The organism is Maribacter sp. R86514 (assembly GCF_044597005.1).
GTDB lineage: Bacteria > Bacteroidota > Bacteroidia > Flavobacteriales > Flavobacteriaceae > Maribacter.
In genome coordinates this window covers 2,602,714-2,660,384 of record NZ_CP138999.1, presented here as the reverse complement: position 1 = coordinate 2,660,384, position 57,671 = coordinate 2,602,714, and the positions used below count along the sequence as shown (strand labels likewise).

Here is a 57,671-nt window from a genome sequence, read left to right as displayed (position 1 = left end):
AAATACGGACGGAACTTTCACCTTTACTAATGAAGAGGGTACAGAAACAATTTTGCCTAATAATGAAAGTTCCTTGGTCGATAGCGGTAATGGAAGTTTTACTTATACTAAAACAGGTGAAAACCCTATCATATTTAATGGTGCTCCTGAAACTACGTCAACTTTAGTCGAAAATTTAAACGGTAGTTATACTTATACTAATGAAGAAGGCGGGGAAACGATTATTAATTTATCGAATTCTAATAATGAAGTATTAGGTGAAACTGGGTCGATTTTTTTTGCTGGTTCTGACGGTGCGCCTACAGAAAATAACAACAATTTATTCTGGGATAATATTGATCATAATTTAGGTGTTAATACTTCAGTACCAAATTCTACATTAAGTGTTGGAGGTTCAATTGCAACTCAGGTTAGTTTTGTTTCGGGTAGAGATCTCGGTGCTAATGAGACTAATCATACAATACTTATTGATGGGTCAGGAAGTAGTAGATTGTTTTTGCCTTTGGCAAATACAGCTCCTGGTAGAATATACATTATCAAAAAAAAACCTAGTGTAGAGCTTATAATTGTTGCAAGTTATTTAGATTCAGATAGTGTTACTCGTCAACTTGTGCCTGCTGGAGTTAATGTCTTATGGTTACAAAGTAATGGTTTCATTTGGGAGCAGATAAATTAAATAATTATAATAACTTATTTGTTTTGGTGTATAATCATTTTTAGATTTTTTTTATCCATATAAGAATTCTCTTCTCTACCAGATAACAATTACTCTCAATATCAAAAAAAGATTTATAAACCCATTTCTAATTTCTGTTTATAGAAAATAGAAATGGGTTATCTTTTTTACGTATTGAATTCTAATAAATCAATCTGTTAATTTATTTTTGATCAAAATTAGAATTACATGGCTTCAGGTTTTTTTGCAATTTTAGATGATGTAGCTGCTCTTTTAGATGATGTGGCAGCAATGAGTAAAATAGCCACTAAGAAAACGGCTGGTATTTTAGGTGACGATTTAGCCGTAAATGCGGAAAAAGCTTCAGGGTTTGTCTCTAAAAGAGAATTACCGGTGTTGTGGGCAATTTCTAAAGGCTCTTTATTAAATAAAATTATCATTTTACCTATAGCCTTTTTGTTAAGTGCTTTTTTGCCTTGGGCGGTAACGGTAATTTTAATACTCGGTGGTATTTATTTAGCTTTTGAAGGTGCAGAAAAAATATATGAATTCTTTGTACCTCATGAAAAAGAACATATAACTGCTGATACTGAGCCAATGTCAAAAGAAGAAATTTTGGCATTAGAGAAAACAAAAGTGAAATCTGCTATTGTAACCGATTTTATATTGTCTATTGAAATAGTGATTATTGCTCTAGGTACGGTTATAAACGAACCATTAGTAACGCAAATAGCAGTGGTCTCGGTCGTTGCTTTAATTGCGACCGCAGGGGTTTATGGTATTGTAGCGTTAATAGTTCGTATGGATGAGTTCGGTACAAGTTTAATCAACCTTAATGAGGAAGATAACAGTGTCTCTGATAAGATTGGGCGTTTTTTGGTGGGTGCATTACCAAAAGTTATAAAGTCGCTAACTGTAATCGGCACACTTGCTTTATTATTGGTCTCAGGGGGTATTTTTGTGCATAATATTGATTTCTTACATCATTTATTACCCGACGTACCCAGTATCATAGTTGAATTCTTAGCCGGATTAGTAATAGGGTTTTTAGCATTGGTACTTTTTAAGGCAATTAAAAAATTGTTTAAAAAGTAATTTTTCAATTTTGCTAATAGGCTTTAGTTTCCCCTTTTATAGCATTATAAATAGTCAGAAATACTATCTTGGCATCTAAGCCCAATGACCATTTTTCCATGTAAAAAATGTCGTAACGAACCCTATTTACAATATCGGCTCTTTCTACAATTTCGCCTCTACAACCTTGTATCTGTGCTAAACCGGTAATACCTGGTTTTAAAAAATGACGGACTAAATACTTGTCTACAGAGCCTTCATACTGTTGAGTATGTACCACCATATGCGGTCTTGGACCAACAACGCTCATATCTCCCATTAATACATTAAAAAATTGTGGAAGCTCGTCTATACTGGTCTTTCTTAAGATTTTACCCAGTTTTGTAATTCGTACATCATTTTTAGTAGCCATTTGGGTGTCGCTAGTATCACTTTTGGTCATTGACCTGAACTTATAACACCAAAATATTTCTCTGTTGACGCCATGGCGTTGTTGCTTGAAAAATAACGGTCCCTTAGAATCGATCTTCATTAATATATATACCAATGGCGTTAACCATGATAGAATAAATACTATGGCAAAGCTTGAAACAAGAATGTCAAAAATTCGTTTAATGAGATTAGAGTAATCCAAATCTAAAGGAGAAGCTCTTAAATTTAAGATAGGAACTGCTCCATATAACTCCAACGACATTGCCCTGGAAAACAATTCTTTATTATCTGGAATGATCTTTATTCTTTTAAGACTATTATCGGCAATTTTCATTAGATACTGTATCTCTGCTTTAGATAACTTTGAGGCCATACAATAGACTTCTTCAATATCATTTTCAAAGATGTAATTAAAAGAGCTTTCTATATCTCCTAAACAGGTAGGGTTGTTAGATTTTACATTATCAAAATAACCCATATATCGATATCCATACTCTGGATGATCAAAAATACGCCTTAGCTTTTGAAGATTTTTATCTTTTCCTATTACTACAACTCTTGTACTGTTGAATCCTTTTGTTCTGTATAATTTTTTTGCCCAATAGAATAATACCCTGAATAAGGTTAATAGGAAACAAATTTGCATATACACCAATGAAAGATATAAAGGGGTATACGAATTCATGCCTAAAAACACAAAGGAGGTGAAATATACCAAACCATAGATAACAAATAGTACAACGAAAGTTTTTAGATTGGTCATAAAACCATCTCTTCTGGCCGTAGGGTAGAAGTTTAAACTATACGTAGTTATAAGCCACGTAAAATTGTAATAAAATATGCTATAGCCATTAAAATAGGTATCTGGTATGTGTGCATATAGTGTTATATTAATTAACAGTATATGTGCGACAAATGATAATGGTATAATAAAATTCGATTTCTTCATTTAAGCTTTTAGTAATGGTTGATTAAAGAGCTAATGATAGGTTATTAATGTTGACCGATAGCTTTTTATGACTGTCGGTCAACTTTAAATTTAAATTTGATAGAAATCTGTAGGTAAATAAACAATCAATTCTTAGCGGTATACCAAGAATACACTCGTTCTATTCCTTGTGATAATGAAACGGTATGTTTCCATCCAAGGTCATGTAATTTTGAGGGATCTGTTAATTTCTTTAAAGTGCCATCTGGTTTTTCTGTATTAAAATATAATTCACCTTTAAAATTGATTTTCTGCTGTATGAGTTCAGCTAAATCTTTTATGGTAATATCTACACCAGTACCTATATTAATATGTGTATTACGTACTTCTTTGGTGTCTTGTGAATAACAATCTTTAAAATCGCGTTGCTCCATTAAGAAAACACAGGCATCTGCCATGTCTTCGCTCCAAAGAAATTCGCGCATTGGTTTACCTGAACCCCATATTTCTAGGTAAATGGTATCATCTTTTCTTTTTATACCATACTTTTCTAAAATGGTAAGTATTTCTTTTTCAGATGAATTTCCGTTTACTCCTTCAATAGGCAATGCATTTAAATCTTCAGCAATTGTAGTCCAATCATTATTTTCTAAAGCCTTGCCTAGGTGCATTTTTCTAATTAATGCCGGTAGAACATGCGACTTTTCTAAATCGAAATTATCATTAGGCCCATACAGATTGGTAGGCATCACAGAAATAAAGTTTGTGCCATACTGTAAATTGTAACTCTCGCACATTTTTATACCTGCTATTTTAGCAATGGCATAAGGTTCATTCGTATATTCCAAAACATCGGTCAACAAGTAATCTTCTTTCATCGGTTGCGGACAATTTTTAGGATAAATACAGGTACTACCTAAAAACAGCATTTTTTGCACACCATGCAGATAACTTTGATGTATGACATTATTTTGAATCATTAGATTCTCATAAATGAAATCTGCCCTATATGTGTTATTCGCAACAATACCGCCAACTTTGGCAGCAGCAAGAATAACATAAGATGGTTTTTCATTTTGAAAGAACTCAGCAACCTTGTTGGCATTAGTCAAGTCTAGCTCCTTGTGCGTTCGGTAAACTAAATTCGAATACCCTCTACTTTCAAGGTTTTTGACTATGGCGCTACCAACAAGACCTCTGTGACCCGCTATATATATTTTAGCTTCTTTATTTAACATTGGATGTTATTTACCTACTATTAGCAAATTGTAAAGTTTGTTATTCAAAATAATTAAAGGTCACATAACCACCTTTTTTAAGATATTGATCCTTTTGCATTAATTTTAAATCATGAGTCATCATGTCTTTTACCAATCCTTGTAAGTCATATTCAGGAATCCAGCCTAATTTTGTATTAGCTTTTGTGGCATCACCAATTAATAGCTCAACTTCTGTTGGTCTAAAATATTTAGGATCTACCGCAAGAACTTCTTTACCGATTTCTACCTGTATATCTGGGTTAGAACATGATTTTACATATCCTTTTTCATCTACACCTTCACCTTTGAATTCTAATTCAATGCCCATTTCAGCGAATGCCATTCTTACGAATTCACGTACCGGGGTAGTTTTACCAGTTGCAATAACCCAGTCTTCTGCCTCATCAGCCTGAAGAATCATCCACATCATACGAACATAATCTTTTGCATGACCCCAATCTCGTTGTGCATCTAAATTACCCAAGTATATTTTATCTTGTAAACCTAAACCAATTCTTGCTGCTGCTCTTGTAATTTTTCTGGTTACAAAAGTTTCTCCCCTAATAGGAGATTCATGGTTAAATAAAATACCGTTACAAGCAAACATATCATAGGCTTCTCTATAGTTGACCGTGATCCAGAAAGCATACATTTTTGCTACTGCATATGGGCTACGTGGGTAGAAAGGCGTAGTCTCTGATTGCGGTACCTCTTGTACTTTACCATATAATTCTGAAGTAGATGCTTGATAAATTCGGGTCTTTTTCTCAAGACCTAATAAACGAACCGCATCTAAAATTCTAAGTGTACCTAAACCATCGGCATTACCCGTATATTCAGGAACTTCAAAAGATACGTGAACATGGCTCATTGCCGCTAAATTATAAATCTCATCTGGTTGAATTTCTTGTATTAATCTAATAAGATTAGTACTGTCTGTCATATCACCATAATGAAGTACAAAATTTCTATTCTCAATATGTGGATCTTGATAAAGATGATCAATTCTATCAGTATTAAATAAAGATGCTCTTCTTTTAAGACCATGTACTTGATATCCTTTTTTTAATAAAAATTCGCTTAAATAAGCGCCGTCTTGACCTGTGACTCCAGTGATTAATGCTACTTTCATACTATTGTAAAATGGATTTATAATGTTTTATTGTTTAATAATCATCTAAAATTTTATTGAAAAACTTTAGATAGCTTTACTGTATAATATCTGTTGATAATAAATGTTTCCGTCACCCATATTTTTAAGAAAAGAATATTATGTGATGTTATTAATAAACTTAAGAAGGTAGGGTGATTACGGGGAATCATTTTTTTTAAAGTTATTATTACTAGGTTTTAATCGAAAAAATATATGACCACTACCTTAATCATAACAATGTAAGTATTAATATGTCAGCTTCAATTGATAATACTTAAATATCAATGATATTACTAACTGTGGTTAATGGTTGTTGGGCAAATTTAGAGTATTATTTGAGTATTTCCATTGAAAAAAATCAAACCTTAGGCCAACTATTGATTTATTCGTTAAACTGTGTATTCGTGAACTATTGAGAATAGTAATGTGTGAACATGGAAAGTATACTCAATTATATATATAGAACTAAGGGGCTGTTTGACTACAGTAATACTTATAAGGTACTGTTCTTTAGTAAATTAAAAGTAATACGTTTATTTAATGTTAGTAGACACTTATTCTTGTGTAGTCTTTGTCTTACTTGACTTCTTTTTAAGTGTCGAATTTCATCTTTTAATTATTTTACACTCATAATAATACATTTTTAGTGTAGTGGTCTATTTGTTAACCCCTGCTAATAACAGTGTATCAAAAGATATTTAAAATCTTTTAATATTTGTGAAATTGCAATAAAAAATGTTAAATTTTAGTAAATTTCATACAAATGTAGTGCGGCTATTAATATTTAGCTTAAGTTTATTTCATCAAAATTTAATATCCGTTTTTAGTACATTAGAAATAGATTTTAGTTTTGATTTAAAATTTTTATTGTTTTTCCCCGTTATTTTATCAACTTAAACCACCATACGATGATATCTAACATTTTAAGCGGGAGACTAACATCTTCTTATCAGAGGAAAAAGTTGGTTTCTCTAGAAAATTGCTATATGCACCTTAAGCCATATTTTAGCTTAAAGAAAAGTGCAAAAAGTATCGAGACCGATAACGTATTGGTTCGTGAAAGATCTAAGAGTGCAAAAGTTCAAGATGCATTCAATTCCATTGAGCAAAATCAAATTTTGTATGCTAAAATTATGACTGAAAGGTTGTTGAAAGTTTAGGCTATTAAAAGAAGGGAATGTTTTCTTTATGAAAGTATTTTCTGTTTTAAGTAGTTAGTGCTTAATTGGTACTAATAAGAAAGTGCGACAATGAATTTTAAAATTCATTGTCGCACTTTTTGCCTTTTAAAACTCAATGTAGTCTCTTATAGTGCTATCGACTTTTAATATATTATTGAGTGTACATAATTTTAATAATCGTAATCAAATTTCAGTTTGTTCTTCTAAATTAAACACACATCTAGTATTCAATACACATCAGCGAAACTAAATTTCTAATCTATAGATTAATGATATATTTATCGCACAATGTTATAATTGTGAATAGTAATCACAGCCATAATGCTATTAATTTAATAAGCTCTAGAGCTTTTGTTTATTTTACTGAAATAGTAAATACCTGATTAAAAGGACGAAAGTAACTGTAAATTATAAGACCTTTGTGCCTGTTGGTTTCCCTAAATTTTGAATTGCAACACCTATATTATTAAACAATCTTGGAAGTACTGACACATTTTAACCCTTTTGAAGGTCCAGAGATAAAACATATTTTGCACACTACAGATGCGCAAGAAGAGATTTGGTATTCTTGTTATTTTGGTGGTGACGACGCAAATAAAGCATATAACCTCTCATTAACCATTGAGTTTGAAGGTAATTTGGATATTACCGCATTACAATGGTCTGTTGACATGCTTATTAGTAGGCATGAGTCTTTACGCTCTGTATTTAGTCCTGATGGAAAATTCATTAATGTCTTTTCTTCCATTATCACCAATATTGATTTACAGGATTATGCTGGTTTGTCTGCTCAAGATAAAGAAGCTGCAATAAAAGAATTTACAAAAAATGATACTGGTAGAGCGTTTGATCTAACTAAAGAACCATTAATACGATTCACGGTTCTTAGAATAGAAGAATTTAAATATCAGTTGATAATGACCACGCATCATATTGTTTGTGACGGTTGGTCTTTAGGTATCATTATGCAAGAATTGGGAGCATTGTATTCTGCAAAGGTTAAAAATATACCTCATAACCTTCCTGATGCTGTACCGTATACTGAATATGTTGCACATCAAAATGAAATAAAGGTAAGTCCCGAATACGATCAAACGGAAAAATACTGGTTGAAGGTCTTTCAGAACGATATTCCGAAAACTAATCTTCCTACAGATTTCAAACAAATAACCAAAAGAACCTATAACGGTGCTCGAATTAATCAATTGTTAGATAAAAATCTAGTAAAAGATATAAAGCAAACCGGTATAAAAGGAAATACTAGCTTGGTACTTACACTAATGGCGGCTTTTGAGTTATTGCTTTATAAAACTACACACAAGGATAGTATTGTACTTGGCTTACCGGTTGCAGGGCAATCATCTATGGGTGCTAAGCATTTAGTTGGGCATTGCGTGAAACTACTTCCAATGAAAAGTGATTTTGATGGTAATGATAGTTTTATAGATTATTTGAAGAAAAGAAAATCAGCCAATTTTGATGCATTCGAGAATCAAGAACTGTCATTTGGTAGTTTATTAAAGAAGCTTAATATTTCAAGAATACCTGGTAGAGTACCTTTAGTGCCTGTAGTTTTTAATGTGGATATGGATTTGGACGATGGTGTTACTTTTGAAGGACTATCTTACCAATATCATAGTAATGAACGTGAACATGAAACATTTGAGCTATTCTTGAATGCTACAGGTTCAAAAGATAATATAGTGCTTGAATGGTCTTACAATACCGACTTGTTCAAAGAAAGTACGATTCTTGAAATGGGCGTAACTTTCACTGCTATTTTAAGTAAATTAATTGAGCGCCCCAATGTTAAGTTGTCTGAAATACTAGACCTGACTAATAAAGAAAGTATTGTAAAGGGTGCTGTCTTTGAATATACGAAAACTACACTTCATGAGTTGTTGTATGAACAGGCTACAAGTACGCCAACTGCAATTGCTTTAGAGTTTAAAAATGAGAAGTTAACCTATGCAGCGCTACAACGTAAAATTAATAGTACTGCGGTTTACTTATGGGATAAAGGTATAAGACCAGGAGATACAGTTGCTATTTCACTAGAAAGATCACCTGATTTAATTGCAACACTATTTGCAATTCTTCAATGTGGAGCTAGATATGTACCAATAGATACCGGCTATCCTGATAATCGTACTTTATTAATGATTTCAGATGCTGAATCTACTTTCTTTATTTGTGATAGGTCCAAACAAGGGTTAGAACATGGAGCACAAACGATTTTCATTGAAGATATACGAGTCAAAGTAAATGAAACCAGTGAAACTATAATTGATATCAATGTATCTTCTGATGCAGGAGCTTACATTATATATACTTCTGGATCAACAGGAAAGCCAAAGGGAGTGCAGGTTACGCATAATAATGTGATCAATCTTCTATATTCCATGGGTAATGAACCCGGTATTACACCAAACGATAAAATATTTGCCACCACCACTATCTCTTTTGATGCCATGGTGATGGAAATTTTCTTGCCATTGGTTCATGGTGCCAGTGTGGTTTTAGTAGACGAGGAAACAAGAAAAGATGGCCATCTTTTATTACAAAAAGCCATTGAAGATGAGATTACCGTAATTTGGGGAACACCAACTATTTGGCAAATTTTATTAGATTCTGGTTGGAAAAAACCATTGCATATTAAAGCACTTATTGGTGGCGAACCGGTTACTAAAGCACTTTCATTAAAACTACTTGAAAAGTGTGATGAAGTATGGAATATTTATGGACCTACAGAAACCACTGTTTGTTGTATACTCACAAAAATTTCGGTACAAGATAATCCAATTACTATAGGTAAGCCTGTGGCTAATACTGATATCTATATTCTAGATACTAAAGGTAATCCTGTAAGAAAAGGTGAGGTTGGTGAAATAGCTATTGGTGGTGACGGAGTAACAAACGGATATTTGGGTCAGCTAGCATTGACCAATGAACGTTTTGTAAATAATACATTCCAGACCGGGGCTAGTTCCAAGATGTATTTGTCTGGAGATATAGGTAAACTTTTACCTAATGGTCAAATTGAATGTTTAGGCCGTAAAGATGGTCAAGTAAAAATTCGCGGACATAGAATTGAATTGGGTGAAATTGAGTATTCTTTAAATAAATTAAAAGGAATTCAATCAGCTGCCACTGATGTTAGAAACAACGGGTTAAAGGCATATGTAGTTTATGAAGGTCAAGATTGGGATCATGATGTTACGCTTTGGAAAAATCAATTAGCGACAGAATTACCGATTTTTATGTTGCCTCATGATTATATTAAAATAGATGAATTACCAGTTACCTTAAATGGTAAATTAGATAGAAAAAGTCTGCCAGAAAACACCAATTTGGTTACGAATAAAGTTGAGGCTATTCAACTGTTCACGAAAGCTGAAAAACTAGTTGCAGATGTTTGGAAAGAATGTTTGTTTTTAGATACTATCAATTTAAATGATGATTTCTTTGAGTTAGGTGGGCATTCGTTGATTGCGGCCAAAGTAATGACAAGGCTAGAAGAGAAGTCTGGTCAAAGATTACCATTATCTTCCTTATTTGAATATTCAACGGTTAAAAACCTGGCAAGCTTATTGAAAATTGAGGAGCATACCGTAACCTGGGATTCATTAGTGCCAATTCAACCTAACGGTTCTAGAACACCATTATTCATAGTTCACGGTGCAGGGTTGAATATACTTTCTTTTAAAACCTTAAAAGATCATATGGATCCTGGTCAGCCTATTTATGCTTTTCAGGCTAAAGGTTTAGATGGTAAAGAAGATTTATTGACTTCTGTAGAAGAGATAGCGGCGCATTATAACGAAGCACTTTTGGCCACCCAGCCAAAAGGGCCATATAAATTGGCGGGTTATTCTTCTGGAGGTATTATCGCCTATGAAATGGCAAAACAATTAATGGCAAACGGAGAAGAGATTTCTGCTCTAGCACTTTTAGACACCTATGCATACGCCCATTATGGTAAAAGTACTACGTTGGGTAAAAAGTTGGCTTATGGTAATTATTTAGCCAATAAGACTTTACATGTTCTAAGACAATTGTCTAGCGTAGAAGGATTTAAATATAGAATTGGAGTTACCAAAGCTAATTTGAAGAAATTGTACTTAAGATTTAAGAAAGATAAAACAGCAGAAGCAAAAACAGAATATGATTGGGAGTATGAAAACCGAATTGTTACGCATAATAAGGTTGTAGATAGCTATCATTTAAAACCATTGCCCATTAAAGTCGATTTGTTTAGAATTGAAGACGTTATTGATTATACGCATGATAGCGTACATTTGGGTTGGAAATCTTTTGCGGAAAAGGGAATTGAACTACATTATGTAGCAGGAGACCACCTGAGTATGTTTAGGGCACCAAATGACCAAGTTTTGGCTAGTTCACTTCAAAAAGTGCTTGATCATAACGATTAGGATATAAAATTAATTTACGGCAGATTGCACGGTAGGTATGGTCGTTTCTTCTGTATTAATGTAATTGTCTGCTGCCATATATCTCAAGTAAAAATCTGAGCCACTTTTTTTCGTGGTATTATGCCACAAATGAAAACCAGCTGTTTTGAACAAGAATTCATAATTGTGTGAAAATGAGCGTTCATATCCATAAGGTTCAGATGCTGTATTGGTCTTTAAGTTATGGTGAATGCCATTAGGTTCAATAGCAACAAAGGTGGTATTGCCCAAAGCATTTAATTGATGTAAAAACTCTTGAAGTTTAGGTTCTGTAAAGTATTCTAAAACACCTCTAGAGGTTACGAAAATCATATCTTCGGTGGCATTGTTCTTCGTCCAATCAAAAGCATCGGAAGCTACAAATTCAAGTTTTTCATTCTTTGCATAAGTATGTCTATTCAATTCTACCTGTTTTTGGCTTAAGTCTATTCCAACCAACCTTTCAATATTAGGAAACTTTGTACTTAAATAGTTCAATACTTTTCCATTGCCACATCCTATCTCTACAATGGTATTGAAATTATGTTTTTCCGTAGAAAGTTTTAAATCCAATAAATCGAATAAAAAAGTACATTCAGGTAAGAAAGATTTTTCAAAAGAATCGTCTGTTTCAGAAAAATAGGTGTCACCTTGGCGCTTCCAATAGGCTTCATGAAATTCTGAAAGCAAATTGTAATCTTGTTCTTTTTCCGCTCTTTTTAGTAGTGCTTTGCGCATAAAAAGCTCGGTAAAACTGATAGATTTTTTATTGGTTATGGTCATACCATTTTTTGCAAATTTTTCAGCTTTTTTAGGTAATAAATATAGTAGGATATTACCAATAAAAATTACGATTTTATTTTTCATTTTAGCTTTTAGTTGACCAATCCTTTTACAATATTAATCATTAAGTCGTTGCTTTTTTTAAAACTTACCTTTTAAAACAACATTTTCTTCGGCCAATGAACGAAGAAATATGTAAATGAACTATAGATTTATGCTTTTGTTACTAATTTTAATTTCAGATTCGAAGAACGTCATTTATTTCTCGATGAAATTTTTTTACTGTAAAAAAAGGTTGCTTATATATTATTGGTTGTAATCAATTATTAATCAGTGGTTTACATGTTAGTGTTTCTGAAGATTACACTGTGTTTATTACCGTTTTAAATGAGAATGTTCATCATATTAAGTAATTTTACCTCATTATATGTTTAAACAAAATTGGAAGGAATATTTACGAGATAATGTTGAATTAAAATGCTTATCTATTTAAAAGATTCATCTATTAGACCATTTTCATAAGCAGATATATATTAAAGCCCCCAATAATCTATACCTAATTATTACTTTAGAATGAAAGCCAATAAAGAAAATTTAATAAAAGATTCTACTACAGAATATTGGAGGAATATTTTATTGGATGATATTAAATTATTAGATCTGCCAAGTAGAAAACGAACTGTTAGGCAAGAAGTAAATAAAGGCTTGTTAATGCGTACTCAATTTTCTGCAGATGTTGTTAACAAGGTAAAGATTTATTCCGCTGAAAATGATATAGCGTCTTTTTTAATATCAGTGGTTAGTGTTCTTCTACAGCGGTATACAAATCAATTGGATATTGCATTTGGTTTAACCATCAATGATGTGGCAGCTAAAAATTTATCTCTCTTTAGAAATAATATTGATGCTGAGGTAGATTTCAAAACTTTAGAAAACAAAACAAAACACATTCTAGAATTAAATAAATCAAATTCGTACCCTACCGATAAATTTATTAAAGATTTTAATCTTGTAAAGGAGAACGGTGAAAATGCACTTCTAGATTTTGTTGTATCTATAAATTTGTTAAACAATCAAGAAAGGACTTCAAATGAAAATGATAATGCCTTTGGTATTGAATCTTTAGGTACAGTAGAATCTTTCTCGAATATCAAGTTAGTATTGAATGTCGACGCCGAAAGCATCACATTTGATGTTATTTTTAATGAAGCTGTTTTTGAAAAAGATTTCATTATACAGTTTATGGGGCACTTTAAAAATTTAGTGTCACGTTTAATTGAACAGCCAACGGTTTCTATAGGTAATATAGATGTACTTCTAGATGAAGAGCGTTTTAAGTTATTGAATAATTTTAATTCACCGAATGTAAATTATCCGAACGAAAAAACCGTTGTTGATTTATTACAGGAGCAAGCGGAAAAGACGCCCAATAATGTTGCCGTAGTTTATGAAGGTGCTAGTTTTACATATGATGAGCTTCATAGGCTATCGAATCAATTTGCCGACTATCTTATAAAAAAACATGGTGCCTCCAAAGGTGATTTTGCTTGTTTAATACTAGAACGTAGCGAATGGTTGATTATAAGTATGTTGGGTATTATGAAGGCTGGGGCAGTTTATGTGCCTGTTGATCCTAATTACCCTGTTGAGCGTATCGATTACATAAAGGAAGATAGTAATTGCGATTTTACGGTTGATGTTGCGGCAATTGAAGATTTTAAAAATACGGTTGATGAATATGCTACTGAAGATATTAAGAACAATAAATTAACACCAGACGATTTAATTTATATTATTTACACTTCTGGTACCACTGGTAAGCCTAAAGGCGTACAATTAGAACATAGAAATATTGTTAGTCTATTTGTAAACGATGAACCGTTCTATGATTTCAATGAAACCGATGTTTGGACCATGTTCCATTCCTATTGTTTTGATTTCTCGGTTTGGGAAATGTATGGGGCATTATTGTTTGGGGGTAAATTAGTCATTCCTTCAAAAGAGGTGATTAAAGACCCTTACGAATTCATGTCTTTGGTAATTAAGGAAAAGGTGACGATTTTAAACCAAACGCCTTCTTCTTTTTTAAATATTATGGGTAGTTTGCCTACAGGTGATATCGATTTAAATTTACGCTATGTCATTTTTGGTGGAGAAGCTTTATTTCCTAAGTATCTAGAAAAGTGGTATCGTAAGTTTCCGAATATTAAATTTGTAAATGGGTACGGTATTACAGAAACGACCATTTTTACCACCTTTAATATTATTGATGATGAAGATATTAGAACAAATGTTTCTAATATTGGTAATTGTATATCAACCTTATCCTCTCATGTGGTAAATACCAATAATCAATTACAACCAATTGGTGTTATTGGTGAATTATGTATTTCTGGTCATGGTTTGGCAAGGGGTTATTTGAATAGACCAGAACTGACCGATCAGAAGTTTATAGATAATCCTTTTGAACAGGGAGAAAAAATGTACCGTTCAGGTGATTTGGTAAGAAGACTTGCAGACGGAACTTTAGAATATATTGGTAGAATAGATCACCAAGTTAAAATTCGTGGGCACAGAGTTGAATTAGGGGAAATTGAATCTTCTATTGATGCTATTGTGGGTATAAAACGCACTGTGGTCTTGCCAAATACAAATGAAGAAGGTGAAGCCAGATTGGTTGCCTATCTTTTGCCTGAAGGTGAAAAACCTGAAATAAGTAGTATAAGAAAAGAACTTGTAGTAAAACTACCAGAGTTTATGGTACCTACATTTTTTATGTGGGTAGATGAGTTTCCAACAAACTCCAACGGTAAAATAGATAAAGATAAATTACCGGAACCAAGTTACGTTAGATCAACTTCAGACGTCATATTTAGAAAGCCACGTACCAAGATTGAAAAAGGTCTTGCCAGTATTTGGGAAAAAGAACTAAAGGTATCGGGTATTGGTTTAGATGATAACTTCTTTGAAATGGGAGGTACTTCTATTGTAGCGCAAAAAGTAGTCAACGCTATCATGAAAACGCTGAAAGTAAGAATACCGGTAACCAAATTATATCAACATACTACTATCGCTACGCTTTCAGAATTTATGGAAGGCGATAAGAAAACAACATTGTTTTCTGGCAAACGCAAAGTGAAAAACAATAATCGATCTAACGATGTTGCAATTGTGGGTATGGCAGGTCGGTTTCCTGGCGTAAATACCATAGATGAATTCTGGGATGTTTTAAAAAATGGAAAAGAAACCATTTCATTTTTTACGAAGGAAGAATTGGATCAAAGTATACCAGCGTCTTTACGAAATGACCCGTTATATGTTGCCGCAAGAGGCGTTGTGCCGTCTGCAAAAAAGTTCGATGCCCGTTTCTTTGGCTTAACGCCTAAATTGGCAGAAGCTATGGATCCCCAACAACGTCTATTTTTAGAATTGGCTTGGGAAGCTCTTGAAGAATCTGGTCACTTACCAGAACATTATACAGGTAGGGTAGGAGTATATGCTGGTACAGGTACAAATACCTATTATAAAAAGAATGTACTGCCAAATAGTGAGGTCGTAGAAAGCATTGGGCAACTGCAGTTAGATACGGTGAACGAGAAAGATTATGTGGCTTCAAGAACCGCGTATCAACTAAATTTAAAAGGTCCCGCGGTTAGTGTACATTCGGCATGTTCTACATCACTATTGGCAATTGCCGAAGCCGTAGAGTCTATACGTAATGGTCATTGTGAAGTTGCCTTGGCGGGTGGTTCTAGTATTACCGCACCTATAAATAGCGGACACCTTTATCAAGAGGGTTCAATGCTAAGTACAGATGGTCATTGTAGGCCGTTTGATTCTCAAGCAAGAGGAACGGTCTTTAGCGATGGTGCCGGAGTAATCGTTTTAAAAGATTTAGAAGAAGCCAAAAATGACGGAGATGTTATTTACGGCGTAGTAAAAGGTGTTGGTATAAACAACGATGGTGGTGGTAAAGGAAGCTTTACGGCACCAAGTGCAGAAGGTCAGGCAAATGCTATTAAAAGTGCTATTGACGATGCCAATATTTCACCGGATACCATTAGCTATGTAGAAGCACATGGTACAGCGACTCCGTTAGGGGATCCTATAGAAATAGATGGTCTTAATCTCGCTTTTGGTGAGCAATCAAAAAAGAATTTTTGTGGTCTAGGTTCTGTAAAGAGCAATATGGGGCACATGACAGCAGCTGCAGGTGTTGCCGGCGTAATAAAAACAATTTTAGCATTTAATCATAAAGTAATACCGCCTTCTTTAGGTTTTGAAAATCCTAATCCTGTAATTGATTTTGAGAATAGTCCGTTTTACGTCAACAACCAATTGACAGATTGGAATGTTGAAGGTTCACGAAGAGCGGGTGTAAGTTCTTTTGGTGTTGGTGGTACCAATGTTCATGTAGTTTTAGAGGAATATGAAATGGAGGAAAAGACTTCCAAGTTTCAACGACCTTTGCAATTACTACCTATTTCGGCAAAAACCGAAACAAGTTTAGCGGGATTCGGAACCGTACTAAAAAAACATATCGATGCTAAACCAGAATTGAATTTGGCAGATGTTGCTTATACGCTAAGTACTACAAAAGCTAATTTCAATAATCGTAGATTTATTTTAGCGGGTGATATAAAAGACGCTTCTGCATTGTTGGTTGATGGTGATAAAAATGCTATGCAGTCATCAATTGTAAAAAACGTTCCGAGTGAAATCGTATTTCTACTTCCAGGTCAAGGTTCCCAGTATCTAAATATGGGTAAAGATTTATATGATGGGGAAAGCGCTTTCAGAGAAGCTGTAGATGTTTGTGCCGATTTACTGTTAGAAACTATAAAAGTAGATATCAGGGAAATCATTTTTCAGGATGCGAATTCTGAAGATGCTCAAAACAAGTTAAGAGATACGCGTTATACTCAACCTGCTTTGTTTACCATAGAATATGCGCTTTCACAATTATGGATGAGCTGGGGAATACAGCCAACTGTATTATGCGGTCATAGCCTTGGGGAATTTGTAGGAGCTCATTTAGCCGGAGTTTTCAGCTTAGAAGATGCCTTGAAATTGGTTTCAATGAGAGGTATATTGGTAAGCGGACTTCCAAAAGGGAGTATGCTTACTGTGAGGATTGATCAAGAATCCTTAGAAAAAATTGTTCCGAAGAGATTATCTATAGCAGCTGTAAACTCAGCAAAGCTATGCGTCGTATCTGGTGAAGATGATGAGATAACGAAATTCAGTGAGCTTCTAAAAGAGCAAAGCTTAGCATACCGTTTAATTGCTACCAGTCATGCCTTTCATTCTGCTATGATGGATCCTATTTTAGAGGAATTTGGTGATGTGGTCAAGAATATCAATTTATACATACCTGAATTACCAATAATATCTACCGTTACAGGTACCTGGCTTACGAATGAAGAAGCTGTTGATCCTGTATATTGGACAAACCATTTACGAGATACCGTACTATTTTCAGATGCTATGGATACCATAGTAAAGTTAGAAGACGTTGTATTGTTAGAAGTGGGTCCGGGTAATACGCTTACCACTTTAAGTCGCCAGAATAAGGGCGCAAAAAATATAAAGTCTTTAGCTTCATTACCTATCCCTAAAAACGATGAGAATTCTTATCACGGGGTATTAAAAGCTTTAGGTCAATTGTGGCTAACTGGTCTTACCATAGATTGGAAAGCTTTGTACACAAACCAAGAAAGGCAAAAACTGAGATTACCAACTTATGTTTTTGACCGTAAACCATGCTGGATCGATCCACTGGTTTCTATCCCAAAAGAAAGAACCTATTTGAATGTCGATCAGCCAATAACTAGAATAATAGAAAAACCAAAAAGTGCCGCACCAATGAGAAACGTCTCTATTTTAAATAAAATTTCAGAGCTAATTTCAAATTCATACGGAATTGAGCTTGAAGTTGCCGACAAAGACAGTAGCTTTTTAGAATTAGGATTAGATTCTTTAATTCTAACACAAATGGCGATTACATGTAAAAAAGAATTTAAGATTCCGATTACATTTAGACAGCTAAATGAAGATATTAATACGCCTGAACTTCTAGCGAATTACTTAGATAAGAATTTGCCGGCAGAGTTTATGGCGCCACAACCGGTTGCAGAAGCAGTTCCTCAGCCAGTTGCTGCGGTCAATCCTGTGCAACAAGCTGTTCCTGCGAATTATAATACATCCGCTACCAATCAAACGGCTATCGGCTTAATAGGTGAACAGCTTAATTTATTAAGTAGACAACTTCAGTTGTTGCAAGGTAATGCGGTAACACCAGCTCCTCAACCAGTTGCTGTTCCAAAGCCTGCTTCGGCAAAAGTGATAAATGAATCGACTACTTTAGATTCTCGTTCAGAAAAAGAGAAGCTTGAACATAAAAAACCTTTTGGTGCATCGCCAAGAATTGAAAAGCAATCAACGGGATTAGATCAGGCGCAATCGCAATACCTAAAAGAACTTACTAAAAAGTATAATACCAAAACTATAGGTAGTAAAAACTACGCTCAAGACAATAGAGCTAAAATGGCAGATCCTAGGGTAGTATCTGGGTTTAAACCATTGACTAAAGAATTAGTATATCCAGTTGTAATTGGCAAATCTTCAGGTAACCGTTTATGGGATATAGATGGTAATGAATATATAGACGCCTTAAATGGATTTGGTTCTTGTTTCTTTGGTTATCAACCAGATTTTATCAAAGAGGCTATGCATAAACAAGTAGATCTTGGTTATGAGGTAGGCCCACAACACCCATTGGCAGGTGAGGTTTGTGACCTTTTATGCGAATTTACAGGTCATGATAGAGCTGCTTTGTGTAATACGGGGTCAGAAGCGGTTCTTGGAGCTATGAGAATTGCACGTACAGTTACCGGGCGTTCGCTTATAGTTGCATTTACGGGTGCTTACCATGGTATTAACGATGAGGGTATTGTAAGAGGTTCCCAAAAGAAAAAAACGTTTCCGGCTGCTGCGGGTATTATGCCGGAAGCTGTACAGAATATGTTGATACTTGATTATGGTACAGAAGAAAGTTTACAAATAATAAAGGATAGAGCTCATGAAATTGCTGGTGTGCTTATAGAACCTGTTCAAAGTCGTAGACCAGAGTTTCAGCCTATTGAATTTATAAAGAATGTAAGAGAACTAACTACTAAAGAAGAGATCGCTTTTATTTTCGATGAGGTGATTACCGGTTTTAGAATGCACCCAGGTGGTGCTCAGGCATTATTTGATGTCAAGGCAGATTTAGCTACCTATGGTAAAGTTATGGGCGGCGGAGTTTCCATTGGTGCCATTGTAGGTAAAAAAGAATACATGGATGCCCTTGATGGCGGATTCTGGGAATATGGAGATGATTCGTATCCAGAAGTAGGTGTAACCTATTTTGCAGGTACTTTTGTTCGTCATCCTTTGGCTTTGGCTTCATCAAAGGCAGCCTTACTTCATATGAAAGAACAAGGTCCAAGTTTACAAGCGAATGTATCTGCTATGACAGAGCGCATGGCTAAAAGCTTGAATGCTACTTTTACAAAAGACGGACTCCCAATAGAAATCACTTATTTTGGCTCTCTATGGAGATTGAAATTCAAGAAAGACATTCCGTATTCAGAATTACTATTCGTTAGTATGCGTGAAAAAGGTATTCATATTTGGGATGGTTTCCCTTGTTTCTTGACCACTGCTTATACTAGTGATGATGTTGATTTCTTGATGAAAACCTTATTGTCTTCAATAGATGAATTGGTGGCTGTAGGAATCCTTACCAAGGAAGGTTTAAATGGTAATCATGTTGCTAGTTCGCAATCATCTTTTGATAAATTAAATACGCCTCCGGTACCTGGAGCACGTTTAGGTAGAGATGAAAAAGGCCAACCAGCTTGGTACGTTGCAGATGCAAGCCAAGAGAGCGGTTATTTGAAAATTGAAATTTAAAAAATAGATATGATTATTTAGATGACACATGTATTGTTTACTTATTTAACAGATGAAGGCAACGATGATTTTTTTGCTGAGGCAAAGTATCGTTTCTCAGCGGAGTTTGTAAACAAGTTCTCTAAATATAAACGTTGGCAAGATGCAAAATCTACTATACTTGGTAGGTTGCTATTAGCTTACGGATTACAGAATTTGTATCAAGTAGATATTAATAACCTCAAGATGAGTTTCTCAAAGGACAAAAAGCCCTTTTTAGAAAATTCGTCTATTCAATTCAACATTTCACACTCCAATGATGTAATTGTTTGCGCAATTACATCGGTGGGTGATATAGGTGTTGATGTGGAGAAAATCAGTGATATCAATATTCAAGATTTTAAAGAACAATTCTCTCGGTCAGAATACGAAGCAATCATAAACTCCTCAAATGTGCTAGAGCAGTTCTATAGATTTTGGACTCAAAAAGAGGCCATTGTAAAGGCAAATGGTTCTGGTTTGCATATACCATTGAATTCATTTGAAATAAATAACCATCAGGCAACAATTGGTAATCAATGTTATTTTTTGAAGGAAATACCTCTCAATCCCCGGTATATATGCAATGTAGCTACCCAAAATATAATATCCGATAGCGTAATTACGTTAACAAATCTCAATACGAAATTGATTTCAGATTTTGGGTCACGTAATAACTTTAAATCTTTCTGCTAATTGCGGTGAATGCCTTGTGTGGCCGTTAAAGTGTTTTCGTATATGTTTTAATCTAGACAAGGTTAGCACTATAATCACCGTTTTTCTTACTTACGACGATTATATAAACTAGGATGTCGGAATTACTATGAAACAGTTTTCTGATTGAAGTAATTTTGAAATTCACTATGTACGTTAACTATAAAGTTACCAAACTATTTATTTTATGAAAGCTGAATTTTCCCAAATCAACCTAAAAAAAACAAAAGCCAATCTGCTAAAATTTTCTTTGCTTCTGGTAGTTGCATTTCAAATGACATCATGTGGTAGCGCTAAAAAATCATCTTACTTCAATGAAGTAGGAAACAATTCATTCGCTACTTATTTTGAACCGTTAGAACCGATATTACAGAAGAACGATCTGTTAAGCATAAATATAACCAGTTTAAATGCTGAGGTAACAGAGATGTTCAATCTTGCCAATAAATCTGGAGGAGCACAGCCTACGGGTTATTTAATCGATCAAGATGGTTTCATTCGCTTTCCGGTTTTAGGTAAAATAGATGTTTCTGGGTTGACCAAAAAAGAGCTTAGAGAATACATTAGAGGCGAGTTGATTTCGAAAAGATTATTAATGGAGCCTATTGTAGATATCCGTTTTATGAACTTTAAGGTCTCTGTATTGGGCGAGGTAAATCAGCCTGCGGTATTTACGATCCCTAATGAGAAAGTAACTTTATTAGAAGCTTTGGGTATGGCCGGTGACATGACCGTTTATGCGCAGCGTAATAATGTGCTGTTGATCAGTGAAGAAGATGGAGTTAAGAGTACCAAAAGAATTGATTTAACTTCAGATGAATTGTTCACTTCACCGAATTACTACTTAAGACCTAATGATATCGTTTATGTTCAGCCTAATGATAGAAAGGTAAGAAATACTTCAAACGCTGCCCAGTGGTTTTCTGTGATATTAGGTTCGTTATCGTTAGCGGTAATCTCTATTTCTACCTTTAAATAAACGTAACAATATAGCTTTTAAAAACAGCTTAGCTAAAACTTTGAGTGATTTAACCAACAATAAATCGTTTAAGTAAACCAAAGCCTGTTTTCCATATAAAATTGAATATAATGACTGAAAAGGAATATTTCGATTCACAAATGGCTTCCAAAGAAAGTGGAGAAAATTTTGATTTGAAAGCACTATTTAGCAAATACCTTAAATCTTGGATATTATTCTTGATTTCTTTGATTTTTTTCATAGGCTTGGCAATTCTTGCCTTGCAATTTGTAGATACTTCTTATGACGTGTCGAGTAAAATACTATTGAAGAACGAAACCTCAAATATCGATGCTTCCGGTAATAACTTGGTGAACAATAATCCGTTTAGTAATTCAGAAAAAGTCAACAATGAAATTGAAGTACTTACTTCGGTTCATTTAATGCGTTCTGTACTTGATAGTTTGTCATTGCAATGTGAAATTACGGCTCCGGATGCTTTTCCAAAAAATGAACTTTACGGATCTGAATTGCCTTTTAAGGTCGTAGTAGATACCTTATTTCCACTTGCATATGAAACTACCTTAAAAATTAAAATTGAAGGTAATGATAGTTTTAGCATTTCTGAAGAGTTTGAAGATGCTTCAGAAGCTTCAAGTACAGCGAGCTCTTCTCATGGTTATAACAAATATAATTACGGCTATAAAATTGAAAAACCATACGGGATCTTTCAACTTGTAGAAAATGAGAAAGCTACTTCAAAAGATAAGGAGTTTATAGTTGAATTTAGGGATATTGATGAATTGGCTCACGACTATGTGAAAAAGGCATTGAATGTTTATGTGATAAATAAAGATGCTTCTGTTATAAACATTGAGTTGAAAGAATCGAATCCTGAAAAGGGAGAAGATATTATTAATGTTCTAGTTGAAATGTATGGTCAAAAAGCATACTTGGAAAAGAATGCCATCGCTTTAGAAAACGTAAAATTTATAGATAATCGTTTAAATACCCTTTCTGCAGAGCTTAGTGAAGTGGATATGAACGTTGCACAGTTTAAAACGGAAAATGAATTGGCTAATGTAGAGTTAGATGCAAATTCTTTTTCTGAACAAAAGATAGATTATGATCGCAAATTAGTAGATTCTGAAATTGAGCTGAAAGTACTGAATTCAATTGAACGTAATTTGAAGAGGGGCGATAATGAATCTACTATCAATTCTTTAAGTGTTTCAAGTTCTAACCTTACTTTTTTAATAGATAGTTATAACAAGTTACAAATCGATAGAAAAAGCTTGCAAAGAACGGTACCTGAAAACAATCCGAGAATGGTCGATATTAGAGACCAATTATCGCAACTAAAACGTAATATTCTGGGTAGCCTTTCTTCTTCAAAAAGAAGTCTACGTAATACTATTTCTAGTATTAAGAGTAGGTCTGATCAATTTGCGGAAAAAAAACAGAGTATACCTTCAATGCAACGCCAATTACTTGAAATAAGCAGGGAACAAGGTATTAAAGAGAACCTATTCTTATACTTATTGCAGAAAAGGGAAGAGGCTGCATTAATGGTAGGGGTAAAACAAGATAATTTTATCGTAATAGATAAAGCTATTACTGATTACAAATCTGGATCGCCAAGTAAAAAACTATTCTTATTGATAGCCTTATTAATGGCTTTGGCACTACCTATTGGTATAATTCATTTAAGAGACTTTTTAAGCACTAAAGTAAAAGATAAAAAAGATGTTGAGAAGAGAACCAGCGTACCTGTAATTGGTGAAATAGCTCATAATAAATCTAGAAAAAATTTAATAGAGAAAGGGGAGGAAGTAAGTGCCCTGGCTCAAGGATTTAGAATGATGAGAATGAACTTAGATTTTATGCTGTCTAAAAAGAAGGTGCAGACTGTTTTGGTTACCTCTGCAATTAAAGGAGAAGGAAAAACATTCTTCTCATCTAACATGGGTGTAGCATTGGCATCATCAAGCTCTAAAGTGGTGATTTTAGAATTAGATAAACATAACCCGGAATTAATTAAAACTCTAGGTGAAACAAAAAAGGAATTCGGAGTTTCCAATTACTTAAATCAACCTTTTAGTACCATTACCGTCAATGATATTTTAGTTCCCGTCAAAGACAATGCGAATTTATTTGCTATTGGTTTAGGATCTGAAAAAATTGATGGCTTAGAATCATTTGGTTCACAGAAAATGGAGGAGTTAATAGCTCAATTGAGACAAGAGTTCGATTATATTTTAATTGATTCGGCACCAATTGGCAAGTTGGCAGACACCCTTGCGCTTTCAAAGTATACAGATTGTTGTTTGTATATGGTACGTGCTAAACACTCTAAATTAGATGACTTAAGTATTATAGAAGACGTTAGAATAAATGAAAAGTTCAAGAACCCAATGGTAGTTTTGAACGATGTTTCTATTAATAAATAGTTATTTATAAATATAAGCTCAAGGTAAAACGAGTATGAATATATATTACATCGTCACTTTATTTTTCTTAATATTCGCTTCTAAAGCCAGCACCTTAGTTAAATCTAATTTAGCATGGTTTGTTTTTGAGATGTTTATGATAATTATTGCCCTTTATTTTAATAGGGTAAAGAAGAAAGACGTGCAATTTTTTATAATAAGTAGTGCAATTTTTTTCATCTATGTTTTAGTTAGATTCAAATTAAATCAACTACCTATAGATTATTTAAAGAGTGATGTATTCTATTTTTTCAAGTTCATATTAACATCCTACCTATTCTGTTTGATTCTAAAGGAAAAGACACTATACTATTTGGTAAAAGTAATTTCACATTTGGCAATGATATCCCTTGTGTTTTATGTGCTTCAATTTTATCAAGATGGTGCAATTTTAAAGGCAATAGGTGCAGCATTTGAAAGTATTACCGTAAAAACATATTCCTTACGATATTCCAACTTTTTAATATTTACGTACGATACTGTTCATTATTACAGAAATTCTGGTTTTTGTTGGGAGCCTGGGGCTTTCGGTTCATTTTTAACCATAGCGCTATTATTCAATTTTTTAATGAATGATTTTAAGTTGAATAAAGAAGCATTTATTATTACACTTGCGATTCTTACAACAGTTTCAACCACAGCGTATTTGGGGGTGTCTCTGTTATTTTTTTTAAGATACCGAGTGTTAAATAAGGGAAGCAAAGTAACCATTATTGCTTTTGTAATCTTATTGGCCATTGCAATTCCCAATGTACCATTATTAGGAGAAAAAATAGTTGAAATTTATGACCAAGATATAAGGGATCTTAAAAGAATTGAGGAATTATCTACCTATTATGACGATGTACAAAGACAAATTCCATTAAATAGATTCGCTAGTGTAATTTTTCTTTATGAGCAGTTTGATTGGAAGTTGTTTTTAGGCGTTAGTAACCAATATGACGAGTATTACAAATATGAATACAATATCAATATATCGAATGGTATAATGGATTTTATAACCAAATTCGGTGTTGTAGGTCTCTTTGTATTATTGTATCGATATGGTACTTTATGCAAGATGTATCTCCGTAAAACCGAATATGTTATGTATTCCATACTGATTTTACTGATTCTGAGTTTTGGGGAACCCATATTAATGTTGCCTATTTGCGTCATATTTATGTTCTTGCCAACATTTAAGAATCAAGATTTTTCGGTTTTATCCTTTAATTACAGAACAAAATATTTAGAATTGCAAAAACCTAATAATTTATAATGATAAAAAGGTTTAATTCCATAAGGGTAACTGTTCAATCGTATTTCCAAGGAAATTCTAGAACCAGTCTGTTGATTAAGAATGTTTTTTCATCCTTGATCTTAAGGGGTTTGGGTACCGCTATAAACTTTTTGTTTGTTCCTTTGGTTATTAATTTCGTGAATGCCGAACGTTATGGTATATGGTTAACCTTAAGCTCTGTATTAACTTGGTTTACACTGTTGGATATTGGATTTGGTAACGGATTGCGAAATAAATTCTCAGAAGCTGTAGCCTTAGATGATATTAAAGAGCAGCGAAAATTGGTACATACTACTGCGGCTGTATTAATATTGATTTCAACCATCATATTCATATTAAACGTCATATTTACAGATCAAATAAATTGGGATGAATTTCTAGGGGTAGACGCATCTTATCGAACGGAACTACAACAACTGATTTTTCTTTTAATTTCCTTTTTTAGCTTACAATTTATATTTCAAATTTATAATCCAATACAGTTTGCCCTTCAAAAGCCGGCAATGATTGCGAGAACCATATTACTGGGTAATGTACTTGGCCTAATTGGTATTCTGTATTTAAGGGAATTTTCAGAACCTTCTTTATTCAATTTAGGTTTTGTGGTTATGGGTAGTAATGTACTTTCTATTTTTCTTTTTACCGCATACTTCTTTGTAGTACAAAGACCCGATTTAATACAAAAAATAGAAAAACCAACCACGGATACTCTAAGGTCTATCTTTTCATTGGGTATCAAATTTTTCTTTTTGAACATTGCATATATGGTGCAGTTTCAGACGAGTAACTTTTTAATAAGTAAGTATTTTACTCCAGAAAAAGTAACCGAGTTCAATATTGCTTTTAAGCTATTTAGCGTTGCTTCTTTGGTGTTTGGTATTATCCTTAGTCCGGTGTGGAGTTCGGTCACCAATGCACAAGTAAACAATGATTACACATGGATTAAAAAATTAATAAAGAAACTGCTACTTATTTGGGTCGTTATTGCCGTAGGTTGTGTTATAGTATTATTAATTGCGCCTACTATTTACAATTTATGGATTGGTGATATTATAACCATACCATTTATAACCTCATTGGGTGTTGTCCTTATTGTGTTATCAAATTGTTTTTCAGAAATATTTATCAGTGTATTGAACGGTATGGGTAAAGTAAATTTACAGTTCTATATATCCATATTTGTAATCATATTCTTTGTGCCTATTGCCTATTTCTTTTCGGTAGAATTGGAATATGGAATATTTGGAATATGTATGGCAATTGTGATAACGAATGTCAACGGATTAATAGTAGCGCCCTATCAGGTGTATGTTGAAATGAGAAAAAATCGAAAGTTACCAGCTTAACAGTTGAAATAAATTAGAGATGATGTCAACTAATGATAAGAAATTAATTACTGTTTTACTTACGTGTCACAACCGTAAGGAGAAAACGTATAGCTGTTTGCAAGCGCTATCTAAATGTACTTTAGATGATGGCTTCGCATTGAAGATTTTCTTGGTAGATGATGGTAGTACCGATGGTACGACAGAATATTTACAAGGAAAATTTAATAATCTTCAGATCATACAAGGTTCAGGAGACCTGTTTTGGGCAGGCGGTATGCGTAAAGCTTGGAAATTTGCAAATGACCATGAAAAAAATACAGATTACTATTTGCTATTAAATGATGATACCATCGTTTTTGAAGATACTATTACCAGATTGTTCAGTGATTTAGCGTATATAAATGAACCTAAGAGTATAATTGTAGGTCCTACTTTAGATCCAGATTCAAAGAAAATTTCATATGGTGGTCATCAGCTTTTAAATAAGCTCACTTTTAAAAGTAAAATGTTAGTACCTAATAATGAGTTTCCTCAAAAATGCGAAATGGGTAATGCCAATATTATGTTGGTGCCAAAAGAAGTATATAAAGAGATTGGTTCGCTTACAGAAAGCTACACCCATGGTATCGCAGATTTTGATTATACATTAAAGGCTTTGAAAAGTGGTATAAGCACCTATATTTCAAGTGCAAGTTGCGGATATTGTGTTAACGATCATGGCGTAAACTGGTTAACTCAAAAAAGTAATTTAAAAGATAGAATTAAGTACTTATATAGTCCTACAGGACTATCTTACAGTGAATATTTACAATTTATTAAAGCACATTTTCCTTTACACCTGCCACAAGCGTTTATATTGTTGTGGGGTAAGACCTTGTTCCCTATTATTTGGCAATTATTCAAAAATGAAGACTATTTAAAATGAGAACATCTACACCACAAGCTCCAGTACTATTTATCATTTTCAACAGACCTGAACAAACAAAAAAGGTTTTTGAAATGATACGCAAAGCGGCACCTAAAAAACTTTATGTTGCTGCAGACGGACCACGAAATAATGGTAAGGATGACCTACGTTGTAAAGAAACTAGAGCTATAATAGATTTAGTAGATTGGGACTGTGAGGTCAAAACTTTATTTAGGGAAGAAAATATTGGTTGTGGTCTAGGACCAAAAGAAGCAATTGATTGGTTTTTTGAAAACGAAGAAGAAGGCATTATACTTGAAGATGATTGTTTGCCTTCAGAAAGCTTTTTTAGATTCTGTTCAGAATTATTGGAAAAATATAGAGATAATAACCAGATAATGCACATTGGTGGTTCTAATTTTCAGAATGGCTATGTGTCAGATTCTGAGTACTCTTACTACTTCTCTTATTTTAGTCATGAGTGGGGTTGGGCAAGCTGGCGTAGGGCATGGAAACATTATGATTATGAGGTTTCTACCTATCCGGAGTTAAAAAAGAAAGGGTATTTTGATAAATACTTCTCTAATTTTATAGAAAAGAAATACCGACTTAGCAAGATTGAAAAAACAATCAATGCCAAAGAAGTTTCTTGGTGGGACTATCAGTGGGACTATACGAAACTGATTAATTCAGGATTGTCTATTATTCCGAATCAAAATATGATCAAAAATCTTGGTTTCGGTGAAGATGCTACGCATACTTTAAGTGCCAATGACGAAAGGCAAAAAAATGAAGCCCATGAAATAAAATTTCCCTTAACGCATCCTAATTTTGTAATTAGGAATATAAAGGCAGATAGAAGATATTTTAATGACTTTTTTAAGAAGACAATTCTACGTAGAAAAATATTAAGTTTTTTACGAATTCCTGGGTACTCTTCTGAAGGATAATTTAAAATTTATAGGTCCAACTATAATCCTGCCAATTCGTATTAATTAGCTGCATTACAGTTGAAATCAAGTACAATGGGTGCTCTAGGTTCAAAATCAATATCATCCCTATAGTCTACAACTTCAAAACTGTATTCAGGCCAAATGATATTTGTAGGGTTACATGAATCATAAACTAAACAGTCGATTATTTTATTACCACCTGTAGTTTCAAAAGCTGCAAATATGAGAGCGTTAGATTCAGCTTGTCCTCTGTTTTGACCTAATTCGCCACATATGATATCTTTGGCGCGCAATCTATTAAAGGTTACATTCCCAGAACCTTCAACTGAAGATGCAACACCGTTACCCATCTGTAAAAAGTCAACATCTTCCACAAGAGCGCCAATACCGCCACGTGCACCTTCGGTATTTTGATCTTCAATCATCACACCAACACCCCTAGGACTATTGTTGCCCACTATCAAGCCGTTTTTTATCTGTTGACCTGCACTTTTGTAGATACTAATATTATCTTCTGTCCACGCAATTTCCCTGTCATTGATTACTGAAAAATACTCCAATAATCCTCCAATGCATTTATCATATTGTACTAATTGCCCTCTAGGAAAAGGACCCCTCATATTATGGCCTTCAATATAGGTCAATACAGATTCGTCACATTGATCTAATCTAATACCTGTAGAGCCATCCTCAACTTTTACACGCGTAATCACTAAATTTTGAGAATCAAATCCTTCAATGCAATTTCTAGTAGCATCTGCTAAAGGACCACTAGAAGGGGCATCTGTATAAGTTATAGAACAGTTTTCAATAGTTAAGTTATCTGCTTCAGAGAATTTAATTCCCATATAAGCACCAGTGTATTCAATGATACAATTAGATATTACTACGTTGGTAAAACCATTGATTTCTATACCATGTTGATTTGATGTTTTTATATGCAGATTTTCTATACGCTGATTATGTTCAGTAACTATAATAGGGCCAGAATCTTCACGATTGCTAGAACATGGCGTTTCTACAATCTCGGGTTCAACATTCTCAGGTTCTACGATTATAGGTATTACGGTATAGTTTTCTTCTTCTCCATTTTCAGTCGTTACCGTATAGGTGACTTCTTCACTAAAATCTTGTGGAGTGCCGGTATCTGGTGTTACCGTTGAAGCAGAATCTACGGTAATGGTAGGTTTTAGTTGTAGCGTAGATGTGCTACTGGTATCAATGTCAATATATATTAGATTTTTTTCTTCATCTATAACACCTACAATGTCTGAGTTTAAACCAGTGTTATCTATAGATTGAATGATAAACTCGGTAATTTGAAGAACTGGAATAAAAATAGATTCTTCTTTTGTGGCATCTTTAATAATAGATTCGCTAAGAATATCATAGTCAGACGAACAAGATCCTAGCTGGAGTAAAGGGAATACTAATACGATTGAAAATAATAATGAAGTATTAAAGTACATAGGTTGAAGTCTAGTTTTAGCCATAATTCTAATTTTTTCACCAAACCATGAATACATGAATTCTTATTTAGTTTGAATGCCTATTCTTTTTAGATAACTAGGTTTCTTATGTTATGTTGTCTTTGATATTGTAAGTTCGATTAACGGCTATTACTAATAATTAGCTAATTACAATTTTCTAAAAGGTATATTTTGTCTTCCTGTATATTTTTACAGTAATCTTTTCTTTTGTGTTTTGTATATTTTTTTAACCCTATAATGCCACTTGTATATTTAATGTTTTAAAATTTTTTGCATAAAAACTACAAACCATAACAGATTAACGAAACTATACATAGATTGTCCTTATATATAATATATTTACCTAGTTTTTATGATTAATGCAATTATAATTGCAACTATTATTTATGCTTGATTAATGAGATTAAATAGTTTTTTAGGCTTAAAAATGAAATACATGTTCCATGCTTTTTATAGTAGCCCAATGAATATAACACCAAAAAAAACTGAAGTCTTTTGCTTGGGATATCCTGTGTTTAATACTTCTTTAGATAAACTGCCTCTAAAATCGAAGTTGTTGGTAAGTACTATTAATCAATACTCCTATTGTATATCAGAAGAAGATGCTGCATTTAAAGAAGCACTTTTAAATAGTGATGTTCTTTTACCTGATGGTGTAGGTGTTGTATTTGCATCAAAGTGGTTAAATGGTGTTAAGGTAAAAAAAATAGCTGGTGCTGATTTTCATGACTATCAATTAAAACGCTTAAATGCGATAAGTGGTTCTTGTTTTTACTTAGGCGCTTCTAACGAAACTTTAGCTAAGATAAAGGCTAGACTGCAAGAAGATTACCCTAATGTAAAAGTGGGTAGCTATTCTCCACCTTACAAACCTAACTTTACAGAAGAAGATAACGCTAAAATGATACAGGAGGTGAACAATTTTAGCCCAGATGTATTATTTGTAGGTATGACTGCGCCAAAGCAAGAAAAATGGTGTTATGCAAATAAAGATGTGCTCGATGCTAAAATCATTTGTTCTATAGGGGCTGTGTTTGATTTTTATGCAGGTACGGTAGAAAGACCTGGTAAAATATGGCAAGATTTAGGTTTAGAGTGGTTTGGTCGTCTTTTAAAAGAGCCTAAAAGAATGTGGAGACGCTATATTTATTATGGTGGTGTTTTTGCTAAACATTTGTTGAAGGCAAAATTTAGTAATTAATGGTATTTCACTTTTAGTTTCTCTTTTTCATTAAAAAATAGGTTAAAAAAAGGAAATGTATTTTTAGGAATGAAATTGATTTTATTTACTTCTTCTTATTTCTAAATTTTTCCTGTTGTACTCTCAAAAAATACAATTAATTTATTCCTTTGTTTTCAATACTATATTTTGACTGGCTTTATATAAAATTTTGAGATGGATAAACTTTTTATCTACTGATATTTAAAATTATTGCCAATACTTAAGATTTAAGTATAGCTACTTCAATTGTCTACTTTCTATCGCTCCATTGCTTCACTTCTTTGATCATAGGGCAATAAACATCTAGTTGATGAGATGACAACCTTTCGGCCACCTTCTTTTCATTTTTTGGTTTTATATAAAGTACGTACCAGTTTTTATTCATAGGGTATAAACGTAGATTCTGTAATTAGGTAACACTCTTTTTGCTTTAATAGTATTTATAAGTGCCCTAAAATAGGGATTTCGTAAGTGATTTTTTTGTTTTAAAGCCTTAGAATATTGTGAATTAGTAGTTTGAAGTACTGTAAAATTTGTTTCAAATAATTTTATTGTAAGAAAAAGATTACTTAATTTATACTATTATCATATTTAGGTCGTTTTAAATGTAACCCAAAATCTTATCGCCTTATGTTTTTAAATCTATTTAAGTCTAGTGCAAAACAAGTAAATAAGCAATCTCTTTCTGAAAATTCAGTTTCTAATGAGTTGAACTCTTTATTAAATGATTTAACAATTGAAAGTCCTACAAATCAGAAAGATTCCAAAATAGAAGGTGTTATTAAAGAAAAGGCTGTTAAAGCTGTGTCATCTTTGGAAAGACAAATTGAGGAAAATCAGATTCTATACGCAAAAATAATGCAAGAGCGTATGATGAAAACGCGTAGAAAATTAGTTTAGGTTGTTGGTTGTCTAATATGAATTAGGTTTAGAATTCATCGGAAATAATTTCAGTTACAGATAGTTTGCTAAAAAAAAAGTAACCTCAAAAATCTTATTTATTCTACAATGAACAATTCTGAAGCATGAATACGATGTCCATTTTCGCTAAATCCTTTTATCACGATTTCGAATTCCCCGCTAATATCAGATGTATAGAAACTAGTGCTAAAATTAGCATTTGAGCCTTCTATATTAGGAATCCATGCTAATTGACTTCGAAAATCTGGAATGTGTCTTTTCAATTCTTTTTTGGTTCCCGAATAATCTTCTTTGTAATAATTTTTATTGGCTCTGAATTGTTTGTTTGGGAAACGTTGTGTTTTATTGTCCAAGTATGTTTTATAGGAATCTCCTTCAAAAGTTCTTATGTCCATAACCCCTTGAAAACTATGTGATCCATAAAGATATTGATCTCTGGCAATGGTAATTTTTTCAATTGATTTAGATGGTAGTGTCAAAAGTCTTTCATGGTCATGAATGTAAGCCCCATCTAGTAGAACCAAAGAAGAAATACCAGAGTCAAGTAAAGGTAACTTTGGAATTATTTTGAAAATTGTTTTTCCATTGTCATCTCTTGTTATGGAAATAAGTTTTAATATTTCTATAAATGTTTCTTTCAATGTAGTAAACCTTGTGTATTCATCTAATATATACTCTGTGGTTTCTCCGTCATAAAATGAGGGTATAGGTTTGGTTTGAATTATGGAGTCTGGCTTACTGTCAAAATATGCATTTTCAATTTGGTTATGAATGCTTCGTTCAATAATAAGGTCCTTCATTTTTCTATTTATAAAAAAGGAATTGAAAATAACGTTTCCGTAATCTATATCTTGTTTGTTTTTTATTCTGATTTTTTCAAAATTACCGGTACTTGAAAATGGGCGGATATACATATTTTCATTGTTATTTCTAGCTGATAGCGGTATTGTGAAATCACCTTTAATATTTGTTGTTGTAACGTGAAAAGAATTATTTTCTCCAGGAAATGAAATCATTAGTTTTTGAACCGTATTTTTTTCTTGTTCTATATTACCCGACATAAATTCGCCTCTTGCTTCTGGTAAAAAAGGATAAGATGAGGGTCTCTTATGATTGTTGTTACTCATTATCAAATTTGTGATGGTATCAATGCGATTATCAAGAGTAGTTATTTTTCTTACCGATATAGAATATGTTCCAGATAATTTTGTTCCAAGAACAGATGAAACTTTTAGTTTCACTTTCTCACGCTTGTTATAAGTGTTCTTATCAATTTTTAAGTTAATGATTTTATTATTTGCGCTGTTTTTCTTATTCGAATACGTAGTTTTTACAAATGAATCATTTTTAAGCTCTTCTCCAAGAAATACATTTTGGTTGCCTAAATAAGGATTAAGTACTGTAATGTCTTTTTTAAAGAAAGAACTAGGTCCAAAATTTCGCATCCAGTTGGTATACCCAATGAGTTTGTAATTACCGGAAGGTAAGTCTGCGGGTATAAAGAACTCACTAAAGGCTGAACCATTTGTTAGAACTAGCTTATGTTGAAAAACTATTTCATTTTGTTCGTTTAATACATCTACGTAACCCACTTTACTAATTTTACTAGGTAACATTGATTCTAATATTACACAATAAAATTTGTAGTAAAGATATTCTCCGGCAAACGATAAATTTGTATTTGTATGAATAAAAGCAGTTTCTTCAGGTATATTATTTAGATCAGCGTCATCAGTCTGTCCGTAAAGCATACTGCCTGTTGATAATAAAAGAAATAAGAGTATTGTGTATTTCATTTTCTTGTTATTCTTCCCAAAAATCTGGGACAATTTTACTACTAAATCGAGTACAATCCCCACAACCTGCAGGTGTCATTAAGAATGGACCGAAAATGTCCAAATTAAGAGCGTTAGCTTCACCGTCGTATTCACTAAAAAAATCTACACCATTTGCATCTATTAAACTAATTAATGGAGAACCTCCGGCTTCATTTACCAATGGAGGTGAAACAATACTGCAGTCAATTATGTAGTTTGGAATTTCTTCACCTGGAAAAAGATTTTCATAATTAAAAAACAATCGTTTTTCATCAACAGAATTTACTTCAAAAAAACCAATAACCCTTTCAGTATTGTTTTGTTGTGAGCGAATGTTTCCTTCTAAAAAACCAGTCTGTATTTGTGAGAACAAACTTTCTGAACTGGAGAAGGTATTTAGGGTTTCGTAATAGGTGAACGCCTCTTTACTTTGTACATATTGTTTAACTAGTATGCTATATCTATGTGATAAAATGTAGTTTTCCCTATCAATAAACCGAACGGGAAATCTACTAACTCTATCTTCACCTAATTCAATTGTTGATGTCTGAATTATACTTTTGGAAATATCCGTACTATAACAAATAGCTGAAACCTCATCAGATAATCTATAATCAACCGCGGGAGTAGGTAAAGGGGAAACTACATAAGCTTCAAAACCTCTTGAAGAAAAGGGTGTGATTATTTTATAGGTCTCTTCATATTCATATAAATAGTAGTTGCCATTATTTGTCGGATCAAAGCTGTTAAGATATATAAACACCCCTTCTTCTAAATCATCTTTAAACTCACGTACAGCAATAAGTTCGTCAATATTTGATTTTGCCCTAATGCTACTTGGTTCTGAAACATAAGAATTTCCATTTGATGTAGTAACGCTCAATGTGTATGATCGGTCTTGTTCAGCGGCAAAAGGAAAGCTTGAGTTATAACTACCATCGCCCATATCGTCAAAATTAAAAATACGCCCGTTATCATCAGTTATTTGGACACTAGCCCCAAGTTCTACTGAAGTAATAACCGTATCTAAAGGAAATGAACGAGATATTAGAATGTTCTGAGTTTTATTTTGGTCTGTTATCCTTCCTTCTATAACAAGTGCACTTTCAAAAGTGGGTTCATCATCAAACTCAAAAGGTTCTGTACAGCTGTAAAGTGCCCAAAGAACAAAACCTAAAAAAAGAATACGGAGAATTGTCTTATGCATCAAAATTTTAAATTATAGGTTATTGTGGGTATTGGTATAGTGAAAATGGAACTTTGTAAAGGTTTTAATTCTCCATTTTCAGTAACAAAAAATACCGAATAAGGATTATTTCTGCCTAGTGCATTATATACGGATATATTCCAAAAGCTGTGCGCAATTTTTTTTAGTTTATGATTGCCCTCTATGTTAATGCCTAGGTCTAGTCTGTAATAATCTGGAATTCTAAATGCGTTACGGTCACTATAATAAACATACTCAGCTTCATTGTAATTATATCTTCCAATAGGGAAGGTAACAGGTCTACCAGTTTGGTATACGAAGTTGGCAGAGACGCTATAACGCTTGGTAAATTTATAATTAAGAACAGCACTGAAATCATGCGGCTTGTCATAGTTGGTTTTAAAAAATGCTCCGCCATTTACCCGTTCTTCGGCAAACTCACTGTCTAGCTTTAAAAAAGATCGCGAATAGGTATAGGAAATCCAACCATTTAATGCGCCAGAATTTTTTCTCGCAAGAAATTCTACACCGTAGGATTTCCCTTCACCCTGTAGTGTTTCGGTTTCAATAGTTTGGTTCAAAAGTAAATCTGATCCAACTTTAAAATCAAGAATGTTTTCTGCTGTCTTGTAATAGCCTTCAATGCTTAATTCATAAGTGTTTGCATCTATATTTTTAAATAATCCAATACTATATTGGTTGCCCAATTGCGGTTTAATGTTGTTGTCTGATAACTTCCAAGTATCAATTGGTGAAATTGTGGTGTTATTTGAAAGTCTGTGTATATATTGAAATGTACGGTTATAACTAGCTTTAAGAGATAAGTCTTCTTTTAGTAAATACCGCCCGGCCAGTCTTACTTCAAGCCCTCCGTATGTTTTTGAAAATTCACCATTATCGTAGTTTACGGTATCAGAACGGGTTTCGTCGTTTTTGGGTGCGTTTTCTTCATAAATACGTTCTTGTCGTTCTCCAAAAGCTGCAAAAAAGGAATATCTAAGACCAATGTCAATTAAGAATTTATCGCTAACCTTATAATTGTCGGAGAGATAAATTGCAGACTCTAGAGCACGTTCCTCATTAATATTTATACTGTTTATTTCTGAATCTTCGTTTAATGGGGCAAGATAGCCTGGTTGTGTTCTGTAAAATTTCGCCATGATGCCATAATCGAATTTATGTTTTTGACTGTGCAGGTATTTCATGCGCAACTTGTATTCTGTTTCGTTTATACTAAAACCTAGATCAAAGTCATTGTTAGAAGCACCATCAAATTCAATATTAAATTGGTATTTACTATTGGCAATGGTTAATTGCCCGGTATTTTTTTCATTGAATTTGTGCTCCCAATCCAAAGAAAATAAACGATTATTGTAGCCAAAAATTGAATCTGATGTTATACTGAAATTGTCATTACTGTAATATCCAGTAGCTTTGAGTGTATTATTTTCGTTTATAGTGTGGTTATATTTGGCAATTGCATCGTAGAAAGAAGCTTCACTGTTTTTTAAGGATTCTTCATCTAGTGAGCGTAAGATCCAATTTGAGTATGTGCTCCTGCCTCCAATTAAGAGACCTGATTTTTCTTTGATAATAGGTATTTCTAAAGCAACATTACTAGTTACAGGTCCAATTGCAGCCTCACCTGAAAACTTTTCAGTATTCGCATTCTTTGAGGTAATGTCAAAAACTGAAGATAACCGGCCACCATATTGAGCAGGTATGCCACCAGTATAAATTTGTAAGTCTTCTGTTGTAAACGGATTCACAGCTTGAAAAATTCCAAAAAAGTGGGAAGGATTGTAAATAACGGCATGGTCTAATAAGATTAAATTCTGATCTGTTGAGCCACCACGTACATTGAAACCTGCTGCGCCTTCCCCTGCAGTTGAAATTCCCGGTAAGGTGGTTGCTACTTTTAGCACATCGCGTTCGCCCAGAATTAGAGGTATGTTCTTGGTCTCTTCTACTACAATTGATGTGCTACCTGTTAATGCTTCTTCAACATTTTTATTTGCATCTGCTGCCACGACTACTTCATCTAAATATTCGATGCTTTCTTTTAATGATACATCTAATGTGCCATCACTATAAACTATAACTCTTTTGACTGCGCTTTCAATTCCTATGGAACTATATTTAAGAAAATTTTCACCAAGCGGTATCATTAATTCATAATAACCGTTAATATCAGTGGTGGTACCTGTTGTTCTATTATTTAAAGATATAGTAAGGTTCTGTAGAGGTTGCTTAGTTTTTTCATCGACTACATATCCGCTAATTTTAAAATCGTCATTTGGTTGATTTAGGTTTTCTTTACCGATACGTATCGTTTCTACTATGCTTTTAGATTGTTTGGGTTGATCAAAATAAACAGGTCTTTGCATTCTAACAATACTTTCTTTAACTATAGTATCGCGTTTTGCTCCAAAAAATGTACTTGGTAAATTGTCATAGATAAGGCTATTTTCGGTTAGTACAATTTGAGTATCCGAATACTTAAAATAGTTAATGGTTGTACCTGTTAGTACATTTTCTAAAATTTCTTCTAATTCTTTATTGGTTGCAACATATTTTACTCTTTCGTCTTCTAACCAATTTTTTTTATAATAAAAATGAATGCCTGTTTCTTTTTCCAGAACATTAAAAACCTCTTGCATGCCAACATCGGCGAATTCGACCGAGAAAAGTTTTCTCTCTTTCCTTTCTTGTCCGTTTACAGATTGACTTAATACCAAGAGAATAATGAGAATGGTTATTTGTGCAAAATTTCTCATTTTTCAAAAGATTTTTGTATTTCTCCAAAGATTAAAATATAATTTTCTTTTGGATTTATTTTTACCAAACGCTTATTGTAAAGTTGATTGATTTCTTTTCTATATACTGGAAACACTCTTAGTAAATCACTTTTTTTGTTTAAAGAATAAATCTGATTATTGTATTCGAAAAAGTAACTGCTTTCATCAAAAAACTCATAATGAACGAATTTTGTAGAATATCTTTTAAGCTTTTCCTTTTTGTGTTTTTTAAGAAGCTTTATATCGTCAGAAAACCATAACACTTCGTGAAATCCTTTGGTGATTTTAGAAATTTTGTCACCAATATTAATGAATTTTTTACCTTTAATACTGAATTCGCTGAGTCTATTTTTGTATAGTTTTAAAACAGGAAATTTCTTTAGATGTGAGATGTCAAGTAATATGTCGTCAGCATCTAAATCATATTTTAAAGGAACATTGCCATAATATTGATTGCTATAGACTAAACTTCCTATTAAAAAGTCATTGCTCTCAAAAAATTTATGGTTTTCGTTAATGGTCCTGTAATACTCAACATACTTTGTTCCATTATATAATTCTGTGTTCTGTAAGCCTATAATTTGATCAATACTATTGAGAGTATTTCCCAAATAATTTTTTTGTGCATTTATTATACATGAATAGAGTAGTAGTACAAAAAAGACTGAGGTAAAAATACGTTGCAAATTTTGTGGTTTGGATTGGTTGTCTTAAATGTAAAAAATTTATAGAGATAATATAGTTCTGTAGGTAAATTATTATAAATAGTGATAGGTTAGACAGCAATAAAATTGGTTTTCATAAATATGTGGTGGTATATATTAAGATATGATATTTTTAAGTTTATTAAACGGGATGCAATAGCATTTTTAATAGGTGTTACAATTCTTCATGAGTATGTACACTTAAGTGACATTATGTTTGGAGAAACAGTTTGGAGAATAAACGCTGGTATAATTCTGAACACACAAAATTGATTTTTATGAAAAAAAACAGATGTATTTGGTTCTTTATTATAATAGGGCAAATGACCCTTGCACAAAAAATGGAGTGTCAAGAGATTGAATTCTATAAAAAGGCAATAGCTTATACTTTGGATGATGTAAAGGATTCTTTAGTTATTAATGTAAATAACATACCCAGATTAACATTTATAAGATTGGAAGAAGCAGGGTTTCATTAATAGTAAAGAAAAGAGAAAAATAGAACTCGCATTTGAAAAAAAAATCTGATAGCAGTGTATGTAATGAAATAAAAACGTTCATACTAGAACTTAATCCTTCACAAAGAGTGTCTAAGGAGAACTATTATTTAAAATATCTTTTTTCAAAACCTGTAGTTATCTCAAAAACAAGGGCTGTAGTGTTTAGAGAAAGTATATTGAAAAATAAAATTTATCCATCTGGGGGTAAGGCTGTAGGTTGCAATATGGGAATTTTCTTTTCGAACAGTTCTGGAATATGGCAGGTCGATGAAAAAATATGTTTAGAGATGTATTAGAGGAGGTAAATTTGGAAATAGGTAAGATCAAAAATATGTGAGTCATTAAAGTAATAACAAATTAATTCAAACTTTTTTTTTTGATGGGTTTGAAAGGGTAGATTAAGGTAAAGAATTATAGTGAATATGAGTTTGAGATAAAAGGTGAGTTATGGTTATATACGGTATCTTCTATTGATGTTAAATTCTATGATTTCTAAAGAATACTTGGCTTGTGATAGAGGTTAAGAGCATTAACAAAGTTACAAAGGTGATTCAAATTTTATATAAAATTGACGAGTCATCTCCGATGGTTCTAAACCGTAAAACCTAATTTGTAGATATCTAAATACAAAAAAAGCTCTCAATTTCTTGAGAGCTTTTTGCGGTCTGGACGGGACTCGAACCCGCGACCCCCTGCGTGACAGGCAGGTATTCTAACCAACTGAACTACCAGACCGTGGCGTTTAGCGAGTGCAAATATATGTGGTTTATTTAATTGCACAAACATTTTTTTACTTTTTTTTCAATCTAGAGAAATTTATTTCTTTCTACGAGAAAAGTATTGAGGACTGTTGAGAAATCTCGGTGTATATCTATGTCCACATATTTGATTTTATATTGAGCGCATTTCATTTTAATGTCAGATAAATACGCGGTAATACGTTCATTATAAGCTTCTTTAATATTATCGGCATATAAGTCTAAATGTTCGCCGGTTTCCACGTCGACAAATCTTTTGGGTGTATTTTCAAAATTGAAGTATAATTCGCGATTTTTATCCATAGGGTGAAAAAGTACAACATCGTGCTTATTATATTTCAAATGACGGAGTGCTTCGAACAATTCATCATCGTTTTTTTCGGTTTGGAACATATCCGTAAACAGAAAAATGAGACTTCTTCGCTTGATATTTTCTGCAATCTGATGTAAGTAGGTGTAGGTGTTTGTTTCTTTTGGGGGATTTTTAGCCATGCCAACTTCACTTAATTGCGCCAATAGCATTTGAAAATGACGCTCACTACCTTTTTCAGGTGCGTAATAATTATAGGCATCAGAGTAAATACTCAAACCTACGGCATCTCGCTGCCTTTTAAGCACGTTCATTAGCGCAGCAATTGCCAAGACGCTAAATCCTATCTTGTTTAAGGAATCAATGCTTAAATTATCTATCTGAGGATAATACATAGATGCAGAATTATCTAAGATCATGTGGCACCTTAAATTGGTCTCTTCTTCGTATCGCTTTGTGTAGAGTTTATCTGTCTTTGCAAATAGTTTCCAATCTATATGTTTGGTGCTTTCACCATTGTTATAGATTTTGTGCTCGGCAAACTCCGCAGAGAACCCGTGAAAGGGACTTCTATGTATTCCGCTAATGAAACCTTCTACTACTTGGTTAGCTAGCAGCTCTAGGTTAGAGAATAAGGATGACTTGTTTAATTCTGATTGTAGATTCACACTTCTAAAGATAATAAAGACGGTTAAACTTTTGGATGCAAGGAATTAAAATTATAACAAATAAAAAATCCTGCTTTTAGCAGGATTTTTTAAATTTTATATTCCCCCTTTGGGGGTTCTGGGGCTTTTACAAAGCTGCGTCTATTGCATCTGTGTAAACTTTCTTAGGTGAAACACCTACTTGTCTGCTTACAATTTCACCACCTTTAAATACTAATACTGTAGGTATGTTACGTACCCCGTATTTAGCGGCGAATTCTTGATTTGCATCTACGTCAACTTTACCAACAACAGCTTTGCCGTCATATTCAGTACTAACTTCGTCAATGATAGGGCCTACCATACGACAAGGACCGCACCATGCTGCCCAAAAATCTACTACTACTGGTTTATCGCTTTTTAATACTACCTCGTCAAAAGTAGCATCTGTTATTTCTAATGCCATCTTAATTTCTTTTATTGATTATGCAAATTTAGTCAATTATTCTTCTGTTTCCTTACAGCTTGGCAATTCGTTTTGCCTATTAAGGTATCAAGCTAATTTATATATTTATATAGTTCTTTTCTTACATAGCATCACGTCTTATAAAGTATAATTTGCGATTCTAAGATGTAAAATTTACTATTTCAATAGTTAAACAGGATACTTACTGCTTTAATTCAGTTTAAAATGAACGTCTTGTTTCTCTAAAAGTTGTAATAGCTCAGTGGAAATATTTACCTTTTGTTTTCGACTATTTAATGTTACCTTAATTTTTTCTTTCATTTCGTAAACGATAAAGTTGACGGGGTGCTCGCCTTTATGATTGGTGAAAGTGTCCTTTAATGTACGCACATTTTCCTCTTTTAAGTCGGCAATGTTCAGTTTTATCGTGAGTTTTCTAGCGTATGTTTCCATCACTTCTTGTAGCAACATAAAACTATTGAACTGCATTCTTGGGTCACCTTTTTTACCGGTATCTTTATTCATCCATCCATCACGTACAAATAATTTTACGTAGGCAAAGGAGTTGATCATTAAGAAGTGTCTGAATTTTAAATATTCCTCTCCGAAAATTCTAAATTCATAAGAGTCGGTATAATCCTCCATGGTAAATGCTGCCCAACCTTTTCCATTCTTAGAAACCCTATGCTGTACATCTGTAATTACTGCGGCAAAGGTAAGTTCTCTATTGACATAGGTAGGTAGATCATTTACGCAAGCTATGTTAGCATTGCAAAATGCCTTTACTTCTGTTTTAAAGTCATCTAAAGGGTGACCAGAAATATAAATACCTACTACTTCTTTTTCTCTTCGAAGTTTTTCCATAGTACCCCATTCCTCGCATGGTGGTACTACTGGTTCTGGTATTTGTACCTCGCTTGCATCACCAAAAAGGCTTACTTGGCTGGAGTTCTCGCTTTCTTGAAATTTAGCGCCATATTTTATGGTCTTCTCTAAAAACGTTACTCCGTCTCCTTCATTATGAAAATACTGTGCTCTGTGTGTATCGCCAAAAGAATCGAACCCTCCTGCAACGGCTAAACTTTCAAATGCTTTTTTATTTGCTGCACGAAGATCTATTCGTTTTGCAAAATCGAATACGGATTTGTAGGGTCCTTCTTCTTTTCTGTTTTCTACGATGGTTTCTACCGCACCACGCCCAACACCTTTTACGGCACCCATTCCAAAACGGACAGCACCGGCATCGTTTACGGCAAACTTGTAATAAGATTCATTTACATCCGGGCCCAAAACATCCAAGCCCATACGTTTACATTCTTCCATGAAGAAAGTAACCTGTTTAATATCGTTCATATTATTACTCAATACCGCTGCCATATATTCAGCAGGGTAGTGGGCTTTGCAATATGCGGTTTGGTATGCGATCCATGCATAGCAGGTGGAGTGAGATTTGTTAAAGGCGTAGGCAGCAAATGCTTCCCAATCCTTCCAAATTTTCTCCAGTTTATCAACTGCATGTCCTTTTGCTGAAGCTTGATCAATGAACTTTGGCTTCATTTTATCTAGTACGTGCTTCTGCTTTTTACCCATTGCCTTACGCAAGACATCGGCTTCACCTTTTGTAAAGTCTGCCAACTTTTGTGAAAGGAGCATCACTTGCTCCTGGTATACCGTAATTCCATAGGTTTCCGCTAGGTATTCTTCACAGGCATCAAGGTCATATATAATTTCTTCCGTACCGTGTTTACGGGCAATGAAACTTGGTATATATTCCATTGGACCAGGGCGGTACAAAGCGTTCATAGCAATAAGATCCGCAAAAACGGTAGGTTTTAGCGATCTCATGTGTTTCTGCATTCCGGGAGATTCATATTGGAATACACCAACTGTTTCTCCTCTTTGGAAGAGCTCGTATGTTTTTACATCATCTAACGGAAAATTCTCTGGGTCTAGCTCAACACCGTGTTTTGCTTTTACAATTTTGACGGTGTCCTTAATCAAGGTCAGCGTTTTCAACCCCAAGAAATCCATCTTTAACAATCCGGCATCCTCCACAACGGAGTTGTCAAACTGTGTACAGTACATCTCGGAATCCTTGGCAAGTGCCACGGGTACGAACTTGGTAATGTCATCTGGGGTAATAATAACCCCACAGGCATGAATACCGGTATTACGAACAGAACCTTCTAAAACGTACGCCTGGTTTAAAGTTTCCGATTCAGGACCATCACCTTCGGAAATTGCTAAAAGCTCATTTATCTTTTCTAAATCTTCTGATCTAAATTTCGATCTCAAGACTTTTTCATCGACCCCAATAATCTTTTTTAACTTAGACATATCGGGTATCAACTTTGCCATGCGGTCTGAATCTTGCAGAGGTAAATCCAGGGCACGTGCCGTATCTCTAATAGCAGATTTAGCAGCCATGGTACCATAAGTGATAATCTGTGCCACTTGGTTAGCCCCGTATTTGTCAATTACATAGTCCATTACACGACCACGCCCTTCATCATCAAAATCAATATCAATATCGGGCATACTTACACGATCCGGATTTAGGAAACGCTCAAAAAGTAGGTCGTACTTAATAGGGTCTAGATTCGTAATCCATAAACAGTAGGCAACGGCAGATCCTGCGGCAGATCCACGGCCGGGACCTACGGATACATCCATAGTTCTTGCTGCCCTAATAAAATCTTCCACAATCAAGAAGTAACCAGGATAGCCCGTTTTTTCAATTACTTTAAGCTCAAAATCTAATCGCTCATCAATAGCGGGTGTAATTTCACCATATCTTTTCTTTGCGCCTTCATAGGTAATGTGGCGTAGAAATTTATTTTCACCACGTTTGCCACCATCTAGCTTGTCTTCCTCGAACTGAAATTCTTCTGGAATATCGAACGCAGGTAACAGTACGTCACGAGCTAAAGTAAAGGTCTCTACCTTGTCAACGATTTCTTGAATATTGATGATAGCTTCAGGGATATCCTTAAAAAGCTCCTTCATCTCATCAGATGACTTAAAGTAGTATTCTTGGTTTGGTAATCCGTAACGATATCCACGACCACGACCAATTGGTGTAGCTTGTTTTTCACCATCCTTAACACATAAAAGAATGTCATGCGCGTGTGCATTTTCCTTTTCTACGTAGTAGGTGTTATTGGTGGCTACTAATTTTACATTATGATTTTTAGCAAACTGAATCAAGACTTGGTTTACACGATCTTCATCTTCTTGACCATGGCGCATGATTTCAATATAAAGATCACCGCCAAAAGTCTCCTTCCACCAAATTAATGCTTCCTCGGCTTGTTTTTCACCAACGTTCAATACTTTACTAGGAACCTCGCCATACAAGTTTCCTGTCAGCACCATGACATCTTCTTTGTACTGCTCAATCACCTTTTTATCGATACGGGGCACATAGTATTTACCCGAAACAAAGGCAATTGATGACATCTTGGCTAAGTTCAAATAGCCCTTCTTGCTCTTGGCGAGCATTACTATTTGGTAGCCGTTGTCTTTTTGTGATTTGTTGGTATGATCTTCACAGACCTGAAATTCGCAGCCTATTATAGGAGTTATTTCTTGTTCAGGTTCCGGTAGTTCGGTTAAGGGCTCTTGACCTTCTTCTAAAGTGTCGTTTTGTGTAGCTTCATATCTTTTCTGATTTGCTTCATTTCTAGAAACAACACCTTTGTTATGATTTAACACTCCGTTTACGAAATGAAATGCACCCATCATATTCGCATGGTCCGTCATGGCCACTGCAGGCATTTTGGCTTTTGCTGCAGCTTTTACCAAATCAGGAACACTTATGGTAGATTGTAATATGGAGAATTGTGTGTGATTATGTAAATGTGAGAAACTTGCGTTCTCTAAAGTAGCCAAGTTTTCTTCTATCTCTTCTTGAGAAACTCCGCCCGTATCTTTTGCCCAAAGAGCATCGGCAATTTTTTTCGATGCTTTTTTAAGGTTGATGTGTTTAAGACCGATAAGTTCAATTTCCTGCGGATTAGCCTCAGAGAAATTCTTGAAATAATCGGGTTGAACATCTAACTGTTCTTTTGTATACTGTTGCTTACGTATAAGTTCTAGAAAGCAACGTGTGGTTGCCTCAACATCGGCAGTTGCATTATGCGCTTCGCCAAAAGGCTCTCCAAATAAATATTGGTGCAATTCTGTTAATGTGGGTAACTTGAATTTACCACCTCTACCACCAGGGATCTGGCATAATTGTGCCGTGTGTTCTGTACAGGTATCTAAAACAGGAAGTTCTTGTAGCGGATTTTCAACACCCAAACGGTGGAATTCCGCGCCCATAATATTTAAATCGAAACCTACATTCTGTCCAACAATGAATTTTGTTTTAGACATGGCAATGTTGAATTTCTCCAAAACCTCTGCAAGAGAAAGACCTTTTTGCTCGGCAAGCTCAGTAGAAATACCGTGAATTTGCTCGGCATCATAAGGAATGTTGAACCCCTCTGGGCGAACTAGGTAATCTTCATGCTCAATGCATTTTCCCATATCGTCATGCAGCTGCCATGCAATCTGTATACAACGTGGCCAGTTGTCTGTGTCTGTAATAGGTGCGTTCCAGTTTTTTGGAAGACCGGTAGTTTCGGTATCAAATATGAGGTACATAGCGAATTTTCTGTGTGTTCAAAAGCGGTCAGTTACGTGACCTAAAAAGTGCCTATAAAATTACTAAAAAGTGCTTGTTAGAAAAAGCGGAGTTGCTAAGAGTTATTAACGAGTGCTTTTTATGAGTAATAAATGAATAGTATAGTTAGAACTGTGCTTGCTGATTAATAGCTGGAGGGCTAGTGTATATGGTGGTTACTGTTAGATAGTTGTATTTTTGAATCTTCTATTTTGCATTTTTGAAAAAGCCAGTTGAAATAACTTAAATTCATTGTTGCCAATTCAGCATTTTAAATTATATTTGCACCCGCTTTCAGATTAGCTTTGCTGGCTGATGGCGAACGAGTTAAAAAACTAGAATTAATAATCAAGGGTCGGGCACCCTACAAATTAATGTGATATGCCAGTAAAAATTAGATTACAAAGACACGGTAAAAAAGGAAAACCATTCTATTGGGTAGTTGCTGCAGATGCAAGAGCTAAAAGAGATGGTAAATTCTTAGAGAAATTAGGTATCTACAATCCTAATACTAACCCTGCAACAATTGAACTTGATGTTGATAGTTCTGTAAAATGGTTACAAAACGGTGCGCAACCAACTGATACTGCTAAAGCTATTCTTTCTTATAGAGGTGTTCTTTTAAAGCATCACTTATTAGGTGGTGTTCGTAAAGGTGCATTGACCGAAGAGCAAGCTGAAGAAAAATTCAATGCTTGGGTTACTGAAAAAGAAGCTGCTATTGCTGATAAAGTTGGTGGTATTGATAAAGTTAAAGCTGATGCTAGAGCTGCTGCCTTAAAAGCGGAAAAAGAAGTAAACGATAAGCGTGCTGCTGAAGCTGCCGCTGCTGCTTTACCAGAAGTTGCTGAAGGTGAAAACGCTGAAGCTGAAGTAGAAGCTGTTGAAGCTGCTGGTGAGCCAGAACAAGCTGTTGAAACTCCAGAAGCTCCTGCTGCTGAAGAAGATAAAGCATAATTTTTAAGAAACGATGCGAAAGGAAGATTGTTTCTACCTAGGTAATATCGTTTCAAAATATAGTTTCAAAGGTGAGGTACTGGTTAAACTAGATACCGATGATCCCGAGATTTACGAAAAAATGGAATCAGTATTTGTTTCTTTAGGAAACAATCTGGTTCCATTTTTTATTAAAAGATGCCGACTTCATAAATCTAACTTACTTCGTATAGATTTTGAAGAGGTGAAATCAGAATCTGATGCGGACCGCATTATGAAATCTGGACTATACTTACCACTTACCATGTTGCCCAAACTAACGGGTAACAAGTTTTATTATCATGAAATCATCGGTTTTACTATGATAGATTCTGTTCACGGTGATATAGGTATAATACAAAGCGTTAACGATACTACAGCACAAGCTTTGTTTGAGGTGGAGAAAGACGGAACTCAATTATTAATACCTGTTAGTGACGATATTATCACTAAAGTAGATCGTGAGAACAAGAGTATTTTTGTCACTACACCTGAAGGTTTGGTTGATCTGTATTTGTCTTAGTTTTTATTTGCTTTTTTCAGGTACTATTTAGGAGAGTAAATACTAAAAGATAAAACCAATAAAGATTACTATTAACAGTAATTAATAGTAGAAATAGTATTAATTTTTCATCATGGATATTAGATTGATGAAGTTTTTACGAAAGCCTAATTTTTTTGGTGTAAATGATATTAAACCATGGCATCATTTTTTATTCTGGTCTGTATATTTCGTCTTTAATACTTTTCGTTGGTCATTTATTCATGACAATTTTCTATTGTCACTACACACTAATATAATTGGGTTTCCAATACATATGTTTTTGGCGTATTTAAATGCTTATTATTTAATGCCAAAATTTATCTATAATAAAAAGTATATCCAATACACGCTTTTTATAATAGCAGCATTAATACTAATGCTATTGGTGAAATTTAATCTTACTTATTATTTGGTAAGTAAAGATGTAATGCCAGAAAGTTCAGAAATTATTGATAGGTTAACTATTGGTTTTGCTGTGCAAAGTATGATAGGTGAAGTGTATGTAATATCATTTTTTACGGCTATAAAATTAACGGTTGATTGGATTAGGGAAAGTAGTAAACTTCATGATTTAGAAAAGCGTCAACTTAAAACGGAACTTCGTTTTTTAAGGTCTCAGGTCTCACCACATTTTTTCTTTAATACCTTAAATAATATATATTCTTTAACCTTAGAAAAATCTAATCAGGCGCCAGAAGTAATTTTAAAATTATCTGAACTGATGAGATACTTGCTGTATGCCACTAAAAAACAGCGTCAAGATTTAACAAGTGAAATTAATTGTATAAGAAATTACATAGATTTGGAACGTATTCGGTTCGATGATTCTTTGAAGATTGATATGAATATTTCTGGCGATCTTACGAATTGTAAGATTCCGCCAATGCTTTTGATTCCTCTTATTGAAAATTGCTTTAAACATGGGGCAAATAAGAATATTGGGGAAATGAAGATTAAAATAGATGTCAACGTAGAGGACGGATTTATGGGTTTTAAAGTGTCAAATTCCATTCCGCTCGTAAATACAGAATATAAATATCCTGTAAAACGCGGTGGTATAGGACTCTCAAATGTAAAAAAACGTTTAGAGTTGGGGTATGATAAAAATGATTACGAATTAAAGATATTTGAGGAGGATAAAATGTTCAATGTTGTTTTAAAGCTTAAGGTAGTATGATTTTAAAAGTGATAGTAGTAGATGATGAACCGTTAGCAATAAATGTGCTTAAAAACTATATAGAAAGAGTCAAGGAATTGAAATTAGAAGGTACCTTTTCTAACGCGTTAGATGCATCAACTTTTTTAAGAGATAATCAAGTAGATATTATGTTCTTGGACATTAATATGCCTTTTCTTGATGGATTGGAATTTTTAAGTACACTAGATAAAAAGCCATTTGTAATTATGACAACTGCACATGAAGAGCATGCCTTGAAAAGTTTTGAGCTACAGGCAATAGATTACTTGGTGAAACCGATTTCACTACCACGTTTCTTTAAATCTGTAGATCGTGTTATCGGTCTTAAGAAAGGTTCTGGAAATAGTGGTTCAGATAAGGATGAGAAGCCATCTATTTTTGTGAAGGTCGATAAAAAGAAACTTCAGAAAATATATCTTGAGGAGATAATGGTTATAGAAAGCCTTAAAGATTATATCAGGATTATTACCCCTACTGCTAAATATATCATTCATAGTACACTGAGTAGTTTTACAGATGAACTACCTGGAGATAATTTTATTAGAATACATCGATCTTTCACGATTGCAGTAGATAAGGTAAATGTAGTAGAAGGAAATAGTGTTGAAATTGGCGGTATTAGATATACTATTGGCAGAAGCTACCTTGCAGATGCAAAAAGTAGAATATTAAATAACTTAACACATTAGAAAATATACATTGAGCGAGCTATTTAAATTTAAACAATTTAGTATTAATCAAGACCGTTGTGCCATGAAAATTGGTACGGACGGCGTTCTGTTGGGTGCTTGGACTACAGTAGATAATAATCCAGAATCCATTCTTGATATTGGTGCCGGTACAGGAGTTATAGCATTGATGCTTGCACAAAGAAGCAATGCTGAGGTAATTGACGCCCTAGAAATAGAACCGGATGCCTATGAGCAGTGTGTGGAGAATTTTGAATTATCCCCATGGGGGGATCGGTTATACTGCTATCATGCCGGTCTGGATGAGTTTGTTGATGAAATTGAAGATCAATATGAGTTGATAGTCTGTAATCCTCCATTTTATTCAGAAAATGTTGCATCAGGAAATGTACAACGAGATCAGGCACGGCAAAATGAGTTTCTTCCTTTTGATGAACTCATAGCGGCAGTTTCAAAGTTGTTGTCTGAGAATGGCGTGTTCACCACAATTATACCTTTTAAGGAAAAAGATGCTTTTGTGAAAAGAGCTGAAGGTGAAGGTTTTTTTTTGAATGAGTCTTTGCATGTGAGAGGAAACCCAACCGCAGAAATAAAACGTGTGTTATTGACGTTCTCTAGAGTAGCCAAAGAATGCGATAACACAGAATTGATCATCGAAACTGATAGGCATGTATATACTGCTGAGTATGTGGACTTGACTAAAGAGTTTTATTTAAAAATGTAACTTTAGTGTATTAAAATGTTATATTTCTTTAATTATCTTTGATAAAAGCATTGTTATGAGACCAGATTTATTTGAAGCACCAGACTACTATAATTTAGACGATTTACTTTCTGAAGAACATTTGCTAGTTCGCGATGCTGCACGCCAATGGGTAAAGAGAGATGTATCTCCAATCATTGAAGAATATGCCCAAAAGGCAGAATTTCCAAAGCAGATAATAAAAGGTCTTGCAGAGATTGGAGCTTTTGGACCGTACATTCCTGAAGAATATGGTGGTGCAGGCTTAGATCAAATAAGTTATGGACTCATTATGCAAGAAATTGAAAGGGGAGATAGTGGTGTGCGTTCTACGGCATCTGTGCAATCTTCTTTGGTGATGTACCCAATTTATACTTACGGCACTGAAGAACAACGTAAAAAATACCTGCCAAAACTAGCTTCTGGTGAATGGATGGGTTCCTTTGGGTTAACAGAGCCTAACCATGGTTCCAATCCTAGCGGTATGGAAACCAAGTACAAAGATATGGGTGATTATTATTTGTTGAACGGTGCCAAACTTTGGATTTCGAATTCACCGTTTTGCGATATAGCTGTAGTATGGGCAAAGAATGAGGAAGGTCGTATTCACGGTTTAATCGTGGAACGTGGAATGGAAGGTTTTACCACACCAGAAACACATAATAAATGGTCTTTAAGAGCTTCGGCTACGGGAGAATTGATATTTGATAATGTAAAAGTACCAAAGGAAAATTTGTTGCCGAATAAGTCAGGATTGGGAGCGCCTTTGGGTTGTTTGGATTCCGCGAGATTTGGAATTGCATGGGGTGCGATCGGTGCGGCTATGGATTGCTATGATACTGCATTAAGATATGCAAAAGAGCGCATTCAATTTGGTAAGCCTATTGCAGCAACACAATTGCAGCAAAAGAAATTAGCGGAAATGATTACCGAGATCACCAAAGCGCAATTATTAGCGTTTCGTTTAGGACAATTAAAAAATCAAGGTAAAGCTACTTCTGCACAAATTTCCATGGCGAAAAGAAACAATGTGGAGATGGCTATTAAAATAGCTCGTGAAGCAAGACAGGTTTTAGGTGGTATGGGCATTACAGGTGAATATAGCATTATGCGCCATATGATGAACTTAGAGAGTGTAATCACTTATGAGGGTACACATGATATTCACTTATTAATTACAGGTGCGGATATTACGGGTATGCCCGCTTTTCAATAAAGTAACATTTTACTATAGTAGCCTTAACATAGCATAACGAATGACAATATATCTTTGCATTGCGCAAGTAAGATGTTTGTATGTTTATTTTGGATAAAAGCTTAAGCCGGTGGGAGCATCGGCTTTTTTTTGTGCCTTTATTTTAGTTGGATAGGAATTGAGAGAACCATTTTCCAGAAGATTTTATTGTTCTTTTTAGTGTTTTAAAATCAATATATACCAATCCAAATCGTGGATGGTACCCTTCTGCCCATTCAAAATTATCTGTAAATGTCCACACGAAATATCCGTAAATATTTAATCCAGCTTGTTTTGCCTTTAAAACTTGAGTTAAATAGCCTTGTAGAAAGTCCGTCCGTTTCGTATCGATAATGTTGTCACCATCTATCTTATCTTTAAAAGCGGCTCCATTCTCGGTGATAATTATTTTTTTTATTTGTGGGTAGTTGTTGAACTTTTCAATCATATTGTAAATGCTAGGTGGGTAAACTTCCCAGTCCATCAATGTAGTAGCAACATTTCTTTTACTGGCTTTTACAATCTTGGCTCTTATGTAAGGTACTAAAAAGCTGTATTTTACTTTTTCACGCGTATAGTTCTGAATTCCTATAAAATCAAAATCGAACTTACAATCATCCATATCCGTAGGTTGAATATAGGGCTGTAGTTTCTTTAGAACCGGAGCTTCTTTTGTGGGGTAACCCAAACCAAGTGCTGGCTCAATGAATAAACGATTGAGTAAGGCGTCAACTTTTATAGCGGTTTTTTTATCTCTTTTATTCTGTCTATAGGGTGTAATCTGTGAACATGAAAATGTAGTGCCAATGTTGGCATTGGGTACTAGTTTTCGAAGTATTCTGCCGCCTTCTGCCTGACAAAGAACTGCATGGTGTGCGGCAGGTAGAAAATTTTTCAAGCCTTTTTTACCTGGCGCATGTACACCTAAAAAATATCCGGCACCAGTAAAAACCATAGGTTCGTTCATTACCATCCAATTTTTCACCCGGTCGCCAAAAGCATTAGCGCATACTTGAGTGAACTCTGAAAACCATGTAACGATTTGTCTAATGGTCCATCCTCCTTTTTCTTCTAGGGTTTGAGGTAGATCCCAATGGTATAAAGTGATCCATGGAGTAATATTTTGTTCCAAACAAAAATTTATGACATCATTATAAAATTGTATACCAGCTTCATTTATAGTACCTGTACCATTAGGTAAAACCCTTGCCCATGAGATTGAAAAACGATAGTTATCAATATTCATGGATTTCATTAACAAAATATCTTCTTTGTATTTATGGTAGAAATCACAAGACACATTTGCGTTTTCTCCGTTAAGAATCACTTTTGGTGTGGCGGTAAACTTGTCCCAAATAGAAGGTCCTTTACCATGCAAATTGTGTGCACCTTCAATTTGATATGCTGCCGTGGATACTCCCCATGTAAAATCCTCACCAAAATCTGATGCGTTCAAAATGGTTTCTTTATTTTCTTTCAATGATATAGGATGCTTTTAGGGAATTACTCGATAGTCGAGATTTAATAGTTACGATGCTCGTGTCTAAATTATAGTTACACTTTCAATTCAATGCCAGGCAAACTTGCTGCGTGGTTTTTTACTAGAGATTCTTCTAAAAGCTTAGAAACGATTTCATCTGTAATATCCGGGTAATTAACAGGTACGATTGTATCGGTTTCTAGCCAGTGTCTTACTTTGTCTAGATGCTTTTTTTTGAGCGATTTTATAACCGGAACGCCCATTTCTGCCAATGCCGCAGCATTGCATTGCTGTTCATACTGCCCTTTCATAGGTATGACAAGCAATTTCTTTTGCATGTAAAGACTTTCTGCTGGGGCTTCAAAACCAGCTCCACATAAAACACCTTTACTGGAGGCCATGCTTTTTACAAAAGCTTCATTGGTAATGGGTTTTATATGAATATTTTTATTGAAATATTCATAGGTGTTGTGCTTGGAAAAAACTTCCCATTTTACGCTCTTCATTTTGCTTAAAAAATTCAATAATTTCTCATCACTATATGAAGGTAGATATACCGTGTAGTGCTCCCCTTTTGTAATTGTTGCAGAACGAATGTCATCTCTGATTATGGGTGTATAAATATTTTTTTCATAAGACTTAAAATGTAAGCCGTATTGTTGACTGGTAGGGGCGTAGTTGTTTAAAATCCATTTGCCCATTCTATCTTTTTTCTTTGGTTTTGGTGCTAGGTCAGATAAAACTGCAGCTTGGTGGCTAAAGCTATAACAGGGCTTGTTTTTTAACTTACATGCCCATGCCGTCACTGGCTCAAAATCATTTATGATGAGGTCGTAATCTTCTACAGGAATACTCTTAATTTCTTTCTGCAAGCGCATAGAATTCGCCCTGTAGTAAGTTTTCCAGACATCTACGCCTCCTTTTTTACCAAAGATGAAACTAAGTCCCTTCAACTGATATCTAACAGGGTAGGGTAGCTTTATATCCGCTTGTATGCCGCTAACCAAAATATCTAACGAGATGTTATGTTTTAAAAGCGCTGGTATTACGTCTCGCGCTCTACTTAAATGTCCGTTTCCGGTACCCTGAATTGCATATAGTACTCTCATTTACTCTGCTGTGTCATTCCACTAATTCTAAACTCTTCTAGTAAACTTTGAAAAAGCTCTGCCTTTTCTAATACAAATGTTTCCTCCTTAATATCCTCTTTATGGTCTATGGTAAGCTGGTCTTCTAGATATGAATAGAGTTTCCACTTTCCATTATGGTATTCTAGTGCGGTTAAGTTTTCTATCCAATCTCCAGAATTAAGGTAGGTTACCTCACCTTTTTCTGTTTTTATATTACGAATTTCCGGTTGGTGAATATGACCGCAAATCACGTAATCATATCCGTTCTCTATGGCAATATCCGCTGCTATCTGTTCAAAGTCATTAATGAACTTTACCGCAGATTTTACGCCGTTCTTAATTTTTTTGGACATAGAAATAGGTCCTTTGCCCATTTTCTTGCTAATGAAGTTTATAGCTCTATTCAATAAAATCAAGAAATCATAGCCTTTAGCACCAAGCTTGGCGACCCATTTAGAATGCTGCATGGTTACATCGAACACATCACCATGAAAAATCCATGCTTTTTTGTCTTCTAGCGGAATCACCATTTTGTTTACAATACTTAAAGAACCCATGCTATTTCCAGAAAACTTACGCAAAAGCTCATCATGGTTGCCTGTTACATAATGAACTGGTATACCTTTCGCTACCCATTCTAATAGAAGCTTGATCACCTTCATATGGGATTTAGGCCAGTAGCGCTTACTAAATTGCCAGATATCTACAATATCACCATTTAGAATTACTTCTTTTGGCTTAATTGATTTCATATATTTTAAAAGTTCTTTGGCGTGGCAGCCGTATGTTCCTAAATGAACATCAGATATGACCACAATATCAACTGGTCTTTTTTTCATAAAATGGTTGGAGGTTTTTGAACTGAAACTTTTAAGAAAGTAAAGTGGGGTAAATTGACCCCTAACTTGGCATTAAATGCAAGAAGGGTATGTGAGAAAATGGTCAATTCAATAGATTTCATGTACTGAAACATATGACCGTAAAGTTTCAAAAAATAAGGGAATAGAAAGGTTATTGCTAACTTATTTTTGAGTTACCAGATTGTTATGTAATTGAATGTCAGTGGTGTGTTGGTTAACTATTTCTTTACCAATCTCACCTTAACCGATTTGCTTATAGGTGTTTTGCTTCGGTCTGCGAAATGGTTATACGGCACTAAGACATTGGTTTCAGGAAAGTAAGAAGCCAAATTACCTGACGGAATATTATAGGGTACTACCTTGAAATTATGTGCGGTTCTAATAATTTCATCATAAGTGCTAGTAATATCTACAACATCTAGTTTGTTAAGCCCCACAGCTTTCATGTCATCGATATTCATGAAAATGATTCGTCGTGCATTATATACTCCTCTATAACGATCATCTAAACCATAAATAGTGGTGTTGAACTGATCGTGAGAACGAATGGTCATTAACATGTACTCGTCTTTTGCCAATTTATGCTCTGGTAATTTATTGATAGTAAATTGAGCCTTTCCATTGGGTAGCATACTAAAGTCTAGCTCACGTACATTATTTGGTAAGTAGTAACCAGCACCAACTGAACGCTCTTCTGTTTTGTTAAATCCTTTGGCTACTTGGTCTATTTGTGTTCTTATAAGTTCATAATCTGCGCCTAAGGCTTTCCAATTCATAGAATGGCGTTCTCCAAAATAAGCATGTCCCATATTGGCAATAATCTCGGGCTCGCTCATGATGGTGTCAGAGGCGGGTTTCAGAATTCCTTTAGAGCGTTTTACGCGACCCATACTATTTTCAACAGTAAAATGACGTGGTTTGCCATCTTTCATGTCTTTCTCTGATCTACCAATAGTAGGTAGAATAAGAGCTGTTTTACCGGTAATTAAATGTGTTCTGTTCAGTTTTGTACTGATTTGTACAGTAAGGTCACAGTTTTGAATACCCTTTGCAGTATACTCGGTATCTGAAGCCGCCATTAAAAAGTTACCGCCTAAGCACATAAATACTTTTGCCTTGCCTTCATACATAGCTTTTAGGGTGCCCACAACGTCAACACCTTCGTGATCTGGTGGTGTAAAACCTAAGTGTTCTTTAATACGTTCGTTCATTGCCTTATCAACAAAATGCTGAATACCAACACTGCGGTCTCCTTGTACGTTACTGTGCCCACGAACAGGGCAGGTGCCTGTATTTGGTTTGCCTATAGCTCCCTTAAGTAAAAGAAGATTAATGAACTCTCTAATATTTTCTACTCCATTTTTATGTTGGGTCAGTCCCATTGCCCAACACACTATAATTTTAGATTTGTTAGCTAATAATGCTACGGTTTCATCTATTTTTTCTTCAGATACGCCTGTTTGTGCCAGTAGTTCTTCTGAGTTGTAATTTTTTAAATCGGAAATTAAAGACTCATATCCATCGGTATATTTTTCAATGAATGCATGGTCAAAGACATCATTTGATTTTTCTTCTAACGCAACTAGTTTTTTCAATATCAATTTCACCAAGGGTATGTCTTGGTTAATGTTGACGGGCAAGTGAATGTCTGCCATGTCTTCTCCACCACCTATCCATCCACCAACATGCTGTGGATTTTTAAAATTCACGAGACCAGATTCTTCAAGTGGATTGATGCTAATTACCTTACCACCGTTCTGCTTACATTTTTCTAAAGCAGATAACATTCTTGGATGGTTAGTACCGGGATTTTGACCTGCTATCAAAATAACCTCGGCTTCATAAAGGTCTTCTAAAGTGGTAGACCCTTTACCTATGCCTAAAGTTTCGCCCAATGCAACACCGCTACTTTCATGGCACATATTAGAGCAGTCTGGTAAATTGTTGGTGCCTAGTGCACGTGCGAACATGCCGTATAAAAAAGCGGCCTCATTACTTGATCTACCAGAGGTGTAAAATATAGCCTCATCTGGATTGTTCAACTTTCTTAATTCAGATGCTATTAAATCAAAAGCTGCTTGCCAAGAAATGGGTTCGTAATGAACACTACCTGGTTTTAAAATCATAGGTTCTACCAAACGACCAAATTTATTTAATTCGTAGTCGGTTAGTTTAGATAATTCTTCAACTGAATTTTTTTGAAAAAAACTTGCGCCAATTTTTTCGGTAGTAGCTTCGTCACCTAAGGCTTTTGCCCCGTTTTCGCAATATTCTGCAACAGGTGATGGATGTTCTGGATCAGGCCATGCACAACTAGGGCAATCAAAACCATCTTTTTGGTTCATGCTAAGTAATGTACGCATGGATCGTAACACGCCCATTTCTTTAAAAGTATGCTTTAAAGCTTCACGAACACCTAAATATCCTGCGGCATGCGTAATGGGGTCTTTTAATTCAATATCTAAAAATTCTTCTGATCCTCTAAATGAGACCTTGCGTTCAGTTTTTGCATCCATACTATAAACTTAGTAAATGTAGAAGTAACGATTATAATCATTTCTATTAAAACTGTAATCTAAACGATTAAAACAAGATACTTAACTCAACTTCGGATTTGGGTAATTATCGGATTGGTCTTCTATGGTATTGTCCAAGCACGTAAAATCTTTTTCCAATAAAAGGTAAAGGTCATTTCCAGAAGATGTTTTCATAGTGTGGTCATATGTTATAATGTCATTTGAAAACCAATTCTTTCCTAAATCTTCTGGCATCTC

39 protein-coding genes and 1 tRNA gene (2 of these 40 only partly in view) are annotated in these 57,671 nt (G+C 34.3%); 21 read left to right on the top strand and 19 right to left on the bottom strand.

The features are described 5' to 3' along the window. Both SJY30_RS11615 and SJY30_RS11610 read left to right on the top strand, forming a co-directional pair. On the top strand, positions 1-676 hold the 3' portion of the coding sequence (locus tag SJY30_RS11615) for a hypothetical protein (RefSeq protein ID WP_396632341.1). Its footprint begins 323 nt before the window's first position; the window shows 676 of its 999 coding nt (coding positions 324-999); the start codon falls outside the window, past its left edge; its stop codon occupies positions 674-676. 228 nt (positions 677-904) lie between these two features. Next, positions 905-1,771: a DUF808 domain-containing protein gene (locus tag SJY30_RS11610; protein WP_396632340.1), complete on the top strand. Its 867-nt coding sequence runs from the start codon at positions 905-907 to the stop codon at positions 1,769-1,771. Between the two features lie 13 nt (positions 1,772-1,784). Here SJY30_RS11610 and SJY30_RS11605 read toward each other — a convergent pair whose 3' ends face one another. The 3 genes from SJY30_RS11605 to gmd all read right to left on the bottom strand — a co-directional run bounded on the left by SJY30_RS11605 (position 1,785) and on the right by gmd (position 5,501). Then, entirely contained in the window at positions 1,785-3,131 is a 1,347-nt protein-coding gene (locus SJY30_RS11605) for an undecaprenyl-phosphate glucose phosphotransferase (RefSeq protein ID WP_396632339.1), read from the bottom strand. Between the two features lie 125 nt (positions 3,132-3,256). Continuing rightward, entirely contained in the window at positions 3,257-4,348 is a 1,092-nt protein-coding gene (locus SJY30_RS11600; protein WP_396632338.1) for a GDP-L-fucose synthase family protein, read from the bottom strand. Positions 4,349-4,388: 40 nt separating this feature from the next. After that, positions 4,389-5,501 carry a GDP-mannose 4,6-dehydratase gene (gmd, locus tag SJY30_RS11595; protein WP_396632337.1) on the bottom strand — a complete coding sequence of 371 codons (1,113 nt, stop codon included), beginning with the start codon at positions 5,499-5,501 and terminating at the stop codon, positions 4,389-4,391. A gap of 1,678 nt (positions 5,502-7,179) precedes the next feature. Here gmd and SJY30_RS11590 point away from each other — a divergent pair. Then, positions 7,180-11,136, top strand: a complete 3,957-nt coding sequence (locus tag SJY30_RS11590; protein WP_396632336.1) for an amino acid adenylation domain-containing protein — start codon at positions 7,180-7,182, stop codon at positions 11,134-11,136. A gap of 9 nt (positions 11,137-11,145) precedes the next feature. Here SJY30_RS11590 and SJY30_RS11585 read toward each other — a convergent pair whose 3' ends face one another. Beyond that, positions 11,146-12,021, bottom strand: coding sequence for a class I SAM-dependent methyltransferase (locus SJY30_RS11585; protein ID WP_396632335.1), 876 nt, complete (start codon positions 12,019-12,021; stop codon positions 11,146-11,148). 489 nt (positions 12,022-12,510) lie between these two features. Between SJY30_RS11585 and SJY30_RS11580 the strand changes: the two genes are divergently transcribed. From SJY30_RS11580 to SJY30_RS11545, 8 genes are all read left to right on the top strand, one after another. Next, positions 12,511-19,893, top strand: coding sequence for an amino acid adenylation domain-containing protein (locus SJY30_RS11580; protein ID WP_396632334.1), 7,383 nt, complete (start codon positions 12,511-12,513; stop codon positions 19,891-19,893). A 21-nt stretch (positions 19,894-19,914) separates the two neighbouring features. Further along, the gene (locus tag SJY30_RS11575) at positions 19,915-20,607 is read left to right on the top strand and encodes a 4'-phosphopantetheinyl transferase family protein (RefSeq protein WP_396632333.1); all 693 of its coding nucleotides are present in this window, start codon (positions 19,915-19,917) and stop codon (positions 20,605-20,607) included. Between the two features lie 205 nt (positions 20,608-20,812). Beyond that, entirely contained in the window at positions 20,813-21,604 is a 792-nt protein-coding gene (locus SJY30_RS11570; protein WP_396632332.1) for a polysaccharide biosynthesis/export family protein, read from the top strand. Positions 21,605-21,714: 110 nt separating this feature from the next. Continuing rightward, the gene (locus tag SJY30_RS11565; protein WP_396632331.1) at positions 21,715-24,033 is read left to right on the top strand and encodes a GumC family protein; all 2,319 of its coding nucleotides are present in this window, start codon (positions 21,715-21,717) and stop codon (positions 24,031-24,033) included. Positions 24,034-24,355: 322 nt separating this feature from the next. Continuing rightward, a complete protein-coding gene (locus SJY30_RS11560) occupies positions 24,356-25,330 on the top strand; it encodes a hypothetical protein (protein ID WP_396632330.1) in 975 nt (324 codons plus the stop codon). After that, positions 25,330-26,697 carry a lipopolysaccharide biosynthesis protein gene (locus tag SJY30_RS11555; protein WP_396632329.1) on the top strand — a complete coding sequence of 456 codons (1,368 nt, stop codon included), beginning with the start codon at positions 25,330-25,332 and terminating at the stop codon, positions 26,695-26,697. The genes SJY30_RS11560 and SJY30_RS11555 overlap by 1 nt, the downstream gene beginning before the upstream one ends. Positions 26,698-26,716: 19 nt before the next feature. Beyond that, positions 26,717-27,604, top strand: coding sequence for a glycosyltransferase family 2 protein (locus SJY30_RS11550; RefSeq protein WP_396632328.1), 888 nt, complete (start codon positions 26,717-26,719; stop codon positions 27,602-27,604). Continuing rightward, entirely contained in the window at positions 27,601-28,536 is a 936-nt protein-coding gene (locus tag SJY30_RS11545; protein ID WP_396632327.1) for a nucleotide-diphospho-sugar transferase, read from the top strand. The genes SJY30_RS11550 and SJY30_RS11545 overlap by 4 nt, the downstream gene beginning before the upstream one ends. A 41-nt stretch (positions 28,537-28,577) precedes the next feature. On the opposite strand, the gene SJY30_RS11540 is transcribed toward SJY30_RS11545, so the two are convergent. Further along, positions 28,578-30,065 (bottom strand): right-handed parallel beta-helix repeat-containing protein, encoded by a 1,488-nt coding sequence (locus tag SJY30_RS11540; RefSeq protein ID WP_396632326.1) that lies wholly within the window; start codon positions 30,063-30,065, stop codon positions 28,578-28,580. A gap of 400 nt (positions 30,066-30,465) precedes the next feature. On the opposite strand from SJY30_RS11540, the gene SJY30_RS11535 reads away from it, so the two are divergent. Beyond that, positions 30,466-31,230, top strand: coding sequence for a WecB/TagA/CpsF family glycosyltransferase (locus SJY30_RS11535; RefSeq protein WP_396632325.1), 765 nt, complete (start codon positions 30,466-30,468; stop codon positions 31,228-31,230). 271 nt (positions 31,231-31,501) lie between these two features. Here the strand turns inward: SJY30_RS11535 and SJY30_RS11530 are convergent, their stop codons facing one another. Beyond that, entirely contained in the window at positions 31,502-31,636 is a 135-nt protein-coding gene (locus tag SJY30_RS11530; RefSeq protein ID WP_396632324.1) for a transcription termination/antitermination NusG family protein, read from the bottom strand. 245 nt (positions 31,637-31,881) lie between these two features. Between SJY30_RS11530 and SJY30_RS11525 the strand changes: the two genes are divergently transcribed. Then, complete coding sequence (locus SJY30_RS11525; RefSeq protein WP_396632323.1) at positions 31,882-32,151, top strand: hypothetical protein; 270 nt, start codon at positions 31,882-31,884, stop codon at positions 32,149-32,151. 98 nt (positions 32,152-32,249) lie between these two features. Here SJY30_RS11525 and SJY30_RS11520 read toward each other — a convergent pair whose 3' ends face one another. From SJY30_RS11520 to SJY30_RS11505, 4 genes are read right to left on the bottom strand one after another with little or no spacing between them, the layout of a single operon-like run. After that, positions 32,250-33,968, bottom strand: coding sequence for a hypothetical protein (locus SJY30_RS11520; RefSeq protein WP_396632322.1), 1,719 nt, complete (start codon positions 33,966-33,968; stop codon positions 32,250-32,252). A 7-nt stretch (positions 33,969-33,975) separates the two neighbouring features. Beyond that, on the bottom strand, positions 33,976-35,196 hold the full coding sequence (locus tag SJY30_RS11515) for a DUF4249 domain-containing protein (RefSeq protein ID WP_396632321.1): 1,221 nt from the start codon (positions 35,194-35,196) through the stop codon (positions 33,976-33,978). After that, positions 35,196-37,973: a TonB-dependent receptor domain-containing protein gene (locus tag SJY30_RS11510; RefSeq protein ID WP_396632320.1), complete on the bottom strand. Its 2,778-nt coding sequence runs from the start codon at positions 37,971-37,973 to the stop codon at positions 35,196-35,198. Before SJY30_RS11510 ends, SJY30_RS11515 begins: the two co-directional genes overlap by 1 nt. Beyond that, complete coding sequence (locus SJY30_RS11505; protein WP_396632319.1) at positions 37,970-38,605, bottom strand: hypothetical protein; 636 nt, start codon at positions 38,603-38,605, stop codon at positions 37,970-37,972. The genes SJY30_RS11510 and SJY30_RS11505 overlap by 4 nt, the downstream gene beginning before the upstream one ends. Positions 38,606-38,976: 371 nt before the next feature. Here SJY30_RS11505 and SJY30_RS11500 point away from each other — a divergent pair, with 371 nt between their 5' ends. Beyond that, positions 38,977-39,177: a hypothetical protein gene (locus SJY30_RS11500; protein ID WP_396632318.1), complete on the top strand. Its 201-nt coding sequence runs from the start codon at positions 38,977-38,979 to the stop codon at positions 39,175-39,177. A 32-nt stretch (positions 39,178-39,209) separates the two neighbouring features. Then, positions 39,210-39,494 carry a hypothetical protein gene (locus SJY30_RS11495; RefSeq protein WP_396632317.1) on the top strand — a complete coding sequence of 95 codons (285 nt, stop codon included), beginning with the start codon at positions 39,210-39,212 and terminating at the stop codon, positions 39,492-39,494. A gap of 365 nt (positions 39,495-39,859) precedes the next feature. Here SJY30_RS11495 and SJY30_RS11490 read toward each other — a convergent pair. From SJY30_RS11490 to dnaE, 4 genes are all read right to left on the bottom strand, one after another. Further along, positions 39,860-39,933: transfer RNA gene (locus SJY30_RS11490), tRNA-Asp, on the bottom strand. 71 nt (positions 39,934-40,004) lie between these two features. Continuing rightward, positions 40,005-40,934 (bottom strand): DUF58 domain-containing protein, encoded by a 930-nt coding sequence (locus tag SJY30_RS11485; RefSeq protein WP_396632316.1) that lies wholly within the window; start codon positions 40,932-40,934, stop codon positions 40,005-40,007. A 127-nt stretch (positions 40,935-41,061) separates the two neighbouring features. Further along, on the bottom strand, positions 41,062-41,379 hold the full coding sequence (trxA, locus tag SJY30_RS11480) for a thioredoxin (RefSeq protein ID WP_024481982.1): 318 nt from the start codon (positions 41,377-41,379) through the stop codon (positions 41,062-41,064). 210 nt (positions 41,380-41,589) lie between these two features. Continuing rightward, on the bottom strand, positions 41,590-46,026 hold the full coding sequence (dnaE, locus tag SJY30_RS11475; protein ID WP_396632315.1) for a DNA polymerase III subunit alpha: 4,437 nt from the start codon (positions 46,024-46,026) through the stop codon (positions 41,590-41,592). A 400-nt stretch (positions 46,027-46,426) separates the two neighbouring features. On the opposite strand from dnaE, the gene SJY30_RS11470 reads away from it, so the two are divergent. The 6 genes from SJY30_RS11470 to SJY30_RS11445 all read left to right on the top strand — a co-directional run bounded on the left by SJY30_RS11470 (position 46,427) and on the right by SJY30_RS11445 (position 51,409). Next, on the top strand, positions 46,427-47,002 hold the full coding sequence (locus SJY30_RS11470) for a 30S ribosomal protein S16 (RefSeq protein WP_396632314.1): 576 nt from the start codon (positions 46,427-46,429) through the stop codon (positions 47,000-47,002). A 13-nt stretch (positions 47,003-47,015) separates the two neighbouring features. Continuing rightward, positions 47,016-47,543, top strand: coding sequence for a ribosome maturation factor RimM (gene rimM / locus SJY30_RS11465; protein WP_396632313.1), 528 nt, complete (start codon positions 47,016-47,018; stop codon positions 47,541-47,543). A gap of 328 nt (positions 47,544-47,871) precedes the next feature. Continuing rightward, on the top strand, positions 47,872-48,741 hold the full coding sequence (locus SJY30_RS11460; protein WP_396632312.1) for a sensor histidine kinase: 870 nt from the start codon (positions 47,872-47,874) through the stop codon (positions 48,739-48,741). Further along, positions 48,738-49,451: a LytR/AlgR family response regulator transcription factor gene (locus tag SJY30_RS11455; RefSeq protein ID WP_396632311.1), complete on the top strand. Its 714-nt coding sequence runs from the start codon at positions 48,738-48,740 to the stop codon at positions 49,449-49,451. The genes SJY30_RS11460 and SJY30_RS11455 overlap by 4 nt, the downstream gene beginning before the upstream one ends. Before the next feature lie 64 nt (positions 49,452-49,515). Then, on the top strand, positions 49,516-50,175 hold the full coding sequence (locus SJY30_RS11450; protein ID WP_396632310.1) for a tRNA1(Val) (adenine(37)-N6)-methyltransferase: 660 nt from the start codon (positions 49,516-49,518) through the stop codon (positions 50,173-50,175). Between the two features lie 55 nt (positions 50,176-50,230). Beyond that, on the top strand, positions 50,231-51,409 hold the full coding sequence (locus tag SJY30_RS11445; protein WP_396632309.1) for an acyl-CoA dehydrogenase family protein: 1,179 nt from the start codon (positions 50,231-50,233) through the stop codon (positions 51,407-51,409). Between the two features lie 142 nt (positions 51,410-51,551). Here the strand turns inward: SJY30_RS11445 and SJY30_RS11440 are convergent, their stop codons facing one another. The 5 genes from SJY30_RS11440 to SJY30_RS11420 all read right to left on the bottom strand — a co-directional run. Beyond that, the gene (locus tag SJY30_RS11440; RefSeq protein WP_396632308.1) at positions 51,552-52,907 is read right to left on the bottom strand and encodes a GH1 family beta-glucosidase; all 1,356 of its coding nucleotides are present in this window, start codon (positions 52,905-52,907) and stop codon (positions 51,552-51,554) included. A 74-nt stretch (positions 52,908-52,981) separates the two neighbouring features. Next, positions 52,982-54,016 (bottom strand): glycosyltransferase family protein, encoded by a 1,035-nt coding sequence (locus SJY30_RS11435; protein ID WP_396632307.1) that lies wholly within the window; start codon positions 54,014-54,016, stop codon positions 52,982-52,984. Further along, positions 54,013-54,876 (bottom strand): UDP-2,3-diacylglucosamine diphosphatase, encoded by an 864-nt coding sequence (locus SJY30_RS11430; protein ID WP_396632306.1) that lies wholly within the window; start codon positions 54,874-54,876, stop codon positions 54,013-54,015. The genes SJY30_RS11435 and SJY30_RS11430 overlap by 4 nt, the downstream gene beginning before the upstream one ends. A gap of 239 nt (positions 54,877-55,115) precedes the next feature. Next, a complete protein-coding gene (locus tag SJY30_RS11425; RefSeq protein WP_396632305.1) occupies positions 55,116-57,413 on the bottom strand; it encodes an FdhF/YdeP family oxidoreductase in 2,298 nt (765 codons plus the stop codon). A gap of 81 nt (positions 57,414-57,494) precedes the next feature. Continuing rightward, positions 57,495-57,671 carry the end of a DUF7009 family protein gene (locus tag SJY30_RS11420; protein ID WP_396632304.1) on the bottom strand. 189 nt of this gene lie beyond the right edge of the window, so the window shows 177 of its 366 coding nt (coding positions 190-366); the start codon falls outside the window, past its right edge; its stop codon occupies positions 57,495-57,497.

Coding starts and splice junctions, on each gene's coding strand:
- SJY30_RS11525 (WP_396632323.1), top strand. CDS start 31,882: ATGTTTTTAAATCTATTTAAGTCTAGTGCAAAACAAGTAAATAAGCAA.
- dnaE (WP_396632315.1), bottom strand. CDS start 46,026: ATGTACCTCATATTTGATACCGAAACTACCGGTCTTCCAAAAAACTGG.
- SJY30_RS11575 (WP_396632333.1), top strand. CDS start 19,915: ATGACACATGTATTGTTTACTTATTTAACAGATGAAGGCAACGATGAT.
- SJY30_RS11585 (WP_396632335.1), bottom strand. CDS start 12,021: ATGAAAAATAAAATCGTAATTTTTATTGGTAATATCCTACTATATTTA.
- SJY30_RS11535 (WP_396632325.1), top strand. CDS start 30,466: ATGTTCCATGCTTTTTATAGTAGCCCAATGAATATAACACCAAAAAAA.
- SJY30_RS11545 (WP_396632327.1), top strand. CDS start 27,601: ATGAGAACATCTACACCACAAGCTCCAGTACTATTTATCATTTTCAAC.
- SJY30_RS11580 (WP_396632334.1), top strand. CDS start 12,511: ATGAAAGCCAATAAAGAAAATTTAATAAAAGATTCTACTACAGAATAT.
- SJY30_RS11565 (WP_396632331.1), top strand. CDS start 21,715: ATGACTGAAAAGGAATATTTCGATTCACAAATGGCTTCCAAAGAAAGT.
- SJY30_RS11605 (WP_396632339.1), bottom strand. CDS start 3,131: ATGAAGAAATCGAATTTTATTATACCATTATCATTTGTCGCACATATA.
- SJY30_RS11430 (WP_396632306.1), bottom strand. CDS start 54,876: ATGAAAAAAAGACCAGTTGATATTGTGGTCATATCTGATGTTCATTTA.
- SJY30_RS11500 (WP_396632318.1), top strand. CDS start 38,977: ATGAAAAAAAACAGATGTATTTGGTTCTTTATTATAATAGGGCAAATG.
- SJY30_RS11470 (WP_396632314.1), top strand. CDS start 46,427: ATGCCAGTAAAAATTAGATTACAAAGACACGGTAAAAAAGGAAAACCA.
- SJY30_RS11455 (WP_396632311.1), top strand. CDS start 48,738: ATGATTTTAAAAGTGATAGTAGTAGATGATGAACCGTTAGCAATAAAT.
- SJY30_RS11460 (WP_396632312.1), top strand. CDS start 47,872: ATGCCAAAATTTATCTATAATAAAAAGTATATCCAATACACGCTTTTT.
- rimM (WP_396632313.1), top strand. CDS start 47,016: ATGCGAAAGGAAGATTGTTTCTACCTAGGTAATATCGTTTCAAAATAT.
- SJY30_RS11515 (WP_396632321.1), bottom strand. CDS start 35,196: ATGCATAAGACAATTCTCCGTATTCTTTTTTTAGGTTTTGTTCTTTGG.
- trxA (WP_024481982.1), bottom strand. CDS start 41,379: ATGGCATTAGAAATAACAGATGCTACTTTTGACGAGGTAGTATTAAAA.
- SJY30_RS11520 (WP_396632322.1), bottom strand. CDS start 33,968: ATGAAATACACAATACTCTTATTTCTTTTATTATCAACAGGCAGTATG.
- SJY30_RS11510 (WP_396632320.1), bottom strand. CDS start 37,973: ATGAGAAATTTTGCACAAATAACCATTCTCATTATTCTCTTGGTATTA.
- SJY30_RS11555 (WP_396632329.1), top strand. CDS start 25,330: ATGATAAAAAGGTTTAATTCCATAAGGGTAACTGTTCAATCGTATTTC.
- SJY30_RS11570 (WP_396632332.1), top strand. CDS start 20,813: ATGAAAGCTGAATTTTCCCAAATCAACCTAAAAAAAACAAAAGCCAAT.
- SJY30_RS11610 (WP_396632340.1), top strand. CDS start 905: ATGGCTTCAGGTTTTTTTGCAATTTTAGATGATGTAGCTGCTCTTTTA.
- SJY30_RS11425 (WP_396632305.1), bottom strand. CDS start 57,413: ATGGATGCAAAAACTGAACGCAAGGTCTCATTTAGAGGATCAGAAGAA.
- gmd (WP_396632337.1), bottom strand. CDS start 5,501: ATGAAAGTAGCATTAATCACTGGAGTCACAGGTCAAGACGGCGCTTAT.
- SJY30_RS11435 (WP_396632307.1), bottom strand. CDS start 54,016: ATGAGAGTACTATATGCAATTCAGGGTACCGGAAACGGACATTTAAGT.
- SJY30_RS11540 (WP_396632326.1), bottom strand. CDS start 30,065: ATGTATTCATGGTTTGGTGAAAAAATTAGAATTATGGCTAAAACTAGA.
- SJY30_RS11445 (WP_396632309.1), top strand. CDS start 50,231: ATGAGACCAGATTTATTTGAAGCACCAGACTACTATAATTTAGACGAT.
- SJY30_RS11600 (WP_396632338.1), bottom strand. CDS start 4,348: ATGTTAAATAAAGAAGCTAAAATATATATAGCGGGTCACAGAGGTCTT.
- SJY30_RS11550 (WP_396632328.1), top strand. CDS start 26,717: ATGATGTCAACTAATGATAAGAAATTAATTACTGTTTTACTTACGTGT.
- SJY30_RS11530 (WP_396632324.1), bottom strand. CDS start 31,636: ATGAATAAAAACTGGTACGTACTTTATATAAAACCAAAAAATGAAAAG.
- SJY30_RS11450 (WP_396632310.1), top strand. CDS start 49,516: ATGAAAATTGGTACGGACGGCGTTCTGTTGGGTGCTTGGACTACAGTA.